At 72.6% G+C, this 57,671-nt stretch carries 42 protein-coding genes, 9 tRNA genes, 1 other RNA gene and 1 pseudogene (1 of these 53 cut by a window edge); 22 read left to right on the top strand and 31 right to left on the bottom strand.

The annotated features are described in order from the left end of the window. From OG534_RS19405 to OG534_RS19395, 3 genes are all read right to left on the bottom strand, one after another. A protein-coding gene (locus tag OG534_RS19405; protein ID WP_326589336.1) for an AfsR/SARP family transcriptional regulator crosses the window boundary here: on the bottom strand, window positions 1-3,010 show its 5' portion. The gene continues 881 nt to the left of window position 1, outside the view; the window shows 3,010 of its 3,891 coding nt (coding positions 1-3,010); its start codon is at window positions 3,008-3,010; the stop codon falls past the left edge of the window. 158 nt (window positions 3,011-3,168) lie between these two features. Further along, a complete protein-coding gene (locus OG534_RS19400; RefSeq protein ID WP_326589334.1) occupies window positions 3,169-3,675 on the bottom strand; it encodes a MarR family winged helix-turn-helix transcriptional regulator in 507 nt (168 codons plus the stop codon). A 166-nt stretch (window positions 3,676-3,841) separates the two neighbouring features. Next, window positions 3,842-6,037: an asparagine synthase-related protein gene (locus OG534_RS19395; protein ID WP_326589332.1), complete on the bottom strand. Its 2,196-nt coding sequence runs from the start codon at window positions 6,035-6,037 to the stop codon at window positions 3,842-3,844. 630 nt (window positions 6,038-6,667) lie between these two features. Between OG534_RS19395 and OG534_RS19390 the strand changes: the two genes are divergently transcribed. From OG534_RS19390 to OG534_RS19375, 4 genes are all read left to right on the top strand, one after another. Next, a complete protein-coding gene (locus OG534_RS19390; protein WP_326589331.1) occupies window positions 6,668-8,470 on the top strand; it encodes a sporulation protein in 1,803 nt (600 codons plus the stop codon). A 65-nt stretch (window positions 8,471-8,535) separates the two neighbouring features. Continuing rightward, window positions 8,536-9,768: an L-2-hydroxyglutarate oxidase gene (lhgO, locus tag OG534_RS19385; protein WP_326589329.1), complete on the top strand. Its 1,233-nt coding sequence runs from the start codon at window positions 8,536-8,538 to the stop codon at window positions 9,766-9,768. 253 nt (window positions 9,769-10,021) lie between these two features. Then, entirely contained in the window at window positions 10,022-10,834 is an 813-nt protein-coding gene (gene trmB / locus OG534_RS19380; protein ID WP_326589328.1) for a tRNA (guanosine(46)-N7)-methyltransferase TrmB, read from the top strand. A 43-nt stretch (window positions 10,835-10,877) separates the two neighbouring features. Continuing rightward, a complete protein-coding gene (locus OG534_RS19375) occupies window positions 10,878-12,320 on the top strand; it encodes a PrsW family intramembrane metalloprotease (RefSeq protein WP_326589326.1) in 1,443 nt (480 codons plus the stop codon). Here the strand turns inward: OG534_RS19375 and OG534_RS19370 are convergent. From OG534_RS19370 to OG534_RS19360, 3 genes are all read right to left on the bottom strand, one after another. Next, window positions 12,229-13,263 (bottom strand): M23 family metallopeptidase, encoded by a 1,035-nt coding sequence (locus tag OG534_RS19370; protein WP_326589324.1) that lies wholly within the window; start codon window positions 13,261-13,263, stop codon window positions 12,229-12,231. The genes OG534_RS19375 and OG534_RS19370 overlap by 92 nt on opposite strands. Window positions 13,264-13,572: 309 nt before the next feature. Continuing rightward, the gene (locus OG534_RS19365; protein ID WP_442807110.1) at window positions 13,573-14,775 is read right to left on the bottom strand and encodes a PP2C family protein-serine/threonine phosphatase; all 1,203 of its coding nucleotides are present in this window, start codon (window positions 14,773-14,775) and stop codon (window positions 13,573-13,575) included. Between the two features lie 213 nt (window positions 14,776-14,988). Next, window positions 14,989-15,062: transfer RNA gene (locus tag OG534_RS19360), tRNA-Met, on the bottom strand. A 303-nt stretch (window positions 15,063-15,365) separates the two neighbouring features. Between OG534_RS19360 and OG534_RS19355 the strand changes: the two genes are divergently transcribed. Next, window positions 15,366-16,625 (top strand): LPXTG cell wall anchor domain-containing protein, encoded by a 1,260-nt coding sequence (locus tag OG534_RS19355; protein WP_326589322.1) that lies wholly within the window; start codon window positions 15,366-15,368, stop codon window positions 16,623-16,625. Window positions 16,626-16,702: 77 nt separating this feature from the next. On the opposite strand, the gene OG534_RS19350 is transcribed toward OG534_RS19355, so the two are convergent. The 8 genes from OG534_RS19350 to OG534_RS19315 all read right to left on the bottom strand — a co-directional run bounded on the left by OG534_RS19350 (window position 16,703) and on the right by OG534_RS19315 (window position 24,587). Beyond that, entirely contained in the window at window positions 16,703-17,206 is a 504-nt protein-coding gene (locus tag OG534_RS19350) for a GNAT family N-acetyltransferase (protein ID WP_326589321.1), read from the bottom strand. A 207-nt stretch (window positions 17,207-17,413) separates the two neighbouring features. After that, window positions 17,414-17,486: transfer RNA gene (locus tag OG534_RS19345), tRNA-Lys, on the bottom strand. 82 nt (window positions 17,487-17,568) lie between these two features. Beyond that, window positions 17,569-19,911, bottom strand: a complete 2,343-nt coding sequence (locus tag OG534_RS19340) for a hypothetical protein (RefSeq protein ID WP_326589320.1) — start codon at window positions 19,909-19,911, stop codon at window positions 17,569-17,571. A gap of 152 nt (window positions 19,912-20,063) precedes the next feature. Beyond that, window positions 20,064-22,469 (bottom strand): DEAD/DEAH box helicase, encoded by a 2,406-nt coding sequence (locus OG534_RS19335; RefSeq protein WP_326589318.1) that lies wholly within the window; start codon window positions 22,467-22,469, stop codon window positions 20,064-20,066. A 267-nt stretch (window positions 22,470-22,736) separates the two neighbouring features. Next, the gene (locus tag OG534_RS19330; RefSeq protein ID WP_326589316.1) at window positions 22,737-23,288 is read right to left on the bottom strand and encodes a hypothetical protein; all 552 of its coding nucleotides are present in this window, start codon (window positions 23,286-23,288) and stop codon (window positions 22,737-22,739) included. An 86-nt stretch (window positions 23,289-23,374) separates the two neighbouring features. Then, window positions 23,375-23,758: a fluoride efflux transporter CrcB gene (gene crcB / locus OG534_RS19325; protein ID WP_326589314.1), complete on the bottom strand. Its 384-nt coding sequence runs from the start codon at window positions 23,756-23,758 to the stop codon at window positions 23,375-23,377. Next, entirely contained in the window at window positions 23,755-24,240 is a 486-nt protein-coding gene (locus tag OG534_RS19320) for a FluC/FEX family fluoride channel (RefSeq protein ID WP_326589312.1), read from the bottom strand. The genes crcB and OG534_RS19320 overlap by 4 nt, the downstream gene beginning before the upstream one ends. Next, window positions 24,237-24,587, bottom strand: coding sequence for a metallopeptidase family protein (locus OG534_RS19315; protein ID WP_030726307.1), 351 nt, complete (start codon window positions 24,585-24,587; stop codon window positions 24,237-24,239). The genes OG534_RS19320 and OG534_RS19315 overlap by 4 nt, the downstream gene beginning before the upstream one ends. A 104-nt stretch (window positions 24,588-24,691) precedes the next feature. Between OG534_RS19315 and OG534_RS19310 the strand changes: the two genes are divergently transcribed. The 3 genes from OG534_RS19310 (at window position 24,692) to OG534_RS19300 (ending at window position 24,976) form a co-directional block, all read left to right on the top strand. Then, window positions 24,692-24,764, top strand: a tRNA-Glu gene (locus OG534_RS19310). Between the two features lie 39 nt (window positions 24,765-24,803). Further along, window positions 24,804-24,877: transfer RNA gene (locus tag OG534_RS19305), tRNA-Asp, on the top strand. Window positions 24,878-24,899: 22 nt separating this feature from the next. Then, window positions 24,900-24,976 (top strand) — tRNA-Phe (locus OG534_RS19300). A gap of 38 nt (window positions 24,977-25,014) precedes the next feature. Here the strand turns inward: OG534_RS19300 and OG534_RS19295 are convergent. Both OG534_RS19295 and OG534_RS19290 read right to left on the bottom strand, forming a co-directional pair. Then, window positions 25,015-25,851 (bottom strand): cytochrome c biogenesis CcdA family protein, encoded by an 837-nt coding sequence (locus OG534_RS19295; RefSeq protein ID WP_326589309.1) that lies wholly within the window; start codon window positions 25,849-25,851, stop codon window positions 25,015-25,017. Next, complete coding sequence (locus OG534_RS19290; RefSeq protein WP_326589308.1) at window positions 25,848-26,597, bottom strand: DsbA family protein; 750 nt, start codon at window positions 26,595-26,597, stop codon at window positions 25,848-25,850. The genes OG534_RS19295 and OG534_RS19290 overlap by 4 nt, the downstream gene beginning before the upstream one ends. Window positions 26,598-27,240: 643 nt before the next feature. Between OG534_RS19290 and hrpA the strand changes: the two genes are divergently transcribed. Further along, window positions 27,241-31,164: an ATP-dependent RNA helicase HrpA gene (gene hrpA / locus OG534_RS19285; RefSeq protein ID WP_326589307.1), complete on the top strand. Its 3,924-nt coding sequence runs from the start codon at window positions 27,241-27,243 to the stop codon at window positions 31,162-31,164. 69 nt (window positions 31,165-31,233) lie between these two features. After that, window positions 31,234-31,307: transfer RNA gene (locus OG534_RS19280), tRNA-Asp, on the top strand. A gap of 663 nt (window positions 31,308-31,970) precedes the next feature. Here the strand turns inward: OG534_RS19280 and bldC are convergent. After that, entirely contained in the window at window positions 31,971-32,177 is a 207-nt protein-coding gene (bldC, locus tag OG534_RS19275) for a developmental transcriptional regulator BldC (RefSeq protein ID WP_003949541.1), read from the bottom strand. A gap of 567 nt (window positions 32,178-32,744) precedes the next feature. Next, window positions 32,745-33,599 (bottom strand): hypothetical protein, encoded by an 855-nt coding sequence (locus tag OG534_RS19270; protein ID WP_326589306.1) that lies wholly within the window; start codon window positions 33,597-33,599, stop codon window positions 32,745-32,747. Window positions 33,600-33,795: 196 nt separating this feature from the next. Between OG534_RS19270 and OG534_RS19265 the strand changes: the two genes are divergently transcribed. Both OG534_RS19265 and OG534_RS19260 read left to right on the top strand, forming a co-directional pair. Further along, on the top strand, window positions 33,796-34,905 hold the full coding sequence (locus OG534_RS19265; protein WP_326589305.1) for a Leu/Phe/Val dehydrogenase: 1,110 nt from the start codon (window positions 33,796-33,798) through the stop codon (window positions 34,903-34,905). A 290-nt stretch (window positions 34,906-35,195) separates the two neighbouring features. After that, a complete protein-coding gene (locus tag OG534_RS19260) occupies window positions 35,196-35,462 on the top strand; it encodes a DUF3073 domain-containing protein (RefSeq protein WP_048476883.1) in 267 nt (88 codons plus the stop codon). Window positions 35,463-35,541: 79 nt separating this feature from the next. On the opposite strand, the gene purM is transcribed toward OG534_RS19260, so the two are convergent. Next, window positions 35,542-36,612, bottom strand: a complete 1,071-nt coding sequence (gene purM, locus OG534_RS19255; RefSeq protein ID WP_326589302.1) for a phosphoribosylformylglycinamidine cyclo-ligase — start codon at window positions 36,610-36,612, stop codon at window positions 35,542-35,544. Between the two features lie 106 nt (window positions 36,613-36,718). Beyond that, on the bottom strand, window positions 36,719-38,236 hold the full coding sequence (purF, locus tag OG534_RS19250; protein ID WP_326589301.1) for an amidophosphoribosyltransferase: 1,518 nt from the start codon (window positions 38,234-38,236) through the stop codon (window positions 36,719-36,721). A 115-nt stretch (window positions 38,237-38,351) separates the two neighbouring features. On the opposite strand from purF, the gene OG534_RS38700 reads away from it, so the two are divergent. Both OG534_RS38700 and OG534_RS19245 read left to right on the top strand, forming a co-directional pair. Next, entirely contained in the window at window positions 38,352-38,480 is a 129-nt protein-coding gene (locus OG534_RS38700) for a putative leader peptide (protein ID WP_398563683.1), read from the top strand. 115 nt (window positions 38,481-38,595) lie between these two features. Next, window positions 38,596-39,003, top strand: a pseudogene (locus OG534_RS19245) (sulfatase family protein); the annotation flags it as partial. Between the two features lie 211 nt (window positions 39,004-39,214). Here OG534_RS19245 and OG534_RS19240 read toward each other — a convergent pair. From OG534_RS19240 to purS, 5 genes are all read right to left on the bottom strand, one after another. Further along, window positions 39,215-40,024: an META domain-containing protein gene (locus OG534_RS19240; RefSeq protein WP_326589300.1), complete on the bottom strand. Its 810-nt coding sequence runs from the start codon at window positions 40,022-40,024 to the stop codon at window positions 39,215-39,217. Window positions 40,025-40,071: 47 nt separating this feature from the next. Continuing rightward, on the bottom strand, window positions 40,072-40,863 hold the full coding sequence (locus OG534_RS19235) for a maleylpyruvate isomerase family mycothiol-dependent enzyme (protein WP_326589299.1): 792 nt from the start codon (window positions 40,861-40,863) through the stop codon (window positions 40,072-40,074). Window positions 40,864-41,020: 157 nt separating this feature from the next. Beyond that, window positions 41,021-43,270 carry a phosphoribosylformylglycinamidine synthase subunit PurL gene (purL, locus tag OG534_RS19230; RefSeq protein WP_326589298.1) on the bottom strand — a complete coding sequence of 750 codons (2,250 nt, stop codon included), beginning with the start codon at window positions 43,268-43,270 and terminating at the stop codon, window positions 41,021-41,023. Next, window positions 43,267-43,947, bottom strand: coding sequence for a phosphoribosylformylglycinamidine synthase subunit PurQ (gene purQ / locus OG534_RS19225; RefSeq protein ID WP_266594917.1), 681 nt, complete (start codon window positions 43,945-43,947; stop codon window positions 43,267-43,269). The genes purL and purQ overlap by 4 nt, the downstream gene beginning before the upstream one ends. A 2-nt stretch (window positions 43,948-43,949) precedes the next feature. Further along, window positions 43,950-44,195 (bottom strand): phosphoribosylformylglycinamidine synthase subunit PurS, encoded by a 246-nt coding sequence (gene purS, locus OG534_RS19220; protein WP_030009438.1) that lies wholly within the window; start codon window positions 44,193-44,195, stop codon window positions 43,950-43,952. A 351-nt stretch (window positions 44,196-44,546) separates the two neighbouring features. Here purS and OG534_RS19215 point away from each other — a divergent pair, with 351 nt between their 5' ends. The 8 genes from OG534_RS19215 (at window position 44,547) to OG534_RS19180 (ending at window position 48,987) form a co-directional block, all read left to right on the top strand. Beyond that, entirely contained in the window at window positions 44,547-44,864 is a 318-nt protein-coding gene (locus tag OG534_RS19215) for a histone-like nucleoid-structuring protein Lsr2 (RefSeq protein WP_326589291.1), read from the top strand. 88 nt (window positions 44,865-44,952) lie between these two features. After that, a tRNA-Gly gene (locus OG534_RS19210) sits at window positions 44,953-45,024 on the top strand. 72 nt (window positions 45,025-45,096) lie between these two features. Then, window positions 45,097-45,169, top strand: a tRNA-Gly gene (locus OG534_RS19205). A 146-nt stretch (window positions 45,170-45,315) separates the two neighbouring features. Then, window positions 45,316-46,260 (top strand): ABC transporter ATP-binding protein, encoded by a 945-nt coding sequence (locus OG534_RS19200; RefSeq protein WP_326589290.1) that lies wholly within the window; start codon window positions 45,316-45,318, stop codon window positions 46,258-46,260. Beyond that, window positions 46,257-47,021 carry an ABC transporter permease gene (locus OG534_RS19195; protein ID WP_326589289.1) on the top strand — a complete coding sequence of 255 codons (765 nt, stop codon included), beginning with the start codon at window positions 46,257-46,259 and terminating at the stop codon, window positions 47,019-47,021. Before OG534_RS19200 ends, OG534_RS19195 begins: the two co-directional genes overlap by 4 nt. Window positions 47,022-47,043: 22 nt before the next feature. Next, window positions 47,044-48,282 (top strand): sensor histidine kinase, encoded by a 1,239-nt coding sequence (locus tag OG534_RS19190; protein WP_326589288.1) that lies wholly within the window; start codon window positions 47,044-47,046, stop codon window positions 48,280-48,282. Next, a complete protein-coding gene (locus OG534_RS19185) occupies window positions 48,279-48,890 on the top strand; it encodes a response regulator transcription factor (RefSeq protein ID WP_326589287.1) in 612 nt (203 codons plus the stop codon). The genes OG534_RS19190 and OG534_RS19185 overlap by 4 nt, the downstream gene beginning before the upstream one ends. Window positions 48,891-48,914: 24 nt before the next feature. Then, window positions 48,915-48,987, top strand: a tRNA-Gly gene (locus OG534_RS19180). A gap of 48 nt (window positions 48,988-49,035) precedes the next feature. Here OG534_RS19180 and OG534_RS19175 read toward each other — a convergent pair. The 6 genes from OG534_RS19175 to ffs all read right to left on the bottom strand — a co-directional run bounded on the left by OG534_RS19175 (window position 49,036) and on the right by ffs (window position 57,662). Then, a complete protein-coding gene (locus tag OG534_RS19175; RefSeq protein WP_326589286.1) occupies window positions 49,036-49,941 on the bottom strand; it encodes a phosphoribosylaminoimidazolesuccinocarboxamide synthase in 906 nt (301 codons plus the stop codon). Window positions 49,942-50,095: 154 nt separating this feature from the next. Beyond that, window positions 50,096-51,583, bottom strand: a complete 1,488-nt coding sequence (locus OG534_RS19170) for a N,N-dimethylformamidase beta subunit family domain-containing protein (RefSeq protein ID WP_326589285.1) — start codon at window positions 51,581-51,583, stop codon at window positions 50,096-50,098. A gap of 323 nt (window positions 51,584-51,906) precedes the next feature. Continuing rightward, on the bottom strand, window positions 51,907-53,640 hold the full coding sequence (locus OG534_RS19165; RefSeq protein ID WP_326593700.1) for a hypothetical protein: 1,734 nt from the start codon (window positions 53,638-53,640) through the stop codon (window positions 51,907-51,909). Window positions 53,641-53,990: 350 nt separating this feature from the next. Next, window positions 53,991-55,244, bottom strand: coding sequence for a phosphoribosylamine--glycine ligase (gene purD, locus OG534_RS19160; protein ID WP_326589283.1), 1,254 nt, complete (start codon window positions 55,242-55,244; stop codon window positions 53,991-53,993). A gap of 61 nt (window positions 55,245-55,305) precedes the next feature. Continuing rightward, window positions 55,306-57,489, bottom strand: a complete 2,184-nt coding sequence (locus OG534_RS19155) for a DNA polymerase III subunit gamma and tau (protein ID WP_326589282.1) — start codon at window positions 57,487-57,489, stop codon at window positions 55,306-55,308. 74 nt (window positions 57,490-57,563) lie between these two features. Further along, window positions 57,564-57,662: signal recognition particle sRNA small type (ffs, locus tag OG534_RS19150), an RNA gene on the bottom strand. Window positions 57,663-57,671: the final 9 nt, after the last annotated feature.

Below are 57,671 nucleotides of genomic sequence, written 5' to 3'. Positions count from 1 at the left end.
GGCGCCGGCAATTGGCGACGGACGCGTCGAGGTCGGCGTGGAATGCGAGGGCGTCGCCCGTGAGGAAGGCCGTCGCCGGCCAGAGCATGCCGGGGAAGCGGGTGGTCTCGGGGGAGCCGTGGCGGAAGGTCTTCTTGATGCGGGTGGCGAGGTCGCGGTACTCGCGGGTGCGGAACTTCTCGATGGGGTTGCCCTCGGCGAGCAGGAACATGTCGAGGACCTGCAGGCGCGCGAAGGGCCAGTACGCGGGTGAGTCCTCGGGCGGTTCGGCGGGGGTGAGGGCGAGGACGCGGGTGGTCCACTCGGCGCCCTCGGTGCGGTAGTTGCGCAGCCACCAGAACCAGCCGAGGGCGAAGACGAGGCGCTGGGCGGACTCGGTGTCGGCCTCTTCGGCGACGGTGGTGTGGAGGGCGGCGCGGAGGTTGTCGAGCTCGGTCTCGACGAGCCGGATCCAGGGGAGCTGGGCGGCGGAGCGGATCAGGGGCTCGGCCTGCTCGGCGAGGGCGAGGTAGTGGGCGGCGTGGCGGCGGGCGGTGGCCCGGGCGTCGGCGGGGTGGGCGGCGGCGCGCTCGGCGGCGTACTCGTGGATGGTTTCGAGCATGCGGTAGCGCATGCCGCGACGGCCGGTGCCGGGGGCGGTGTCGGGGGCGGGAGCGGGGGCGGGAGCGGATTCGGGCTCGGGTTGGGGTTCGGCCAGGACGAGGGATTTGTCGACGAGGGAGCCGAGGACGTCAGCGGTGTCGTAGGCGGGGTCGGCGCAGATGGCTTCGGCGGCGGCGAGGTCGCAGCCGCCGGCGAAGACGGAGAGGCGGCGCAGGCCGGTCCGCTCGGGCTCGTCGAGGAGGTCCCAGGACCAGTCGACGACGGCGCGCAGGGTCTGCTGGCGGGGGAGCACGGTGCGGCTGCCGCTGGTCAGGAGCCGGAAGCGGTCGTCGAGGCGGTCGGCGATCTGGCGCGGGGTGAGGAGGCGCAGCCGGGCTGCGGCGAGCTCGATGGCAAGGGGCAGGCCGTCGAGGCGGGCGCAGATCTCGGCCACGGCGGCCGGGTCCTCGGCGGGCGTGAAGCCGGAGCGGGCCGAGGCGCCGCGGTCGGCGAAGAGGCGCTGGGCGGGGTCGGGCGGCAGGGGCTCGACGGGGCGGACGGTCTCCCCCGGTATGCCGAGGGGTTCGCGGCTGGTGGCCAGGATCCGTACGCCGGGGCAGTGGGTGAGGAGCCGCTCGGCGAGTTCGGCGGCGGCGTCGATGACGTGCTCGCAGTTGTCGAGGACGAGGAGCAGGCTGCGGTGCGCGCAGTGTTCGACGAGGCGGGTGGTGGGGTCGGCGGCGACCGGGCCGGGACTCTCGCGTTCGCGGGCGACCAGGGAGTTCTCGCGCAGGCCGAGGGCGCTGAGGACCGCGCCGGGAACGGCGGCGGGGTGGTCGAGGCAGGCGAGTTCGACGATCCAGCCGGTTTCGGGGTGGGCGGAGGCGGCGTGCTCGGCGAGGCGCGTCTTACCGGAACCGCCGGGCCCGGTGAGGGTGATGAGACGCAGCCGGGCCAGGTCGCCACGCAGCGAGGCGAGTTCGGGCTCCCGCCCGACGAAGGAGGTCAGACGGGGCCGAATATTCCCCCGGGGGCCTTCCGGTTGGGGGGCCTCCGGCTGGCCCTGCACGGGCTGAGGGTGCGGGGGGTGGGGGTGGGGGTGGCCGGCTTGGGGGTACGGGGGCTGGGCGTGGCCGAGCTGGGAGTGCGGGGGTCGGGCGGGCGCGGGCTGGGAATGCGCGGGCACGTCTTGCACGGCCTGGCCGTCCGCAGCCTGGGCGGGCCCGGGCTGAGATGGCCCGGGCTGGGAAAGCGCCGGCTGGCCGTACGCGGGCTGGGCGGGCGCGGCCTGGGCGGGCGCCGCCTGAGCGGGCACCGCCTGAGCGGGCACCGCCTGAGCGGGCACCGCCTGAGCGGGCCCGGGCTGGGGAAGCGCTGGCTGGGCGTACGCGGCCTGGGCGGGCGGCGCCTGGGCGTGCGCGGGCTGGGGAAGCGCCAGCTGGGCGGGCGGCGCCTGAGCGGGCGCCGGCTGGGGAAGCGCCAGCTGGGCGGGCGGCGCCTGAGCGGGCGCCGGCTGGGGAAGCGCCAGCTGGGCGGGCGGCGCCTGAGCGGGCGCCGGCTGGGGAAGCGCCAGCTGGGCGGGCGGCGCCTGAGCGGGCGCCGGCTGGAAGGGCGCCGGCTGGGAGGGCCCGGGCAGGCCGTGCGCGGGGTGGGGGTGTGGGGCCGGGGAGTGTCCGGGCCGGCCCTGCTCGGGGTGGGGGTGGAGTAGTTCTGTGTGCAGGGCCGTGAGTTCGGGGCCCGGGGTGGTGCCGAGGGTGGTGGCCAGGGTGCGGCGCGTGTGTTCGTAGGCGGCGAGGGCGTCGGCGGGGCGGCCGGCGGCGCGGAGGGCGCGGAGCTGCTGGGCGCGCAGCCGTTCGTCGTACGGGCAGGCGTGGACCAGCGCCTCGATCTCCGGCAGGAGTGCGGCCGGGGCGGTGGCGCCGCTGCGCAGGTCGGCCTCGATGCGGTCGCGCAGGGCCGCGTCGCGGCAGCCCTCGGGGGCGGCGGCGTGGGCGGTGCGGGCGGGCTCGGGCGGGTCGGCGAGGGCGGGCCCGCGCCACAGGGAGAGGGCGGTGCGCAGGGTGCGGGCGGCGGCTTCCGGGTCGGTGGCCAGTTCCTGGCCGCCCTGGGCTGCCAGCCGGGTGAAACGGTGCAGGTCGACGTCGTCGCGGGCGACGGCCAGGAGGTAGCCGCCGGTGGGGGCGAAGCGGACGGCGTCCCGGGCGCCGAGGGCGCGGCGGAGGCGGGCGACGAGTGCCTGGAGGGCGGCGGGGGCGTCCTGGGGCGGATCGTCACCCCAGACGTCGTCGACGAGGTCGGCGACGGAGGCCTGGCGGCCGGCGCGGAGGGCGAGGGCGGCGAGGAGCGCGCGCAGGCGGGCGCCGCCGATGGGGAGTGGGGCGCCGGTCTCGTCGCGCGCCTCGGTGGCGCCAAGGATGAGATACCGCACCTGCCAATTCTGCCCGGCCCATGCGGGGGAGGCGGCAGGTTTTGGGAGGGCGCCGACTCCGGGCCCCACCCCCGTACCCCGTACCCCATACCCCGTACTGCGGCGTACGGGCCCCACGTACCGCCGCCGTACCGCCCGTGCTGCTGCCGCGCCGGGTCTCAGGTGGTCGAGGTGTCCCCGTTGTCCTCCAGGAGCGTGCGCAGGGCCTGGGCGAGCGTGGCGCAGGTGGCGGGGTCCAGCGGGGCGAGGAGTTCCGTGCAGCGGCGGAGGTGGTCCTCGATCAGGGACTGGGTGATCTCGAGGCTCTGTTCGGTCAGCCGGATCCGCACCGTGCGGCGGTCCTGACCGTCCCTCACCCGCTCGACCAGGCCCTTGGCCTCCATCCGGTCGATGCGGTTGGTGATCGCGCCGGAGGTCACCATCGCGGCCGGGACGAGGGCGCCGGCGGTGAGCGCGTACGGGGGGCCGGACCGGCGGAGGGTGAAGAGGATGTCGACCTCGCCCACCTCCAGGTCGCGTTCGGCCGCGAAGGCCTTGAGGTGCTTGTCGAGGATCCGGTTCATCCGCTGGATGCGGGCCAGGACCTCGACGGGCCAGAGGCCTGCCGCCAGGTCGGGGCGTTCCGCTGCCCACTGACCGACGATCGCGTCCACTGCGTCGCTCATGTCGCTTCCTCGTCCTCGTGTGCCCGCCACGGCCCTGGTCCTGCTGCCCCACGCACCGGCCGCCGCCCTCGGCTCCGCGACCGTCGCCGCCGCGCCGGCGCTCGGCGTCGCCGCCTGGTCAGGACGGCACGACGGCACGACGGCACGACATCGAGACGGTACGACGTCAGGACAGCGCCGGGCGGTGTACGGGGACCCCCTCGGGCACCGCCCGCCGCCGGGCCGCGGACGTGCCCGTCCAGCAGGTGCCGCGCCGGGCCAGCAGGCGGTGCAGCCACAGCTCCATCGAGACGAGTTCCGCGAGCCCGTCCAGCGGGACCGGGCGGCCGTCCGCCGCGTCGAGCAGGGCCTGGCGCACGACCCGGGCCTCGATCAGGCCGGCGTCCGCGAGCAGCGGGGAGGCGAACAGGTCCAGCAGGTCGCCCAGGGCGGCGCGCAGCCCCAGCCGGGTCGCCGTCTCGTTCGGGGCGTGGGCCGTCGCTCCCCAGCCCGGCGGGAACTCGCGCACCCCGGCCGAGGTCAGGACGCTGCGCAGGATCGCGGCCCGGGCCCCGGGCTGGACGCGCAGGGACTCGGGGAGCGCGCGGGCGGCCCGTACGACCTGGTTGTCCAGGAAGGGGGCGTGCAGGCGCTGGCTGCGGACCTCCACGGCCTGTTCGAACACCCGGTGGTCCGCGGCGTGACGGGCGAGCAGCGAGCGGGCGCGGGCCTCCCCCGGCCGCAGTGACAGCGGCGGGCGGCCGGCCGCGGCCGCGAGGCGGATCGATACTTCCGCCAGGGCCTCCCCCGTGAGCCAGCCCGCCGCCGGGCCGGGGCGCGACCAGGTCAGGGCGGCGAGGGAGGCGTCCACCGGACCGGAGGCGCGCTGGGTGACCCCGCCTTCGCGGAGCCGGGCCGCGGCGGCCTCCATGCCCGCACGGTACGTCGTACGGGCGAGTCTGCGGGCCGCCGAGTACACGGTCAGCGGCACCAGCAGGGACTCCCCGGAGGCGGAGGCCGAGCGGGCCAGCGCCGCCACCGGCCGCAGCAGGTGGCGCCGCCGGCGGTCCATCAGGAGGTCGGCCATGCGGGCCGGGTGGGCGTCGAGGACCTGGCGGGCGCCGTGGCCGGTGAAGTGGTCGGCCGATCCTGCGGCCAGTCTTCGCCGCTCGCGGGCGGCGATGACGAGCGAGGGGCCGGGTTCGTCGGTCAGCGGGCCGTCGAGGTCGGCGTACGGGAGGGCTTCCTCGGCGGCGGCCACCACGACGTGGTGCAGGCGCGGGTCGGCCGCGATGGCTCTGGCCCGTTCCAGTTCGGCCTCGCGCCCCTGCGGGGTGGCCAGGTCGTTGAAGGTGACGGCCAGCAGCCGCGCCCCGGCGGGGCTCAGCAGGGTGCCCGGGGCCCCCGGCAGACCGGCCGCCAGCAGGGCGAGCGTCGCGGAGGCGCTGCCGCCCGAGAGGTCGGCGCCCACCCCGGGGGCCGGGGCGCCGCGGGCGGCGCGCCGGTCGGCGGGGCCCATTCCGGGCACGGGGCCGGGATCGTACGGCGGCATCATGTCGGGAGCATGCCGCGGAGCCGTGAGCCGGGCGCGCACCGCGTCCACCAACGCTTCCCGTACGCCCTCCACCGCGCGCTCGGGATCGGCCTCGGGGGCGGCCACCGCGAGCGAGGCGACCTGCTCGTAGCCGGTGATCTCGCGGGAGCCCTCGCGCAGGATCAGCGCGTGCCCGGGCGCGATGCGCCGGACCCCGGCGTACGGTGTGCCGTCGCCCAGTGCCTCCGGGCTGTCCGGGCAGGCCAGCAGGGCGGCGAGGTGGCCGATGTCCAGCTGCGCCTCGATGAGGTCGGCGAGCGGGAGGGCGGCGGTGGCGTACGCCGTGCCGCTCGCCCAGGGGGTGTAGAAGACGGGCCGCGCGCCCGCGAGGTCGCCGACGACGGTGATCCGGCGGCCGGCCTGGACGACGGCGGTGTAGCTGCCGGACCACTGGGTGAGGTGGCGCAGCGCCCCGCCGCGGGCGGCGTAGAGGGCGCGGCGCAGTTCGGCGTCGGTCGCGCCGCAGCAGCCGAGGACGGCGAGCCGGGTGAAGGGGTCGGCGGGATCGGCGGTGACGGTGCGGATCTCGTCGGGGCGCCAGTCGCCGACGGCCCACAGGGGGTCGGGGTCGCCCCAGAGCAGCTGGGCGCCGACGGGGTGGACGGTGCGTTCCGCGTCCGCGCCGGGGTCGTCCGGATGGGCGGCGTCCGCGATGCCGCCGCGCAGGGGCGCACCGCTCTCGCCGTATCCGCCCGCTCCGTGTCCGCCCTGGCCGGAGACGTGTCCGGAGACCCGGCCGGCCGTGCCGAAGCTCGCGGCGATACTGCTCCAACCCACCAACCAGCGCACCGCCGCCTCCCCAGCCTGTGGGCACATGACCGGGGCACGGGCAGCACGGACGGCGCTGAGGGCGCGGTCGGCGGGACCCCGGGTGGCTCGGGTCCATGCTGCCACGGGACAGGCGTGCGAGAGTGGTTAAAGGGGGCGCACATGCAAACGAACACGCCCCGGCAACGCGGTATTTGGCGTTCCGTTCCCACCGCCCCATAGGTCGCTTTCAGCCATTCTTCGGCTGCCGGGAGAGCCGGAGCACGGTGCCGGCACTCAGTGCACGGGCGCGGTCCGGGAGGCGGAATCCGCCCCCCGGACCGTTCCGCCACCCGCGGGGATTGAGGTAGCGGCATCCCCCGGCCCACCCGATCCGCGCAGCGGGCCGACCCACGCACCGCACATCGAATCGCCGGGCCCCGGCACCGGCCAGAGCGCACGGGCGGGCGCACGGCCACACGGACGGAGCACGCGATGACACGTGCGCCCCGGAGCCGGGCCCGGGGCGGACTGTGCAAACGGACAACAATCCCGCCATACGGGAGTAAGGGCCTTAACGCTTGGGAGGCGGGGAACTACGCTGGGTTTACGAAATGCCGGGCGCCTATGCCCCGGCGGCGTATGCGTTCCGCGTGTGACGAGGGGTGGCGCATGTCCAGGGAGCTCCGCGAGCCCAATGAGAAGCTCGGCGCCGTCCTCGCCCTCGCGGGCATCAGCAACGCCGGGCTGGCCCGGCGGGTCAACGACCTCGGCGCGCAGCGCGGCCTGACGCTTCGGTACGACAAGACGTCGGTGGCCCGGTGGGTGTCGAAGGGGATGGTGCCGCAGGGCGCCGCCCCGCATCTGATCGCCGCCGCCATCGGCGCCAAGCTGGGGCGGCCGGTGCCGCTGCACGAGATCGGACTGGCGGACGCGGACCCCGCGCCCGAGGTGGGCCTGGCCTTCCCGCGCGATGTCGGCGCGGCGGTGCGCTCGGCCACCGACCTCTACCGGCTCGACCTCGCCGGCCGCCGCGGCGGTGGCGGGATCTGGCAGTCGCTGGCGGGTTCCTTCTCCGTGGCGGCGTACGCGACGCCCGCCTCGCGGTGGCTGATATCTCCCGCTGACGGCTCGGTGGCCCGGGAACCGGCGGGCCCGGCCCCCACTCCCGCGGCCCACACTCCCGCGGCTCACAGCCCTGCGGCACACGGGTCCACGACACCTGACTCCACGGCGCCCGGCTCCACGACGTCCGGTTCCGCGACCTCCGGTTCCGCGACCTCCGGTTCCGCGACCTCCGGTTCCGCGGACGCGCACCCCTCGCCCCAGCGCCCCGTGACGGCGACCTCCTCGGCTCACGACGCGCCGACGCATGCACCGGCGCACGGGAAACCGGCCTCGGCGCCGGCGCACGAGGCACCGGCACCAGGTCCCCGGCCCTCCCCGGAGGGCCGTACGACCGGACCGGCGACAGGTCCGATGGCAGGCCTGGTGCCGGGCCCGCCGTCCACCGTTGTGCCCGCCCAGCCCGGCGCCGAAACGCCGCGCGACCACGGCCAGCGCGTGGGCCACAACGACGTGACGAAGCTGCGCGAGGCCGCCGAGGACGCCCGCCGCTGGGACTCCAAGTACGGCGGCGGGGACTGGCGTTCGTCGATGGTCCCGGAGTGCCTGCGGGTGGACGCGGCGCCGCTGCTGCTCGGCTCGTACACCGACGAGGTGGGCCGCGCCCTGTTCGGCGCGACCGCCGAACTGACCCGGCTGGCCGGGTGGATGGCCTTCGACACCGGCCAGCAGGAAGCGGCCCAGCGCTACTACATCCAGGCGCTGCGGCTCGCCCGCGCCGCCGCGGACGTACCGCTCGGCGGCTACGTGCTCGCCTCGATGTCCCTGCAGGCGACCTACCGGGACTTCGCGGACGAGGGCGTGGACCTCGCGCAGGCGGCCGTCGAACGCAACCGCGGCCTGGCCACCGCCCGCACCATGAGCTTCTTCCGGCTGGTCGAGGCGCGGGCGCACGCGAAGGCGGGTGATTCGACGGCCGCCGGGGCCGCGCTGCGGGCGGCGGAGGGCTGGCTGGAGCGGGCCCGGGAAGGCGATCCGGATCCGACCTGGCTCGGTTTCTACTCGTACGACCGTTTCGCGGCAGATGCGGCAGAATGCTACCGGGACCTCAAACTCCCGCGGCAGGTACGGCGCTTCACCGAGCAGGCGCTGTCCCGGCCCACCGAGGAGTACGTACGCTCGCACGGGCTGCGGCTGGTGGTGAGCGCGGTCGCCGAGCTGGAGTCGGGCAACCTCGACGCGGCGTGCGCGGCGGGCACCCGGGCGGTGGAGGTGGCGGGCCGGATCTCCTCGGCGCGGACGACCGAATACGTACGGGACCTGCTCCATCGCCTGGAACCGTACGGGGACGAACCGCGCGTCGCGGAGCTGCGCGAGCGGGCGCGGCCGCTGTTGGTGACGCCGGCGTAGGGACTGATTTCCGGATCGGGCCGGAGAGGCCCGGGGACCCGCGTGGCCGCATTGTCGGTGCCGGGGTGCAGTATGCAGGGGTGGGAGGTGTCAGCGTGGGCGGCGGCGTGGACTGCGATGTGCTGGTGATCGGCGGCGGGATCGTCGGCCTGTCGACGGCGCACGCCTTGTCGCGCCTGGCTCCGGGGACCCGGGTGGTCGTCCTGGAGAAGGAAGCCGGCCCGGCCCGGCACCAGACGGGGCGCAACAGCGGGGTGATCCACAGCGGGATCTACTACCGCCCGGGATCACTGAAGGCGCGCTTCGCGGTGAGCGGCGCCGCCGAGATGGTCAAGTTCTGCGCGGAGCACGGCATTCCGCACGAGGTGACGGGCAAGCTGATCGTCGCCACCGAGCGGGAGGAGCTGCCGCGGCTGCACGCCCTGGTCCAGCGCGGCCGGGAGAACGGCATCCCGGTGCGCGAGCTGGGCCCCGCGCAGATCACGGAGTACGAGCCGGAGGTGCGGGGCCTCGCCGCGATCCACGTCGGCAGCACCGGGATCGTGGACTACGGCCGGGTGACCGCGCAGCTGGCGGAGTCCTCGGGCGCGGAGATCGTCTACGGCGGCGCGGTCGACCTGATCTCGCGGCGCGCGTCGGCGGTGGCGGTGCGCACCACGTCCGGCCTGGTGGTCAAGGCCCGGGTGCTGGTGAACTGCGCGGGCCTGCAGTGCGACCGGATCGCCCGGCTGGCCGGCGACGACCCCGGGATGCGGATCATCCCCTTCCGGGGCGAGTACTACGACCTGGCCCGCCCGGAACTGGTCCGGGGGCTGGTGTACCCGGTGCCCGACCCGGCGTTCCCCTTCCTCGGCGTGCACCTGACCCGCGGCATCGGCGGCGGCGTCCACGTCGGGCCCAACGCCGTGCCCGCGCTGGCCCGCGAGGGCTACGCCTGGTCGACGGTGCGGCCCCAGGACATCGCGGACGAGCTCGCCTGGCCGGGATCCTGGCGGATGGCCGCCCGGCACTGGCGGTACGGGACGGGCGAGATCCACCGCTCGCTGTCGAAGCAGGCCTTCACCCGGGCGGTACGGCGCCTCCTGCCGGCCGTCACCCCGGCGGACCTGCTCCCCGCCGCGGCCGGGGTGCGCGCGCAGGCCGTGCTGCGGGACGGCACGCTGGTGGACGACTTCCTGATCCGGGACGCCCCGCGGACGGTGCACGTCCTGAACGCGCCGTCGCCGGCCGCCACCGCTTCGCTGCCGATCGGCCGTGAGATCGCCTCCCGAGCCCTTCGAACCCTCGGCTCGACCTGAGCGGGCCCACGCCGGCCTCCCGGGGCTCCGCCCCAGACCCCGCGCCTCAAACGCCGGCGGGGCTGAAATTTTCAGCCCCGCCGTCACATGAGGCGCGGAGGGGGCTGGAATAGAGCCTCGCCGGCGTTTGAGGCGCGGGGGTTCGGGGCGGAGCCCCGGGCTTTCAGCCTCGCCGGCGTTTGAGGCGGGGGCGGAGCCCCGCAGCGGCGCCGCACCTGACCGGTGGGTTCCCGGGTCGTAGAATCAGCGCATTGTGTCTGAGTCCCTGAATCCCCAGTCGCCCAGCCTCCCGGACGCCGCGCCGGAGGCGACCTCGTACGTGCCGCCCAAGTGGCGCACCGAGCCCCGCTTCCCCGACGGGCCCTCCCCGGACCCGGCCGGCTCGCACCACGAGCGGCGGATCCGGAGCTTCCAGCCCCGCCGCAGCCGGGTCACCACCGGCCAGGGCGAGGCCCTGAAGCGGCTCTGGGGCACCTGGGGCCTGGACATCGACGGGCACGAGGTCATCGATCTCGAGAAGCTCTTCGACGGCCTCCCGGTCGTCCTCGAGATCGGCTTCGGCATGGGCGAGGCGACCGCGCAGATGGCCGCCGACGACCCCGGCACCGGGATCCTCGCCGCCGACGTGCACACCCCCGGCCAGGGCAACCTCCTCGCCCTCGCCGAGCGGGGCGGGATGACCAACGTCCGCGTGGCCAACGGCGACGCCATCATCCTGCTCCGCGAGATGCTGCCGCCCGACTCGCTGGCCGGGTTGCGCGTGTACTTCCCGGACCCCTGGCCCAAGGCCCGCCACCACAAGCGCCGGCTGATCCAGCCCGAGTTCCTCACGCTGGCCGCCACCCGCCTGGCGCCCGGGGCCGTACTGCACTGCGCGACCGACTGGGAGCCGTACGCCGAGCAGATGCTCGAAGTGCTCACCGCGCACCCGGACTTCGAGAACACGCAGCCCGACGGCGGCTACTCCCCGCGCCCCGCGTTCCGGCCGCTCACCCGCTTCGAAGGCCAGGGACTCGACAAGGGCCACGTCGTACACGACTTGCTCTTCCGTCGCACGCAGAACTGACAACGTCACTGCGTGTGTCAGAGCGTATCGCTAGGGTCATGACGTGTCCCGAGCGCTCCGCCCTGTGCTCCCACGTCCGTCCGGCACGGTCCGCACGTGCGTGCTCCTCGCCCTGCTCGCCGTCACCGGCATCGCCATCCTCGAACTCGTGCGGGAACAGACCGGTACCGCCGGCTTCTTCGTCGGTCTCGGTCTGGCCCTGCTGCCGGTGGCGCCGCTCATGGCGGCGTTCCGGTGGCTCGGCCGGGCCGCGCCCGCGCCCTGGCCGCAGTTGCTGTTCTGCTTCGGCTGGGGTGCCTGCACCGCGGCGCTGATCGCGATACTGGCCAACAACTTCGCCACCGAGTGGATAGCCGCGGCCACCGCCGACCCGTCCGGCGCCGATCACCTGGGCTCGGTGGCGATCGCCCCGGTGGTGGAGGAGAGTGCCAAGGCGGTGGCCCTGCTGCTGGTGTTCGTGTTCCGAAGACGCCATTTCACCGGCCCCGCCGACGGTTTCGTGGTGGCCGGCTTCACCGCCACCGGCTTCGCCTTCACCGAGAACATCCTCTACCTCGGGAGCGCCTTCGGTGAGGACCGGGCCGGGGGCACCGGTGTACTGGACTCGGTGACGGCGGCGACCTTCTTCGTACGGATCGTGCTGTCGCCGTTCGCGCACCCGCTGTTCACGGTGCTCACCGGGCTCGGTTTCGGCGCGGCCGCGCTCAGTGCCCGCCGCTCGCGCAGGATCTGCCTGCCGATGCTCGGCCTGGCGCTGGCCATGGGCATGCACGCCCTGTGGAACGGCTCCTCGCAGTTCGGCGAGCACGGGTTCTACGTGGTCTACGGCTGCGTGATGGTCCCGGTGTTCGGGCTGCTGGTGTGGCTGGCCGTGTGGATACGGCGCGGACGGCTGCGGGCCGTCGCCGGGGAGCTGGCGCTGTACGCGGCCGCGGGCTGGCTCGGTCCCGCCGAGGTGCCCGCCCTGGCCTCGATGCCGGCCCGGTCGCTGGCCCGCGCCCTGGCCCGGCGCAGTGGGGGCCGGGCCGCCGGACGCGCCGTCGCCCGGTACGAGGCGGACGCGACCGCCCTGGCCCTGCTGCGGAACCGGGCGCGGTGCGGCGGCCCCGCACGGGAGCCTGATTTCGCGGGCCGGGAGCGGGAGTTGCTGCACCGGCTCTGGCAGCGCCGCGCGACGGCGGGTCCCGCACTGGCGCGGGCCGCGGTCATGGAGGAGCTGCTTCCGCCGTGGTTCGATCCCCTGGGACCCGCGTCCGCACCGGGTGCTGCAGCAGCAGCCGTGCCCCGGCCTAGACGAGCGGCCCCGGACACGGACGCGGACCGGGACGCGAGCCCGAATCCGGACCCGACGCCGGCGACTGACCCGACCCCGGCCCGCGGCCCCGACCCGGACCTCAGACGTTCAGGCCCTTGGACTCCAGCCACGTCAGCGGGTTCACCGTCGAGCCGCCCTTGCGTACTTCCAAGTGGAGATGGGGTCCGGTGACGTTCCCGGTGGCTCCGACGCGGCCGATGGTCTCGCCGGCGCCCACCGCCCCGGAGGTCACCGACATCGAGGAGAGGTGGCAGTACCAGACCTCCGTGCCGTCCTCGAGCTGCAGCACGATCCGGTAGCCGTACGCGCCGGACCAGCCGGCCGAGGTGATCTTTCCGGCGCCTACGGCCTTGACCGGGGTGCCGGTCGGGGCCGCGAAGTCGAGGCCGGTGTGCTGGCCGGAGGACCACATGGAGCCGGAGGCTCCGTAGTACGAGGTGAGGGTGTAGGCGGAGGTCGGCAGGAACCAGCCCCCGGACGACGCGGCGAGGCGCTCCTGCTCGGCCTTGGCCTCGGCGGCCTTCCGGGCGGTCTCGGCCTCTTCCGCCGCCTTCGCCTCGGCCTGCGCCTTCGCCTCCTCGGCCTGGCGGGCGGCCTCCAGCTTGTCCTTGGCCTCCTGGGCGGCGGCCGCCTGCGCGGCCCGCTCGGCTTCCGCCCGGACCTGGGCCTCGGCGGCGTCCTGCTGGGACTCGGCCTGCTGGAGGATGCGGTTGCGCAGCACCTCTCCGGCGTCCGCGCCCTGCTGGGACTGCTGGGACTGCTGCGCGATGATCCCGGTCCGGGCCGCCGTCGCGGCCTCCGATCCGGAACCGCCGTCCGACTGCTGCGCCTTGCCCCCGGGCATCAGGTCGGGCAGATCGGGCAGGGCCGGCAGGGATATCGCGACCTGGGGCCGGTCCTGCGCGGTGGCGATGCCGCTGGCGCCGACCGCCGCGATGACACCGACGCCGAGCACGGTCGAGCTGCGGGCGAGTCCCCCGCGCTGCTTGGCGACCCGGTGCTTGCCGCGGACCGGACGGACCGAATCCTCGGTGGGATTCCACTCGCCCCAGGCACCCGCGGTGGGCGGCTCCTGGATCTCAGTGCCTTCAGGGGCAGGCAAGTTGGAGGCCACCGGGGCACACTCCTCATCGACGCGCAGCGACGCGCGCGCGCACGGTGCCGTCTCTTGCGACGGCTGGGACGACCGCGCTGCGTTATCGAAAGGTAATAGACGCAGGGGAGTGATTCCAAGCTTCTCCGCTTGATCGTTCACATAATCAGCCACTCCCTGAACGGCTTTGGCCATGCCTTTTCGCCCAGAAGTGCACAACCGGGGCAAAAATCAAGGCACTACCTCACCACTCCAGCCACAGATGTAACATGACGGGTCGTCAAACAACTTACGGAGAGCAGTCGTTCGACTGCGGACAGTCACGCATTGTCACGCGTCATCGCCCCGCCGCACCACCGGCACGGTCCGCCGCCGCTCCGGCTGCCCCGGCCCGGGCCGGCCCACCGCGAGCAGCGCCATGTCGTCCGTCGCCCCGCCGCCCGTGTGCCGGCGCACATCGCTGCTGAGCGCGCTGAGCAGCGCCTGCGGCCCGGGGAAGATCCGCCCGCGGAGCCGGCCCGCCGGATCGTAGAACTCCCCCGACCGGTCCCGGGCCTCCGTCAGCCCGTCCGTGTAGAGCAGCAGGGTGGTCCCCGCCGGGAAGGCCCACTCCTGCGCCCGGTCCGGCCGGCCGGCGCCCAGTTCCCCCAGGCCGAGCGGCAGGGCGGGCTCCGCCGGGGCGAGCACCACCAGCTCCCCGTCCGCGTACAGCAGCAGCGGTTCGGGATGGCCCCGGTTGAGCAGCCGCAGCACCCCCGCACCCGGCGGGATCTCCCCGAGCACGCACGTCGTGAACCCCTCCACCGCGTCCAGGCTGTGGCGCCGGGTGCCCTCCCGGGCCAGGGCCCGCTCCAGCCGCTGCGCCACCGCCTCCAGCGTGGGTTCGGTCTCGGCCGCCTCCCGGAAGGCCCCGAGGACCACCGCGACGGCCTCCACCGCCCCGAGCCCCTTGCCCCGTACGTCGCCCACCGCCAGCCGCACTCCGTACGGGGTCTCCTGGACGGCGTACAGGTCCCCGCCGATGAAGGCGTCGGCCTGCGCGGCCTCGTACCAGGCGGAGACGTGCAGCCCCCCGATGCGTTCGGCGGGCTTCGGCAGCACCGCCCGCTGCGCGGCCTCGGCGATCCCGCGCGCGGACGCGAGCTGCTCGCCGCTGCGCCGCACCACCCGGTTGATCAGCAACGCCAGCCCGGACACGGTCAGGACGGTGGCCAACTCGGTCAGCGCCTCGACCCTCCACCCGGTGTCGTTGGGGACGTGCAGCAGGAACACCGTGAGCATGGCCAGGGCGCCGGTGGCCGCCGTGGCCCGGAGGCTGAACAGCGGGGCGGCGATCAGCGGGGCCGCGGTGAAGAAGGGGGATCCGGTGAAGCTGGGCGGGGTCAGCAGGCTGAAGACCAGTCCGAGGACGATCAGCGCACCCGGCAGCACCCGGACCACCCGCCGGGCCACGCCGTTGCCGCCGCCCGCGGGCCTGCCGTTGCCACCGCCGCCCGCGCGCCCCCCGTTGCCCTGCCGGCCCAGCCCCGCCACGCTGCTCTCCTGCCGCCCGGTCCCTGGTTACGGGTGCGGGCCCGTTGCCGCCTCGCCCCTCAAGGCTGGCGGCAGGAGCGGGCGCGGGGCGACCCGGCGGCAGCCGTCCGGGTGACGACGCGCGAGACGGGGCGAGACGGGGCGGGCCGGGTGCCGGGGCCGGAACACGACGAAGGCCCGGTTCCCTTGAGGGAACCGGGCCTTCGTACTGAGTAGCGGGGGCAGGATTTGAACCTACGACCTCTGGGTTATGAGCCCAGCGAGCTACCGAGCTGCTCCACCCCGCGTCGGTAAACACAACTCTACGCCATCCGGGGGGGAGCCCTCCGCCAATAAGCCGCCGGACCGCCCCCGGATCGACATCACCGCAGGTCAAAGCCCTAAAACCGACCCGAAACCGGCATCCGGCGACGAAGATCATCTCTGTTGCACGGCGGTGACACTGCAGGGATGGTTCCGCGATCGGCCGCGGGCGATGATTCTCTTGTCGCAGAGGCCAGGGGGAAGACGAACCGGCCGGGCGGCACACCCACACACCAACCGGCTCGGCGCTCCGCCGATGCCCCTGTGATTCCCGGGGGGAGTCCACCATGTCCGTTCGCACCGCAGCCGCCATCGCAGTCGTCGCCGGCGTTGTCACCACTCTGCTGCCGCTCTCGGCCACCGCCGCGTCCGCCGCACCCACCACCGACGACCACGCCGTGCTGCGTACGGAGATGGGTGCTCCCGTCCCCAGCGGTCCGCTGACCCGCGGCGGCGCCACCGAGACCTTCGACCTGACGGTGAAGAACCCGACCGGCAAGGCCGTCACGTACAAGCCGTGGCTGCTCCTGGACCCGAACGGCCCGAGCCGGCTGCAGGAGGACGACGTCGTCTTCAAGGTCGACGCGGTGGACGCCCCGGCGACCAAGTCGTCGATCGGCCAGCAGGACGGCGAGTGGCAGGGCACGTTCTTCCCCGCGGCCGGCTCCCCGGAGTCGGACAGCGGCTTCGACATCCCCGCGAACGGCAAGTTGACCTGGAAGGTCACCCTCGGTCTCGGCGCGAACTACCCGACCAACAACGGTGACTTCAACTTCACCGCCACCAGCTACAACAACTCGGTGGCGAAGGGCGGCGCGGACTCCCACGTCTTCAAGGTCGACCCGCAGACCAAGACCGGCGAGCTGAAGACCTGGTTCAAGCAGATCAGCTCGGGCAAGGACGGCCAGGAGCAGCGCGCGTACCTGGACCTGCACTACCAGGCCACCGGCGACGGCACGTTCGCCACCGCCCTCGCGACCAGCCTGAGCGTGTCCCACCCGGGCGAGCAGGACGCCGACTTCCGCCTGCAGGCCATGATCGACGACCGCTGGCAGGACCTGAAGGTCGAGGACAGCCGCTACGAGCTTCCGCGGATCCCCAAGGGCTTCGGCGCCGCCTCCGGCATCCACACCCTGCCGCTGCGGATCAGCCTGGGCAAGGACACCAAGCTGACGAAGAAGACCACGATCACGATGGATGCCGAGGTCCGCCAGGCCGAGGGCAACACCTACCCGCTCAAGACCGTCTCCGTGAAGTTCCCGCTCATCCCGATCGTGGAGCCGGTCGACACCCCGTCCACCGCTCCCTCCACGGCCCCGTCCACCACGCCGTCCGCCACGCCCTCCGCCACCCCCACGGTGCGGCCGGCCGTCGCCACCTCCACGGGCAACACCAACGTGACGACCACGGGTTCCTCCACCGGCTCCCTCGCCAACACCGGCGCCGGCTCGTCCAACGGCCTGTACGCCGGCCTCGCGGCCGCCCTGGTCACGCTCGGCGCGGCCGCCGCCTGGCTCGGCCGCCGCCGTCGCGGCACCTCCGCCTGATCACACCCCGCACGACCGAGCGCCCCACCCGCAGCCAAGCGGGTGGGGCGCTCCTCGTTGCGGCGGGCCGCCCGCGCTCAGGGGCGGCGCCGGGTCAGGACGCGGGTGGTGGAGCCGTCTTCCTCCCGGACGTCCCGGACGTGCGTGAAGCCGATACGGGCGAGCAGGGCCAGGGAGGCCGTGTTGGGCGCGGCCACCGTGGCGTGCACCTCGGTCAGGCCGAGGGTGGCGAAGCCGTACGCGACGATCGCCTCCGCGATCTCGGTGCCGAGGCCCGATCCCCAGGCTTCCGGGGCCAGCGCGTAGATGATCTCGTGGCCGTCGACGTCCTCGGTCCGCTTGATCTCGGCGTGCCCGACCAGCCGGCCGTCGCGCCGCACGGCCCAGACGTCGAACAGGTTCTCGGCGTAGACCTTCGTGAAGACCCGCCCGAAGAGCGCCCGGTCCTCGGCCTCGGTGGTGGGCCCGTCCCCCATCCACCGGGACACCCGGGTGTCCTGGAAGAGGGCGACGAAGGCTTCCTCGTCCTGGGGGGTGTACGGGTCGAGGAGCAGGCGTTCGGTGCGCAGAACAGGAGTCACGGTCGACGACGCTACCCGCTGCGGCCAGGAGATCCACCGGATTTCCCGGCCGGTCCCCGGGGGTGACGGACTGTCCGTTCACGCAGGCAGACGCAGGGAGACGCACGGGGACGCCCCGCCCCGGAAACGACCGAGCGCCCCGTCCGGCGGAAACCGGACGGGGCGCTCGGCGCCGGGCCGAAGGCCACGCCTCCGACCCATGAGCGGTAGGCCATGTCGGACTCGAACCGACAACCAACGGATTAAAAGTCCGCTGCTCTGCCAATTGAGCTAATGGCCCTCCAGGGTGCTCACCCCAGAGCATAGCCGGACAGCGCCGGTCAGCCGATCGGGTATCGACTGACCGGCCTGTCGCCGTCAGTTCACGGGCGCAGCGGGGGCCGGGCGACCGGCGGGACACCGGTGACGGTGACCGTCCCGGACGTCCTGAACTCGGCGCCGTGGCCGTCGGCGGGCCGGGCGGTGAGCGTCCACTCGTACTCGCCGGTGAAGAGGTACGAGCCGGTCGGGGACTTTCCGTCCCACGCGGGGGTGATCAGGCCGCGCGCGTCGGTGCCGGTGCGCACGACCGTGGTGATGCCGGACGTCTTGTTGCGCACCATCAGCTTCCAGGAGGAGACGGGCTTGGACAGCCACCAGCGGGCCTGCCAGGTCTTCGCCTGCTTGAAGTCCACGGTGGCGGCGGTGTCCTGGTCGATCGCCGCGAGCGGGGAGGTCTTGCCGGTGACGCCGGCCAGGTGAACGGTCTCGCCCGCGTCGGTGTAGGCCAGTCGGCCGCCGAACCGGTCGAGGGTCCAGTTGCTGCCGTACTTCGTCTCCTCCTGCGCGATGTCGCGCTCCCGCACCGGTGCGCCGGAGCGCAGGTTGTAGACCTCCAGGCCGGCGCCCCCCTGGCGCACGAGGTAGCCGTCGCCGAGCTGCACGCGGTCGCTCTCGGGCGCGAAGGGCAGCGGGATCCGCTTGTTGGACGGCATGTGGAAGGCGACGGGGCCGCCCGTGAAGGCGGAGCACAGCGCGTACAGCCAGTCCCCGCTCACCTGGATCTCGTCCGCGCGGCAGGACGTGCCGAAGGCCTGGCGCTTGGTGATCCAGCCGGTCCGCAGGTCGGTGGCGAACGCCGAGCCCGTCTGCCCGTCGCGCTCCCAGAGCGCGGAGCCCCAAAGGGTCGCGGCCGGGGAGGGCTTGAAGTCCAGGACCTTCCCCGCGTCGATGTCGGCCACCAGCAGCCGGGAGGTGTTCTTCTCGGTCACCGTGAACAGCACGTACCGACCCGAGGCGCTCTTGATCAGGTACGGCTGCATCTCGTCGGTGCCGGGCAGGGGCACCTGGCGGACCGTGCCGCCGGGGCGGGTCTCCCGCACGTTCACCACGACCCCGCAGAGGGAACCGCACGCCCCGGCGCCCTTGCTCGAGAGCGAGACGATCCGTCCGTCTCCGGTCGGAACGGTCCAGCCGGGGAGCTGGGCCCGCGGCGTGCAGAGCCGCGGGTCCGTCGCCTCCGCGCAGCTCCAGTCCGGGGTCTGGTTCGGCGGGGACGTCCCGGACACGGGCACCGTGTAGCCCTGGAGGCTGCGGTCGGGGTCCTCCTGGCCGGTGATGAGCCGGCCCTGGGCGAGGCTGAGCGTGACCCGGTCCGCGGGGTCCGGAGGCAGGGCCATCACCGTCGACAGCACCGGGGCGCCGTCGGGGCCGGGCGTGACCCGGTACATCGCCCAGTGACTGGAGTCGGTGCCTCCGGCCAGGTAGGCGGAGCCGTCCGTGCCCGTCGTCAGGCCCCGGTCCGAGGACCGGGCGAGCAGGGTGCGCGGAGCGCCGCCGTCCACGGGCACGGCGGTGACCGCGTTGTCCCGCTCCTGCGCGACGAGCCAGTCGCCCACGGGCTGCGTGGGCCCGTACGCGGTGGGGGTCGTGACGCTGCGCGTCACGGCGAGGTCGGCGCGCGAGAGCAGGGTCGCCGTGGTGGATCCGCTCTTGCGCAGCGAGACCCACCGGGAGCCGAGGGCGTAGTCGACGTTGCCCGGATCCGTCGCGCCTTCCGGCAGGGCCAGCGGGGTCAGCGTCGCCGTGGCGAAGTCGAGCAGGGCGAGGGTCTCCTGGCCGGCGGCGGACCGGTAGGTGATCAGTGCGCCCTTCTCGTCGGAGGTCTGCACCCAGAACCGGTGCGCCGGGATGCGTTCCGGCGCGGTGACGGTGACGTCCTTGCGCGGTTCGTTCTCACGGCCCATCAGGTGCAGGGTGAGCCTGCCCTCGGCGTCCTGCTCGGTGGCCAGGACCTGCGTGGGCGAGAAGGTGCTGGTCCAGGACCGGCCGGCCGGGGCGGCGAGGGTCTCGCTGCGGCCCGTGGCCTGGTCGTGGAGGGTCAGCGGCCCCGCGGTCGTACCGGACGCGTCGCGGTATTCGCAGCCGACGGTGTCGCCGAGGCTCATCCACTTGCCGTACGGCCCGGAGGGGCAGTCGGCGAGCGGCACCTCGCGGCCGTCCGCGAAGCTCTTCCAGTACATGTTCCCGGGCCCGGGCCGGTCGAGCATCACGCCGTTCGGGCCCGCCTCGTACACCGACTGGTACGACGGTGTGCGATGCGGCAGCGGAGCGATCGTCAGTTCGTCGGCGGCCGCGGGTCCTGCGGCGGCCGGTGCGGCGGTGAGGGCGCCGATGCCCGTGGCCAGTGCGAGCGCGGTGGCGCCCAGCACACGTGACCGTCTCATGCGTGTACTTCCCCCCAGAACGGAGCGCCGGGGGTGGCCGCGGTTTCGCGTTGCCGTGTCCCCCACCGCAAAGTTCGGATCGTAGCAACATGCGACAGGGCCCCCACGACCGGAGTCGTGGGGGCCCTGTCAGGGGTTCAGCTCAGCTGCGATCAGCCGTTGCGCTTCCAGCGCGGCTTGTCGTCGCGGCGGCCGCCGCCGAAGCCGCCGGTGGAACCGGAACCGGAGCCGGACGGACGGTGGTCGTCGCGGCGGCCGTACGGACGGTCGCCGGCGCCGCCGGAGCGGAAGCCACCGGAGGGACGGTCGTCACGACGGTCGCGGTTGAACGGACGGTCGCCGCCACCGGAGCGGAAGCCGCCGGAGGTGCGGTCGTCACGGTTGTACGTGCCGTTGCCCGTGGCCGGACGGTCGCCACCGGAACGGAAGCCACCGGAGGGACGGTCGTCGCGACGGAAGCCACCGCCGGACGGACGGTCGCCACCACGGTCGTCACGGTTGAAGCCACCGGACGGACGGTCGTCGCGACGGAAGCCACCACCGGACGGACGGTCGCCACCGGAACGGAAGCCACCACCGGACGGACGGTCGCCACCGGAACGGAAGCCACCGCGGTCGCCACCACGGTCATCGCGGTTGAAGCCACCGGACGGACGGTCGTCGCGACGGAAGCCACCACCGGACGGACGGTCGCCACCGGAACGGAAGCCACCACCGGAGGGACGGTCGCCACCGGAGCGGAAGCCACCGCGGTCGCCACCACGGTCATCGCGGTTGAAGCCACCGGACGGACGGCCACCGCGGTCGTCACGGCGGAAGCCGCCACGGTCGCCGCGGTCGCCACCACGGTCGCCACCGCGGTTGTCGCGACGCTCGAAGTTGCCGCGGTCGTCGCGCTGGGCGCGCTGCTCCTCGCGGCGCTCCTGCGCGGCCAGCTCGGCGGCGGCGGCTGCGGCAGCAGCCGCGACCTCGGCCTCGGCGGCCTCGGCCACCTCGGCGACAGCGGCCTCCGGGTCCTCGCCGCGCTCACGGGCGGAGCGGGCGACCAGGCGGTCGGCCTCCTCGCGGAGCTCCACGGCACGGCGCGACAGGCGCTCGAGCTGCTTGGTGAGCTCGGCGACCTCGCGCTCGGCCTGCTTGGCGGCGTTGTTCGCGGAGTCGGCCTGGACCTCGGTCAGCGAACGGGCACCGGTGATCTCGGCGACCTCCGGGTCGAAGGCGCCGACGCCCTGGACGATGTGACGCGTGGCGTCGACGCCCGCGTCCTCCATCAGGCGGAAGATCTGGCGGCGCTGGTGCGGGAGCGCCAGCGACACGACGACACCGGACTTGCCGGCGCGGGCGGTACGGCCCGAGCGGTGCAGGTAGTCCTTGTGGTCGCCGGCCGGGTCCACGTTCAGGACCAGGTCGATGCCGTCGACGTGGATGCCGCGGGCGGCGACGTCGGTGGCGACGAGCGCGTTGACGTAGCCGTCCTTGAAGTCCGCGAGGACGCGGGTACGGGCACCCTGCGTCATGCCGCCGTGCAGCGCGTCGGCCTTCACGCCGGACTCGATGAGCTGCTCGGCGATGCGGTCGGCGCCCAGCTGGGTGCGGACGAAGATGATGGTGCGGCCCTTGCGGGCGGCGATGGCGGCCGTGACCGGCGCCTTGTCCTTCGGCTTCACGACGAGGACGTGGTGCGTCATGGTCGTGACGTTGCCCTGCGCGCTGTCGACCTCGTGCGTGACGGGGTTGGTCAGGTAGCGCTTGACCAGGGTGCCGATCTCGTTCTCCATGGTGGCGGAGAAGAGCATGCGCTGGCCGCCGCCGGGGATCTGGTCGAGCAGCTCGGTGACCTCGGGCAGGAAGCCCAGGTCGGCCATCTGGTCGGCCTCGTCGAGGACCGCGACCTGGACGTTCGCCAGGGAGCAGGCACCGCGGTTGATGATGTCGCGCAGACGGCCCGGGGTGGCGACGAGGACGTCGACACCGCGCTCCAGAGCGAAGATCTGGTTGCTCATGGAGGTACCGCCGCAGACGACCTTCATCTTCAGGCCGAGGACGTCGCCGTAGGGCTGGAGGGCGTCCGCGACCTGCATCGCGAGCTCACGCGTCGGCGTGAGGATGATCGCGCGGGGCTTCTTCTTCTCGGTGTGGCCGCCGGCCAGCGAGGCCAGGGTCGGCAGACCGAAGGAGAGGGTCTTGCCGGAGCCGGTGCGGCCACGGCCGAGGATGTCCTTGCCGGCCAGGGCGTCCGGGATGGTCGCGGCCTGGATCGGGAAGGGGGCGGTGACGCCGTTCTGGGCGAGCTTGCGCACGATGCCGTCGGGCAGACCGAGGTCGCCGAAGGTGATCGTGGGCTCGGCGTCGGCGTCGTCGAAGTCGTCGGCGGAGTCCTCGATGGACTCATCGGACTCGTCGGACTCGTCGGCCGCTACGTCGGCCTCAAGGGCCTCGATGATCTCGTCGGCTTCTGCGGCCTCGATGGCCTCGGTGACCACGAGGGCCTCGGCGTCGACGATCTCGTTGGAGTCGTTCTCGGGCATGACGGAACGGTCAGAACTGGAAATGGACATGCGAAATGCGAAACCTTCCGGAGTCTCGGCACGCGCCCAAACTCCGTGAATCGCAAATCGACCGCCTCAATGCGGTCAGCCACGGCTAGGGAGAGTACGCGCCACACGGCGCTCTTCGGAGTCGGCGCCGGGCAATGGGATCAAACGATCTATAACCATACGCACCCTCCCCGGGGTCTGGCAAGTCGCTCCCGCAGAAACGTCCCTGACCTGCGAAGACGCCCCGCTCCACGGCCGCCCGCCACACCCCGGAAGCCGGCTCCGGGCCTAGGGCTGCGGCACCGGCTGGGTGGTCGGCTCGGGCTCCGGAACGGAGGGAGCCGGCGTGGGTTCCGTCACAGGGGGCGTCGTGGCCGGCGGCTCCGGAGTCGGACTGGCCGACTGCTGTCCGCCGCCGGAACCGCCCGCGCCGCCGGAGCCTCCGGAGCCGCCCGCACCGCCGGAACCGCCCGTCGAAGGCTCCTGGGGTCCCTGCCCGCCCGCGCCGCCGACCGGTCCCGCCGACGGCGCGGGCACCCCCGGCGGTCCGCTCGGGGCGCCCGGGCCGGGCGAGGCCCCGGTCGCGCCGGAGGCCTTGCCGTCCTCCTTGGGCCTGCCGTCCTGGCTCCCCGTACCGTCCTTCGCGCCGCGCCCGTTGCCGTGGACCCCGGAGCCCCGCCCGGAAGCGGCCCCTCCGGCCGCCTCGGCGCCGCTGCGGCGGTCCCCCGCCGAGGAGGGCCCGGGCTTCGCCGTGTCCTCGCCGACACTCATGCAGCCGGCCGTCGCCGCGACCGCGAGCGCGGTGACGGCCAGTCGGAGGGAAGCGGACAACTGGCGCACGGGGGCACCTCCGGAGCCTGAGGGTGAGCGTTCCGCATGAGCGGGTCAATGTGCCCAACTCCCTTTGACCCGTAAGGGACACGCCCTCACGCGAACAGCTGCCGCGCCACCTGCGACCCGAGGTGCACCGCGCCCAGCCCGACGAGCACCGACATCACCACGTTCGCCGCCGCCAGGAACCCCCGTCCGCGCTCGGCCAGCCGCAGCGTCTCGTACGAGAACGTCGAGTACGTGCTCAGCGCCCCGCACAGCCCGGTCCCCAGCAGCAGCTCCAGCCGCGAGGAGGCCGCCCCGGCGAGCACCGCGCCGGCCAGGAGCCCGAGCCCCAGGCAGGCGGCCGCGTTGACCACGAAGGTGCCCCAGGGGAAGAGCGCGTCCGGATCGTCCAGCCGCCTCTGCACCGCACGGTCCGTCAGATAGCGCAGCGGCGCGCCGACGACCGCGCCCGCCACCACGAGCAGCCAGTTCACCGGGAGCGCACCCGCCGGCTCCGGACCGCGAGCCGGGTCACCGAGGCTCCCGCCCACACCGCGCCCAGCGCCGCCACCACCGTGAGCCCGGCGTAGGCCGGCGCGGTCCCCGCCCCGCCCCCGTCCAGGAGCCGCGAGACGTCCAGCGCGTAGGTGGAGAAGGTGGTGAAGCCGCCGAGCACCCCGGCCCCGGCGAAGGGCCGCAGCAGCGGATGCGGCGCAGACCGGCCGCCCTCGCTGATCAGCACCATCAGTACGCCGATCAGCATGCTGCCCGAGGCGTTGATCCACAGGGTCGCCCACGGGAAGGCCCCGGGCCCGGCCGGCCACAGCAGGGCGATCCCGTACCGCGCCGAAGCCCCGACCGCCCCGCCCGCGGCCACCGCCGCGAGCACCCGGCCCTGCGGCTCGGCGCGCTGCGCGGGGACGTGCAGGTCGACGTCCGGGTCGATCGCCTCCGCGCCGGGGACCGGCCGGATCACCCGTAACCCAGCGCGTGCAGCCGGTCGTCGTCGATCCCGAAGTGGTGGGCGATCTCGTGCACCACGGTGACCTCCGTCTCCGCGACCACGCTCTCCCGGTCCTCGCACATCCGCAACGTGGGATTGCGGTAGATGGTGATCCGGTCCGGCAGCACGCCGGCGTACCACTCGCCCCGGTCCGTCAGCGGAGTCCCCTCGTACAGCCCGAGCAGTTCGGGGTCGTCGGCCGGCGGCTCGTCCTCGACGAACACCGCCACGTTGTCCATCAGCCGCGTCAGCTCCGGCGGGATCCTGTCCAGGGCCTCTGCGACGAGCTCTTCGAACTCCTCGCGCGTCATCTCCAGCACCCGGCCATTGTCGCTCCGCGGGAAACCGTTTTGGCGATAGCTCCCCGGATCCCATATGCTTCTCACGTCCCCGACGCGCTGCAAAGCGCCCAGGCGGGCCTTTAGCCCTCATCGTCTAGTGGCCCAGGACGCCGCCCTTTCAAGGCGGTAGCACGGGTTCGAATCCCGTTGGGGGTACGCATTACCGTGTGCAAGACTTGGTCTCGCACACTGCAAGGTCCTGTGGAGCAGTTGGTTAGCTCGCCACCCTGTCAAGGTGGAGGTCGCGGGTTCAAGTCCCGTCAGGATCGCTGAAGCCGGAAACGGTTTCGTGGCTGGGTAGCTCAGTTGGTACGAGCGATCGCCTGAAAAGCGATAGGTCGCCGGTTCGACCCCGGCCCCAGCCACCATCAAGAAGGCCCCGTCCATCGGACGGGGCCTTCTGCGTTCACTCCCCCTCGGCCGCCGTCCGCGCCCGGCGGCGCCACTGGACCAGCCCGACGGCCCCCGCCCCCGCGGCGACCAGCCCGAGCAGCGCCCAGTCCGGGACCGCGTCGGCCAGCGACCGGACCCGCTCCTCCACCGCGAACGAGTCGTCCACGTCCAGCAGTCCCGGCAGTGCGCTCGCCCCGTCGTAGACGAGGAACAGGACGCCGAGGGTGATGAAGAACAGCCCGGACAGCAGCGAGGTGGTGTGCAGCTCGAAGCGGCCCACGGCGAAGGCCCGCCCGCGCAGCCAGCGCCGCCTGCCCAGCTCGAACCGCTCCCACAGCAGGGCCATCAGGAAGAGGGGAGCGGCCATCCCCAGCGCGTAGACCGCGAGCAGCAGGCCGCCGTAGACCGGGCTGCCGCTGACCGCCGCGACGGTCAGGACGCTGCCCAGGATCGGGCCGGCGCAGAAGCCGGCCAGCCCGTAGACCGCGCCCAGCGCGTACACCGACAGGGCGGTGGTCGGCCGGATCCTGCCGGACAGCTCCGAGATCCGCTTCGGGGCGAAGCCCAGGCCCAGGATCTGTGCGAGCCCGAGCGCGATGATCAGCCAGCCGCCGGCCAGGACGAGCTGGTCGCGGTTGCCGTGGAAGAACCGTCCGGCGTACGAGCCGGCCGCCCCCAGCGGTACGAGGGTGCTCGCGAGGCCCGCGTAGAAGATCCCGGTGCGTGCCAGCAGCCGCGAGGTGGAGTCGATCGAGTACGCGAAGAAGGCCGGCAGCAGCAGCGCGCTGCAGGGGCTGAGCAGCGCGAGGAGGCCGCCCAGCAGGGCGGCCAGGTATCCGATGTCGGTCACGGCCGCGCCGCCGCTGCCTTCGCCCGGGCGATGGCCGTCGTGAAGGCGTCGAGCGGCTGGGCGCCGGCGATCGGCTTGCCGTTGAGCAGGAAGGACGGGGTGGAGGTGACGCCGATGCGGTAACCCTCCTCCTGGTCCTTCTTCAGGGCCGCCGCGGCCTGTTCGCCGGCCATGTCCGCCGTGAAGCGCTCCAGGTCGGGGACGCCGGCCTCGCGGGCCAGCTCCACGAGGCGCGGCTCGGCGAAGCCCTTCTCCTTCGAGCCCTCGGCGTACGCGGCGGCGTGGAAGGCGGCGAAGCGGTCCTGCTGCCCGGCCGCCCAGGCGGCCTTGGCGGCGGCCTCGGACTCGGCGCCGAAGATCGGGAAGTTGCGCCACTCGATGCGCAGGGTGCCGTCCTCGACGTACTTCTTCACGAGCGCGGGCTCGGTGTCCCGGGCGAACTTGCCGCAGTAGCCGCACTTGAAGTCGGAGTACTCGATGAGCACGACGGGCGCGTCGGCGCGGCCCAGGGCGAGCTTGTCGCCGGCCTCGCGGCGGGCCAGCGCCTGGAGCGCGGCGGCGGCGTCGTTGCGGGGCGCGGCCGAGGCGGCGGACCCGGGGGAGCGGTCGGCGGGGACCTTGTCGGCGGGGGCGGTGGCCTGCCAGGAGACGAGGCCGAGGGTGATCGCGGCGACGGCGACCCCGGCGGAGATCAGCAGGGGCTTCACGGAGGACTTGGACGGCTTGGACGGCTTGGACGAGGGCATGCGGGTGCTCCAGTGCGCAGGGGTGAGGCGGGGTGGGACCAAGAGGTGAGCGGACCTCCTAGACCCGCATCACGGACAGCTCCACCGGGCCGGGCGCGGGCCGGTCGGGCCCCCGTACGGGGACCCGTACGAGCAGTGCCGCGTGCGGCCGCGTCTCCTCCGGAACCGGCCGTGCCGGCGGGACCTGCGCGTGCTCGCCCCCGGCCCGCGCCGGGATGGCGGGGAGCCCCCCGTGACCGGGAGCCCCGGGGGCGCAGGCCGGGCCACCGCCTCCGGAAGGGGCGGCAAGGGCCGGAACCGAGCTCAGGTCCCCGGCCGGGAGAAATCCCGGGGCGGAGGCCGGGACCGGGGCCGAAGCAGGGGACGCGACCGGAGGCGAGGCCTTCACGGAGACGGCAGTCTCCGGGACCACCGCCGTCAGGCCGGCCGAGACGGAAGCGGCCGCAGCCGGGAGCACCACTGCGAGAACCACCACGGCCAGGCGGGCCCACACCGTCGACGCGGCGCGGGCCAATCGGCGGGGGCGGGACAAGGTGGGCTGCCTCTCACTCGTACGGCCGACGGACTCGTCCCGAAATGGTACGGGTCCACCCGACAAATGCGTTCGCCACCCGGCGGGCCCAGGTGAGATCCTCGACCAGGTATGTCTACTTCCTTCGCCGCCCTGCAGACGCTTCTCGGTGAGATCTCCCTCCGTGACGCGCACCGCCTCGGCCGCCGCCTCGAAGGCGCCCGCCGTATCCGCAAGCCCGAGGCCAAGCAGGCCGTACTCGACGAGATCGCCGCGGAGGCCTCCAAGGCCGCCGAGCGACTGGCCGGGCGCGCCTCGCGGATGCCGGAGGTCACATATCCCGAGAACCTGCCCGTCAGCCAGAAGAAGGACGAGATCGCCGAGGCGATACGCGACCACCAGGTCGTGATCGTCGCGGGCGAGACGGGCTCCGGCAAGACCACGCAGATCCCCAAGATCTGCATGGAGCTCGGCCGGGGCGTGCGGGGGATGATCGGGCACACCCAGCCCCGCCGGATCGCGGCGCGCACCGTCGCGGAGCGCATCGCCGAGGAGCTGAAGTCCGAGATCGGCCAGACGGTCGGCTGGAAGGTCCGGTTCACCGACCAGGTGGACCAGGACGCGACCTTCGTGAAGCTGATGACGGACGGCATCCTGCTCGCCGAGATCCAGACGGACCGCGAGCTGCGCGCCTACGACACGATCATCATCGACGAGGCCCACGAGCGGTCCCTGAACATCGACTTCCTGCTCGGCTACCTGGCCACGCTGCTGCCGAAGCGCCCCGACCTCAAGGTCGTCATCACCTCGGCGACCATCGACCCGCAGCGCTTCTCCCGGCACTTCGGCGACGCGCCGATCGTCGAGGTCAGCGGGCGCACGTATCCGGTGGAGGTCCGCTACCGGCCGCTCCTCGAGGAGGAGGGCGACGACAGCGACCGCGACCAGATCACGGCCATCTGCGAGGCCGTGGACGAGCTCCAGTCCGAGGGTGCGGGCGACGTCCTGGTCTTCCTCTCCGGCGAGCGCGAGATCCGTGACACCGCGGACGCCCTGAACAAGCGGAACCTGCGCTTCACCGAGGTGCTCCCGCTCTACGCCCGCCTCTCGCACGCCGAGCAGCACCGCGTGTTCCAGCAGCACACGGGCCGTCGGATCGTCCTGGCCACCAACGTCGCCGAGACCTCCCTGACCGTCCCGGGCATCAAGTACGTGATCGACCCGGGCACCGCCCGCATCTCCCGCTACAGCCACCGCACCAAGGTGCAGCGCCTGCCGATCGAGCGGATCTCGCAGGCCAGCGCCAACCAGCGCAAGGGCCGCTGCGGCCGCACCAGCGACGGCATCTGCATCCGGCTGTACTCCGAGGACGACTTCGACGCCCGGCCGGAGTTCACCGACGCCGAGATCCTGCGGACCAACCTGGCCTCCGTCATCCTCCAGATGACGGCCGCGGGCCTGGGCGAGATCGAGAAGTTCCCCTTCATCGACCCGCCGGACCACCGCAACATCCGCGACGGCGTGCAGCTGCTGCAGGAGCTCGGGGCCCTGGACCCGGGCGAGAAGGACCCCAAGGAGCGGCTCACGCCGATGGGCCGCCAGCTCTCCCAGCTCCCGGTGGACCCGCGTCTGGCCCGCATGGTCATCGAGGCCGACAAGAACAACTGCGTCCGCGAGGTCATGGTGATCGCCTCGGCCCTGTCCATCCAGGACCCGCGCGAGCGGCCCTCGGACAAGCAGACCCAGGCCGACCAGAACCACGCCCGCTTCAAGGACGAGACCAGCGACTTCCTCTCGTACCTGAACATGTGGCGCTACGTCCGCGAGCAGCAGAAGGAGCGCGGCTCCTCCTCCTTCCGCCGGATGTGCAAGCAGGAGTACCTGAACTTCCTGCGGATCCGCGAGTGGCAGGACATCTACTCGCAGCTGCGCACGGTCGCCAAGAGCATGGGCATCCACGTCAACGAGGCCGACGCCCCCGAACAGGTCGTCCACGTCTCGCTGCTGGCCGGTCTGCTCTCGCACATCGGGCTCAAGGACACCGACAAGAACGAGTACCTCGGTGCCCGCAGCGCCAAGTTCGCGATCTTCCCGGGCTCCTCGCTCTTCAAGAAGCAGCCGAAGTTCGTGATGTCGGCCGAGCTGGTGGAGACCTCGCGGCTGTGGGCCCGGGTGAACGCCAAGGTGGAGCCCGAGTGGGTGGAGCCGCTGGCCCAGCACCTGGTCAAGCGCACCTACAGCGAGCCGCACTGGGAGAAGGACCAGGCCGCCGTGATGGCGTACGAGAAGGTCACGCTGTACGGCGTGCCGATCGTCGCCCAGCGGAAGATCAACTACGGCCGGATCGACGCCGAGGTCTCGCGCGAGCTGTTCATCCGCAACGCGCTGGTCGAGGGCGACTGGCGGACCCACCACAAGTTCTACGCCGACAACCGCAAGCTCCTCACCGAGGTGGAGGAGCTGGAGAACCGGGCCCGGCGCCGCGACATCGTGGTGGACGACGAGACCCTCTTCGACTTCTACGACCAGAAGATCCCCGCGCACGTGGTGTCCGGGGCTCACTTCGACTCCTGGTGGAAGCACAAGAAGCACGAGGAGCCCGAACTCCTCGACTTCGAGCGGGAGATGCTGCTGACCGAGAAGGCGGCCGGGGTCACCAAGGCCGACTACCCGGACACCTGGCGGCAGGGGCAGCTGAAGTTCCGGGTGACCTACCAGTTCGAGCCGGGCGCGGACGCCGACGGCGTGACCGTCCACATCCCGCTCCAGGTGCTGAACCAGGTCACCGACGAGGGCTTCGACTGGCAGATCCCGGGCCTGCGGGAAGAGGTGGTCACCGAGCTGATCCGCTCGCTGCCCAAGCCGATCCGCCGGCACTACGTGCCCGCGCCGAACTTCGCCGGCCGCTTCCTGGACACGGCGGTGCCCCTGCAGGAGCCGCTGCCCGTCACCCTGGCGCGCGAGCTCCAGCGGATGGTCGGGGTCCCGGTCTCGGCCGAGGACTTCGACCTCGGCCGGATCCCCGACCACCTGAAGATCACTTTCCGGATCATCGACGAGCGCCGCAGGAACGTCGCCGAGGACAAGGACCTGGAGGCCCTGCGGCTCAAGCTGAAGCCGAAGGCCCGCCAGGCCCTCTCCAAGGCCGCCGCGGCCACCGCCGAGCGGGCGGGCGGGGAGTCGGTGGAGCGGACCGGGCTGACCGACTGGACCATCGGCACGCTGACCAAGGTCTTCGAGACCCGGCGGGCCGGCCAGCCGGTGAAGGCGTACCCGGCGCTGGTGGACGAGGGCGCGAGCGTGTCCGTACGGCTCTTCGACACCGAGGCCGAGCAGCAGCAGGCCATGTGGCTGGGCACCCGGCGCCTCATCCTGCTGAACATCCCGGTGAACCCGGCGAAGTTCGCCTCCGACCACCTGACCAACCAGCAGAAGCTGGCCCTGTCCAGGAACCCGCACGGCTCCATCCAGGCGCTGTTCGACGACTGCGCGACCGCGGCGACCGACCGGCTGATCGCCGACCACGGGGGCCCGGCCTGGGACGAGGCGGGCTTCCGCAAGCTCTACGAGGCCGTCCGCGCCGACCTGGTGGACACGACCGTGCGGACGATCGGGCAGGTGCAGCAGGTGCTGGCCGCCTGGCAGGCCTGTGAGCGCCGGCTGCAGGCCACCGGCAGCCTCGCGCTGGTCGCCAACATCCAGGACGTCAAGACGCAGCTGGCGGGGCTCATGCCGGCCGGCTTCGTGACGCTCACCGGCCTGCGCAGGCTGCCGGACCTCATGCGCTACCTGGTGGCGGTGGACCGGCGGCTCCAGCAGATGCCCACGGGCGTCCAGCGCGACACCACGCGCATGGAGAAGGTCCACGAGATGCAGGACGAGTACGCCTGGCTGCTGGAGCAGCTGCCGAAGGGGCGGCCGGTCCCGTCCTCGGTCACCGACATCCGCTGGATGATCGAGGAACTGCGCGTCAGTTACTTCGCGCACGCCCTCGGGACGGCGTACCCGGTCTCCGACAAGCGGATCGTGAAGGCGGTGGACGCGGCCGCGCCGTGATCCGGTTCGACTGCACCCCCTGAGCTGCGGTACAGTCTGATTCGCAGCCGCCGAGCGGCCGCAAATCAAGGACCTGTGGAGCAGTTGGTTAGCTCGCCACCCTGTCAAGGTGGAGGTCGCGGGTTCAAGTCCCGTCAGGTTCGCAGAGACATCAGGGCCCGCATCCTCAGGGATGCGGGCCCTGATGCGTTGTCGGGGGCACCGCGCAGGAGCCCAGGGGGCCGGCGCGCCCTGGAGCGCCGCCTGGGGCCCGTGGGCCGCCCGCGGACCAGACGGGCCTCCCGGGCGCCTTCAACCCCCTCTGAGCCACGCCTGAACCACGTCTGAAGCACATCCGAGCCATCCCCCGACCCCATGTGGACGCATGTGGACCGCGGGTGGACCGTGCGGGGGACCGCCGGCGCCCCGCGGGAGGACCGCCCGGCCACCCCGCGCCCGGAATCCCCCGTTCGCATGATGCGTCCCCTGACGCACATCCCCTTTACGGGGTGCATTGCCGGATATACAAGAGTGATCATCTGTGACGGGAGTCACCGTACGAGTTTTTGAGACTAGTACTTTTATCGCATCCCTACGCATGCTCGATTTAATATGTGCAATGGCACCTACCCTGCCGGCACGCCCGCGCGCCCTTGATATCGCCCCTGACCTGGGCATAAAAAAGATCGCGCTGGACCCGGCGGAGTCCAGCGCGATCGAACGACCCACGAACCTGTTGGGGCAGGCCCGGCCGTATGAAGCTATGTGGGTTTCATCGGATTGGGGGACCCGATATAAGCCCGGTAAAGCGGGGTGTTTGCGCGACCTCAGGCCTCGCTGCGCTGCTGCGGAATTCCCGCGAGCAGTGCGCGAACCTCGGCCTCGCGGTACCGGCGGTGTCCACCCAGGGTGCGGATGGACGTGAGCTTGCCAGCCTTGGCCCAGCGGGTGACCGTCTTCGGGTCCACGCGGAACATCGTGGCAACCTCAGCCGGGGTCAGCAGCGGCTCGGCATCAGGGGTGCGAGCGGTCATGAGCGGCCTCCTCGGGAGAACCGAACCATCTCGGTTCTTTCCTTTAAATTCTGCACCTTGGCCCGCGTTGCCCGAAATGGACATACGCGGGCCGAGTCGGTTATAGGACGAACGGCTTGTCCTCGGCACTACAACTACACCATCCGTCCAGCCTCGACGGCCAAACCGACGGAATTGCCCTCCGAGGTGTTCATCAGCGGCGGAAGCCGATGGACCGTCCCATAACGGACAGTCACCCCACTGTGACGATCAGTCACAGAGCGATCAGGAGTCGTCAGACCCCCCGTAGAGCGCAATGCCGAGCATTCCACCCTTACTTGGACGGAAGGAACCCTCCCCGGACTCCTTGTCCTATTTTGGCACGAGGGTAGGGGAAGGGCGCAAGGGTGTAGTTAGTGCGGTCCGTCACGCTTGGGCCAATGGCCCGTATCGGGACGTAGGTCCTGGTACTACGTCCCAAATGCCATGATCAGGCATCTGATCAGCCAGTATTGGACGATCGACCGATACGGGAGGGTACGTACGGGCTCCTCCGGACCCAGAACAGCCACACCGGCGACTTCAGGACTAATTCGCGAAAAGCCGCTCCCGGACGGCGCGCCACCGCTCCGCCAGCTCCCCGTAGACCTCGTCCGCGCCCTCGGTGTCCCCGGCCCGCAGGGCCGCGATCCCCGCCGCCAGGTCCCCCGCCGACCGGTCGGCCGCCAGCCCGTCCGCGGGCAGCGCGTGCAGCAGCCCGCCGTAGTCCAGTTCGACCATCGACCGCGGGTGGAACTCCTCCAGCCAGCTTCCGACCTCCACCAGGCCCTCAGCGAGCATCCCGTACCCCTCCGCGGCGCGCAGGGTCCGCAGGGCCCGGGCCAGCCGACGCCGCGCCTGGACCATCGGGGTCCGGTAGCGCAGGCATTCGCCCGGCACGTACTCCCGCTCCTCGTCGGCCACCAGGACGAACCACCGCAGCGGGATCTGCCACACCCCCGTACGGATCCACGGGCGGGCGTCCGGGTTCCGCTCGCGCCAGCGCTCGTAGTCCTCGGCCGCCTGCCGGCGCATCACCGGCGGGAGCGCCGCGTCCAGCACCAGGCGCGGGAACTGCTCGACCAGCTCCTGGAGCGCCAGCCAGCCGCGGAGCCGGGTGCGCCACGGGCAGACCAGCAGCACCCCGTCGACCTCCGCCGTGAACGCGTCGGCGCTCTCGTGCGCCGGCACCCCCACCACGGGGACCCGGACCAAGTCCGCCAGCGACCGGCGCAGTTCGTCCTGGGCGGTCGGGGTCACCCCGCGCCGGGCGTAGGCGGCCCAGTGCGTGCGCTCCGGCTCCGCGAAGGCGGCGAGGGGCTCGTAGACGCGCAGATAGGAGGCGTACGGGACGGCCGGCGCCGAGCGGGCGGAAGGCAGCAGGGGATCGGGGGATTCGCTCACGCTCTCGTACTCCCCTTTTTGAGGGCCCGGTTCACCTCCGGAGCGCCCGCACCCTCCGGTCGAGCCGGGGCGCTCGTACTCCGGGAGTGTTTCGATCCACGGACAGGTCGCCTACGGAGGGGCCACAGGTCTTACTCTGCTCCCAGCACGCCCTCCCCCACCCGCAGGGCGGGCGTATTTCCGCCGCATCTCTTCCATGGGAGTCACCACCGTGACCGAAATGACCGACGGCGTCCTGCACACCCTGTTCCGTACGGAGCAGGGTGGCCACGAGCAAGTCGTGCTGTGCCAGGACCGAGCCTCCGGCCTGAAGGCCGTCATCGCGATCCACTCCACCGCCCTGGGCCCCGCCCTCGGCGGTACGCGCTTCCACGCGTACGCCTCGGACGAGGAGGCCGTCCTCGACGCGCTGAACCTCTCGCGCGGCATGTCGTACAAGAACGCCCTCGCCGGTCTCGACCTCGGCGGCGGCAAGGCCGTGATCATCGGCGACCCGGACGTCATCAAGAGCGAGGAACTCCTCCAGGCCTACGGCCGGTTCGTGGAGTCCCTCGGCGGCCGCTACGTGACCGCCTGCGACGTCGGCACCTACGTGGCCGACATGGACGTCGTGGCCCGCGAGACCCGCTGGGCGACCGGCCGCTCCCCCGAGAACGGCGGCGCGGGCGACTCCTCGGTCCTCACCGCCTTCGGCGTCTTCCAGGGCATGCGCGCCAGCGCCCAGCACGTGTGGGGCGACCCGACCCTGCGCGGCCGCAAGGTCGGCGTGGCCGGTGTCGGCAAGGTGGGCCACTACCTGGTCGAGCACCTGCTGCAGGACGGCGCCGAGGTCGTGATCACGGACGTACGGGAAGAGTCCGTACGCCGGATCCTGGACAAGCACCCGGGCAAGGTCACCGCGGTCGTCGACACGGACGCGCTGATCCGCACCGAGGGCCTGGAGATCTACGCCCCCTGCGCGCTCGGCGGCGCCCTGAGCGACGAGAGCGTGCCCGTCCTCACCGCCAAGATCGTCTGCGGTGCGGCGAACAACCAGCTCGCCCACCCGGGCATCGAGAAGGACCTCGCGGACCGCGGCATCCTGTACGCGCCCGACTACGTGGTCAACGCCGGCGGCGTCATCCAGGTCGCCGACGAGCTGCACGGCTTCGACTTCGACCGCTGCAAGGCCAAGGCGACGAAGATCTTCGACACCACGCTCGAAATCTTTGCTCGCGCGAAGTCGGACGGCATCCCGCCGGCCGCTGCGGCCGACCGGATCGCCGAGCAGCGGATGGCGGACGCCCGCGCCGCGCGCGCGGTGTAGGCAACTCCCGGGGCTCCGGGGTGTGCCCGCCGGGGTGCGGCGAGACGGAACTCACTGCACTTCGGCGGGTCGCCCGCCAGGAAAGGGTTAAAATCGCAGCTGACCAGCGAGGACGGGGCGCCTCGTTGGTTCTGCACCGGGGCGCGTCATGCGGGCGGCGTACCGTATGGCCGCGGAAGCAGGTACCGTTAAACCCCTACGGACGGTCTCTCCACGGAGAGCCCGCTCCGAACCATGAACGCGTGTCAGACTCTGGGGCCGTCGAGCCCCGTCACCGAGGGGGTCGAGCCATGGGGCGCGGCCGGGCCAAGGCCAAGCAGACAAAGGTCGCCCGCCAGCTGAAGTACAACAGCGGCGGGACTGACCTCTCGCGTCTGGCCAATGAGCTGGGCGCATCGCCGACGGATCCGCTGCTGCCTGTCAGCGAGCCGGTCGAAGTCGATGACGATCTGGATGACGACGACGACCCGTACGCCAAGTACGCGGAGCTGTACAACAGCGATGACGACGACGAGGACGAAGAGTCCGGTCCGTCGGCACAGCGTCGGGGCGCTTGACGCTCTTTAGCGTCTGCACGAAGGACAAAACACTGAAACCCGGTCCAGGGCATCGCCCCGGGCCGGGTTTCAGTGCTGCTCAGCTCGCGTAGGAACCGGTCAGGGTCGCGCCCTCGGTACGGTCGCCGCGGTCCAGGATCTCTCCCGCGACCCACGCGTCGACACCCCGGTCGGCCAGCGCGGTCAGCGCCACCTCCACCGACTCGCCGGGCACGACGGCCATCATGCCGACGCCCATGTTCAGGGTCTTCTCCAGCTCCAGCTGCTCCACCTGGCCGGCCTTGCCGACCAGGTCGAAGATCGCGCCGGGGGCCCAGGTCGTACGGTCGACCGTGGCGTGCAGGTGGTCCGGGATGACCCGGGCCAGGTTCGCGGCGAGGCCGCCGCCGGTGATGTGCGAGTACGCGTGCACCTCGGCCGTACGGGTGAGCGCCATGCAGTCCAGCGAGTAGATCTTGGTGGGCTCCAGCAGCTCCTCGCCGAGGGTGCGGCCGAGCTCCTCGACGTGCTGGTCCAGGGACATCCCGGCCCGGTCGAAGAGGACGTGGCGGACCAGCGAGTACCCGTTCGAGTGAAGACCGGACGATGCCATCGCGATGACGGCGTCACCCGTACGGATCCGATCCGCGCCCAGCAGCCGGTCGTACTCGACGACACCCGTGCCCGCGCCCGCGACGTCGAAGTCGTCCGGGCCCAACAGGCCGGGGTGTTCGGCGGTCTCGCCGCCCACCAGGGCGCAGCCGGCGAGGACGCAGCCCTCGGCGATGCCCTTGACGATGGCCGCGACCCGCTCGGGGTGCACCTTGCCGACGCAGATGTAGTCCGTCATGAAGAGCGGCTCGGCGCCGCAGACGACGATGTCGTCCATGACCATCGCCACCAGGTCGTGGCCGATGGTGTCGTACACGCCGAGCTGGCGGGCGATGTCCACCTTGGTGCCGACGCCGTCGGTGGCCGAGGCGAGCAGCGGTCGCTCGTAGCGCTTGAGGGCGGAGGCGTCGAAGAGGCCGGCGAAGCCGCCGAGGCCGCCGAGGACCTCGGGGCGCTGCGTCTTCTTCACCCACTCCTTCATCAGCTCGACGGCGCGGTCGCCCGCTTCGATGTCCACGCCTGCGGCTGCGTAGCTGGCACCGGTGGTCTTCTCTGTCATGACAGGAGAGAGCTTTCGTGTCGTTACTGCGTGTGGTGCTGGGCCCCCGGAGAAGCCTCAAAGAGAGGGCCCAGCGCAGGTTGAGCAGGCCGAACCGAGAAAACGCCTACGGCCGACGGAGCGCGTCGGCGGCGTCCGTGCCGCCCGCGAGCTCGGACTCCAGGAGCTGCTTGCCCAGGAGCTGCGGGTCGGGCAGCTCCATCGGGTACTCGCCGTCGAAGCAGGCACGGCAGAGGTTGGGCTTCTGGATGGTGGTCGCCTCGACCATCGCGTCGAGCGAGATGTACGAGAGCGAGTCGGCGCCCAGGGACGTGGCGATCTCGTCGACCGACATGCCGTTGGCGATGAGCTCGGCCCGGGTGGCGAAGTCGATGCCGAAGAAGCACGGCCACTTCACCGGCGGCGAGGAGATCCGGATGTGGACCTCCGCCGCGCCGGCCTCGCGGAGCATCTTGACCAGGGCGCGCTGGGTGTTGCCGCGGACGATCGAGTCGTCGACGACCACCAGGCGCTTGCCCCGGATGACTTCCTTGAGGGGATTGAGCTTCAGCCGGATGCCGAGCTGGCGGATCGTCTGCGAGGGCTGGATGAAAGTCCGGCCCACGTAGGCGTTCTTGACCAGGCCGGAACCGTACGGAATCCCGCTGGCCTCGGCGTATCCGACGGCGGCGGGCGTGCCGGACTCCGGTGTCGGTATCACCAGGTCGGCGTCGACCGGGGCTTCCTTGGCCAGGCGCCGGCCCATCTCGACACGCGAGAGGTAGACGTTCCGGCCGGCGATGTCGGTGTCCGGGCGCGCCAGGTAGACGTACTCGAAGACACAGCCCTTGGGCTTCGCTTCCGCGAATCGAGAGGTCCGCAGACCGTTCTCGTCGATCGCGATGAGTTCGCCCGGCTCGACCTCGCGGACGAAGCTGGCGCCGCAGATGTCGAGGGCGGCGGTCTCACTCGCGACCACCCAGCCGCGCTCCAGGCGGCCGAGGACCAGCGGGCGGATGCCCTGCGGGTCACGGGCGGTGTAGAGGGTCCCCTCGTCCATGAAGACGAGAGAGAAGGCGCCCTTGACCTTCGGGAGGACCTTGGTGGCCGACTCCTCGATCGTCAGGGGCTTGCCGTCCTCGTCGGTCTGCCCCGCGAGCAGGGCGGTGACCAGGTCGGTGTCATTGGTCGCGGCCACCTGGGTGGCACGGCCGTCCTGACGGGGGAGGTCGGCGACCATCTCGGCGAGCTCGGCGGTGTTCACCAGGTTGCCGTTGTGACCCAGGGCGATCGAGCCGTGGGCGGTCGCGCGGAAAGTGGGCTGCGCGTTCTCCCAGACGGAGGCTCCGGTGGTCGAATAGCGGGCGTGACCGACCGCGATATGACCTTGGAGCGAGCCGAGAGAGGTTTCGTCGAAGACTTGGGAAACGAGGCCCATGTCTTTGAAGACGAGGATCTGGGAACCGTTGCTCACAGCGATTCCCGCGGACTCTTGTCCACGGTGCTGTAGCGCATACAGTCCGAAGTAGGTGAGCTTGGCGACCTCTTCACCCGGAGCCCAGACACCGAAGACGCCGCAAGCGTCCTGGGGGCCCTTTTCGCCGGGGAGCAGGTCGTGGTTGAGTCGTCCATCACCACGAGGCACGCTTCCGAGTGTAGGCGAGATCGACCACTGGTCCGAATTGGGGACGCCCGGGAAATGTCACAGCACAGAGGGTGACGGCACGCCTCCGTCTCGGTATTCGGATCACCTTGTTGACATGCACGAAGGCATTCGTACAGGCTCTCGGTCCATGCAGCCTCTCGGTGACCGCACCGTCACCCTCGTCGAGCGCCGCCACGTAGACCTGGTCCGTGTCGCGAGCGCCATCTGTCGCTGTTCCGCGTAGCCACAACTCTTCCTCTCCTTTCCTCACTTCCGCTCCGCCCCGCCCTGCTCCGCCGTGCCGCGCGCCGTCCCGCGCCCGCCCGGGGCCGGCCGGCGGACCGTGCCTTGGAGTACCTGTGTCTTCGTACGAGAACAAGCTGTCCCGGCGCGCCTTCGGAGGCGCCGTCGGCGTGACCGCGGCCGCTGCCGCCGTGGGGCTGGGCGCCGCCCCGGCCGAGGCCTCCGAGGCCGCCGCGAGCGGGCAGGCGGGCCCCCGGGAGCGGGAATTCCGGGCCGCCCGCGGCCGGCGCGCCCGCAGGCCCAACATCCTGTTCATCCTGGGTGACGACCTGGGCTGGGCCGACCTCTCCGCTTACGGCTCCCCGCACATCAAGACCCCCCACCTCGACCGGCTGGCCCGCCAGGGCGTCCGGTTCACCGACGCCTACTCGGGCTCCGCGACCTGCTCGCCGACCCGCTTCAGCCTCTACACCGGGCGCTATCCGGGCCGTACGAAGGGCGGGCTGGCCGAGCCGATCGCCGACAACCCGATGTCCGCGAACAGGCCGACAGGGCGAGCGTGGAGCCGGCGCGGCTGGCGGAGCTGCGGACGGCCTGGGAGCGCGTGAACGCGGAGCTGCTCCCGTACCCGGGCTGAGCGGGCCCACCTGCGCGGGACCGCTCCGGTCCGGGGCCCGGGTCGCCGGCGGGCCCGGGTCCGTCGGGCCCCCGGGTTCCCGGCTGCCCGGGCCCGGGTCAGGCGGCGGGCGGGGCCGCCCGGGCGGTCAGGCCCTTGCCGTCGGGCGCGGTGAGGGTCAGGGTCCGGCCCTCGATCTTCGTGGTGAGCGGACCGCTGCCGAACAGCGCGGTCAGCGTCCGCTCGACCTCGCCCGCCGGACCGTCGCAGGCCATCCGGGTCGTGGTGAGCGGCCCGAAGGTGACTGTGGGCCCGTCGACGGTGGCCTTGGCGCTGAACCGGTTGCAGCCGAGGCTGCCGCTCGCGGTCAGGTCGGGGGCGAGGGTGAACGTGGCCCTGCCGGCCGCCTCGGCGGGCAGGGACGCCGAGGTCCCGCCGCTGACCAGGGACTCGACGATCCACTCGGTCGTGGTGAGCGGGGCGTCCTCGACCGGGGGCTTCGAGGTCATGGCGATGGTGCTCCCGTCGGCGGTCTTCAACGTGAGCCGCTCGGGCCCCCGTTCGATCGCCAGCCGGCCCGTGAACAGCTTCGCGAAGGCCGTTTCGAACTCCATGTCCTCGCAGGCCATGGCGGTCGTGGCGCCGGGCGTGACGGTCAGGGCGGAGGAGCCGTCGTGGACGACCGCCGCCGTGAAGCCGTTGCAGCCGTAGTTGCCCTTCGCCACGTCCTGCTCGATGTCGACGCGGGCGGCGTCGGGGGCGTGCAGGGTGCGGCCGCCGGTGGTCAGGGACTCCACGGCCCAGGAGCCCACGACGTCGGGGAGCAGGGCGGCGCTCCCGCTCTCCTGCGCCCGGCCGCAGCCGGCCAGGGCGAGCACGAGGGCGAGGGCCAGCCCCGCGGGGGTGTGGACGTGCCGGAAGGTACGCATGTCCCTGGGACGGGCCGGGTGCCCGGTCGGTTCCGCCACGGCCGCGCTCAGCTCATCAAAGGGAGCAGCGCCGACAGGTCGGCCCGCTCCCCACTGGCGCTGACCTGCGCCGCGTCGAGTGCCTCGGCCCATGCCGTACGGCCGGTCGCGAGCCGGATCCAGGTCAGCGGGTCGGTCTCGACCACGTTCGGCGGGGTGCCGCGGGTGTGGCGCGGGCCCTCGACGCACTGGACCACCGCGAAGGGCGGGATCCGTACCTCGACCGAACCGCCCGGCGCCTTGAACGCGAGGGCGTCGGCGAGCAGCCGGGTGCAGGCGGCCAGGGCCTGGCGCTCGATGGGGACGTCCAGTCCGGTGGCCCGGTTCAGGTCGTCGGTGTGCACCACGAGTTCCACGGTTCGGGTGACCAGGAAGTCGGCCAGGGTCATGTCCCCGATCCACAGGTGCAGCACGCGGTCGCCCGGATTCTCCGCGAGTCCCTCGGCCATGCGGGTGGCCGCCCGGTCGAACAGCTCGGGCAGCGGGGCTCCCGTCAGGGTTTCCCTGGCGGCCTCGGAGATCTTCCCGGCGAGGGACGCGGTGGCGAAGGGCCACTCCACGGGCGAGATCTCGGCGACGACGGCGGGCGGCCGGGCGAGGCCGCCGGCCAGCGAGTCCGCGATCCACGCGATGTGCGCGGCGAGGTCGGCGACGCTCCACTCGCCGAGCCCGCTGGGCCGCGCCAGCTGCTCGGGCCCCAACTCGCGTACGGCTTCGGCGATATGCGCGAACTGCGCGGTGACGGCCGTACGGATCTTGGCGGGGTCGTAGGTGCGCGGCTTCTTCCTGGCGGGCGGCATGCGGTGACCCTATCCGGGCGGCGTCGGCTCCGTGCGGCCGCGGCGCGCGGTGGCATCGGGGCTCGGTGGCATCGGCGCGGTGGCATCGGCGCGCGAGCGGCACCGAGGCCCCGCCCACCAGGTGGACGGGGCCTCGTACGCGCTCTGAACGGCGGGATCAGGCCAGCAGGGCCGGGATCGTCGCCTCGTGGGCCTCGCGGAGCTCGGCCAGCGGGAGGGTGAACTCGCCCTGGATCTCGATCTCCTCGCCGTCCACCACGCCGATGCGGGCGACCGGCAGGCCCCGCGCACCGCACATGTCGGTGAAGCGGAGCTCCTCGCTGCGCGGGACGGCCACGATGGCCCGGCCCGCGGACTCGGAGAACAGGAAGGTGAAGGCGTCCAGACCCTCGGGCACCACGACCCGCGCACCGTTGCCGCCGCGCAGGCAGGACTCGGTGAGCGCCTGGATCACGCCGCCGTCGGACAGGTCGTGCGCGGCGTCGATCATGCCGTCGCGCGAGGCGGAGATCAGGATCTCGCCGAGCAGCTTCTCGCGGCCCAGGTCCACCTTCGGCGGCATGCCGCCGAGGTGGTCGTGGACGACCTGGGACCAGGCCGAGCCGCCGAACTCCTCGGCCGTGTCGCCCAGCAGGTACAGCAGCTGGCCGGCCTCCGAGAACGCCATCGGCGTACGGCGGTTGACGTCGTCGATCACGCCGAGGACCGCCACGACCGGGGTCGGGTGGATCGCGATGTCGCCCGTCTGGTTGTAGAGGGAGACGTTGCCGCCGGTCACCGGGGTGCCCAGCTCCAGGCAGCCGTCAGCCAGACCGCGGCAGGCCTCGGCGAACTGCCACATGACGTCCGGGTCCTCGGGGGAGCCGAAGTTGAGGCAGTCGGAGATCGCGAGGGGCTTGGCGCCGGTCGCGGCGACGTTGCGGTAGGACTCGGCCAGCGCCAGCTGCGCGCCCGTGTACGGGTCGAGCTTGGCGAAGCGGCCGTTGCCGTCGGTGGCCATGGCCACGCCGAGGTTCGACTCCTCGTCGATGCGGACCATGCCTGCGTCCTCGGGCTGCGAGAGCACCGTGTTGCCCTGCACGAAGCGGTCGTACTGGTCGGTGACCCAGGACTTGGAGGCCTGGTTCGGGGAGGAGACCAGGGCCAGGACCTGCGCGCGGAGCTCCTCGGAGGTCTGCGGGCGGGGCAGCTTGCCCGCGTCGTCGGCCTGCAGCGCGTCCTGCCAGGAGGGGCGGGCGTACGGGCGGTTGTAGACGGGGCCCTCGTGGGCGACGGTGCCCGGGGGCACGTCCACGATCTGCTCGCCGTGCCAGAAGATCTCCAGGCGCTCGCCCTCGGTCACCTCACCGATGACGGTGGCGATGACGTCCCACTTCTCGCAGATCTCCATGAAGCGGTCGACGTGCTGCGGCTCGACGATCGCGCACATGCGCTCCTGCGACTCGCTCATGAGGATTTCCTCGGGCGAGAGCGTCGCGTCGCGCAGCGGCACGGTGTCCAGCTCGACCCGCATGCCGCCGGAACCGGCGGAGGCGAGCTCGGAGGTCGCGCAGGAGAGCCCGGCGCCGCCGAGGTCCTGGATGCCGGCGACCAGCTTCTCCTTGAAGATCTCCAGGGTGCACTCGATGAGGAGCTTCTCCTGGAAGGGGTCGCCGACCTGCACGGCGGGGCGCTTGGTGGGCTTGGTGTCGTCGAAGGTCTCGGACGCGAGGACCGAGACGCCGCCGATGCCGTCGCCGCCGGTGCGGGCGCCGTAGAGGATGACCTTGTTGCCGGGGCCGGAGGCCTGGGCGAGGTGGATGTCCTCGTGCTTCATCACGCCGATGCAGCCGGCGTTGACCAGCGGGTTGCCCTGGTAGCAGGCGTCGAAGACGACCTCGCCGCCGATGTTGGGCAGGCCCAGGCAGTTGCCGTAGCCGCCGATGCCCGCGACGACGCCGGGCAGGACGCGCTTGGTGTCGGGGTGGTCGGCCGCGCCGAAGCGCAGCGGGTCCACGACGGCGACCGGGCGGGCGCCCATGGCGAGGATGTCGCGGACGATGCCGCCGATGCCGGTGGCCGCGCCCTGGTAGGGCTCGATGTAGGACGGGTGGTTGTGCGACTCGACCTTGAAGGTGACCGCGTAGCCCTGACCGACGTCGACGACGCCGGCGTTCTCGCCGATGCCGACGAGCATGGCGTCGTTCTGGGGGGCCTTCTCACCGAACTGCTTCAGGTGGACCTTGCTGCTCTTGTACGAGCAGTGCTCGGACCACATGACCGAGTACATGGCCAGCTCGGCGCCCGTGGGGCGGCGGCCGAGGATCTCCCGGATGCGGGCGTACTCGTCCTCCTTGAGGCCGAGCTCCTTCCACGGCTGGGAGGCGTCCGGGGTTTCGGTGGCGTTCTTGACGGTGTCGAGGCTCATGCGCTGACCAGCTTCTTCAGGACCGAGGTGAAGAACGGGAGACCGTCGGTGCGGCCCGTCCCGATCAGCGGCTCGACCGCGTGCTCGGGGTGCGGCATGAGGCCGACGATGTTGCCCGCGGCGTTGGTGATGCCGGCGATGTCGCGCAGCGAACCGTTCGGGTTGCCGTCCAGGTAGCGGAAGGCCACTCGGCCTTCGGCCTCCAGTTCGTCGAGCGTGCGCTCGTCGGCGGTGTAGCGGCCGTCCATGTTCTTGAGCGGCACGGAGATCTCCTGGCCGGCGGTGTAGTCGCCGGTCCACGCGGTCTCCGCGTTCTCCACCCGCAGCTTCTGGTCGCGGCAGATGAAGTGCAGGTGGTTGTTCCGGAGCATCGCCCCCGGCAGCAGGTGGGCCTCGGTGAGGACCTGGAAGCCGTTGCAGATGCCCAGGACGGGCATGCCGCCCTTGGCCTGCTCAATGATGGTCTCCATCACCGGCGAGAAGCGGGAGATGGCCCCGGCGCGCAGGTAGTCCCCGTAGGAGAAGCCGCCCGCGAGGACGACCGCGTCGACCTGGTGCAGGTCCTTGTCGCGGTGCCACAGCGAGACCGGCTCGGCCCCCGCGAGGCGGACGGCGCGCAGCGAGTCACGGTCGTCGAGCGTTCCGGGGAACGTGACGACTCCGATGCGAGTGGTCACCGTCAGGCCTCGACCTTCACGGTGAAGTCTTCGATGACGGTGTTGGCGAGGAACGTTTCGGCCATCTTGTGGATGCGGTCGAGGGCGGCCTGGTCGACCGGTCCCTCCACCTCCAGTTCGAAGCGCTTCCCCTGGCGGACGTCGGCGATCCCCTCGAAGCCCAGGCGCGGCAGCGCACGCTGCACCGCCTGGCCCTGGGGGTCGAGGATCTCCGGCTTGAGCATGACGTCGACTACGACGCGTGCCATCGGGCACTCCCGTGTGGTGGTTGGTGCGAAGGCGGTTCCCTCAGCGTACCCGGCCAAAATTTCTACGCGGGTAGATATCCGAGGATCACGATCACCGGGCCGTTTCACCTCCACCAACGCTTCGCAAAATCCACCGGAAAACCTCGCACCCGGCATTGCGGCAGGACACGCGGAGAGAATTAACTGGGCTTCGCAATGCAATGAGAATCGGGGTACAAAGGAATCACCCACCGCGAGTGGCATTTGCCCCTTCGCAACGCGGGATGAAAGTTGCATTACCCCGAAACATCCACACAGGCGACATCACCGCACGTCAGCTGGTGGCGACGTCGCACGAAGGGACCGATATCCGTGGCGCAGCGCGTAGTAGTCACGCTCTCCGACGACATCGATGGCGGAGAAGCGGCGGAAACGGTCGTGTTCGCTCTGGACGGTAAGTCGTACGAGATCGACCTCAATGTCGCCAACGCAAAGAAACTGCGGAACGGCCTGGCCCCGTTCGTGGCCGCCGGCCGCCGCCAGTCCCGGTCGGGGAAGGCCTTCAAGCACACCTCCGTCGCCCCGGACCCGGCGGTCGTCCGCGCCTGGGCCCGGTCCAACCAGTACGAGGTGCCGCCCCGCGGCCGCATCCCCAAGCGGATCTACGAGGCCTACAACGCGGCCCACTGAGGGCCGATTTGCCATGCACCCCCATCCGTCGGCTAGTGTGTGGATCACGCCAAGGGGCCAGACCGCAGGTCCAAGCCTCCGAGGTCGTGCGGGTGTAGTTCAGTAGCAGAACATCCCTCTTCCAGAGGGAAGGCGCAGTGTGCGATTCCTGTCACCCGCTCTGCATCGCTTTCCGACCACCACGGTGGATCGGGTAGAGTGATGCACGCATCGCCCCGGCGGTGCAATGCATGCGGACGTAGCTCAGTTGGTAGAGCACCACCTTGCCAAGGTGGATGTCGCGCGTTCGAGTCGCGTCGTCCGCTCTGTAGTGGAGAAGGCCCCGATCATTTCGATCGGGGCCTTCTTCGTGCTTTCTCCCGCGTGTGACCGCGGACACCCTGACAAATGTCATCGCGGGCGATGACAGCGCGCACTGCCGACCCCGTCCGGGCGCCGCGAGGCTTGGGTCATGACTGACACCGTGATCGAAGCCCAGGGCCTGCGCCGCGGCTACGCCGGAGGCTTCGAGGCCGTACGAGGCGTCTCCTTCTCTGTGGCGCGGGGCGAGATCTTCGCCCTGCTCGGCACCAACGGCGCGGGCAAGACCTCCACCGTCGAACTGCTGGAGGGACTGGCCGCGCCGAGCGAGGGCCAGGTCCGCGTCTTCGGCCTCGATCCGTACAAGCGGCGGGCCGAGGTCCGCCCGCGCACCGGCGTCATGCTCCAGGAGGGCGGCTTCCCCTCCGACCTGTCGGTCACCGAGACCGTCCGGATGTGGGGCGGGGTCACCACCGGCGCCCGCCCGGCGGCGGAGGTGCTGGAACTGGTCGGCCTGGCCGCGCGGTCCGCCGTACGCGTCAAGCAGCTGTCCGGCGGTGAGCGGCGGCGCCTGGACCTGGCCCTGGCCCTCCTCGGCCGGCCCGAGGTGCTGTTCCTCGACGAACCCACCACCGGCATGGACCCCGAAGGGCGCCGGGACACCTGGGACCTGGTGCGGGAACTGCGGGCGCAGGGCACCACGGTGCTGCTGACCACGCACTACCTGGAGGAGGCCGAGGAGCTCGCGGACCGCCTCGCGATCCTCCACGAGGGGGAGCTCGTCCTGTCCGGCACCCCGGCCGAGGTGACCGCCACCCGGCCGGCGCGGATCCGCTTCACCCTGCCGGAGGGGATGCCCGCGGCCCGGCTCCCGCTGGCGCTGCACGCGGCGGCCCACGGGCGGCGCGTGGAGATCCGTACCGACCGGCTCCAGGCCGACCTGACCGAACTGCTGGTCTGGGCCCGGGAGTCCGGTGTGGAACTGGACGGGCTCGACGCCCGCTCCGCCTCCCTGGAGGAGGCCTTCCTGGAGATCGCGGAGAACCGCCGGAGCGCCGGCGACCGCACCGACGGCACGATGGCGGGGACCCGATGAACACGCTGACCCTGAACCCCGGCCGGCTCACCGCGCTCGGCCGCTCCGAACTCACCCTGCTGGTGCGCAACCGGGCCGCCCTCACCCTGGCCTTCCTGATGCCCGTGCTGATGGTGTTCGTCCTGCGCTCCTCGCTGAGCGGGGTCGAGGGCGCGCAGGCCGTCGGCGAGGCCACGCTGACCGGCGGGATCGGCATGGTGCTGATCCTCGTCGTCTACATGAACCTGGTCTCCGCCTACGTCGCCCGGCGCGAGGAACTCGTCCTCAAGCGGCTGCGTACCGGCGAGGCGAACGACCTGGAGATCCTGGCCGGAACCGCACTGCCCGCCGCCGCCCTGGCGCTCGGCCAGATCGCCGTCCTCGCCGTGGCCGGGGCCGTCGCCCTGGACGTGCGCATGCCGCGCAACCCGCTGCTGCTCGTGGCGGCCGTCCTCGCCGGCATCGTGATGCTGGCCGGGATGTCCGCGGTGACCAGCTCCTTCACCCGCAACGTGGAGACCGCGGGCATCACCACGCTGCCGCTGTTCCTAGTGACCGCGCTCGGCTCGGGACTGTTCATGCCGCTCGACTCGCTGCCGGACCTGGCGGCCTCCGTGTGCGAACTGCTGCCGCTGAGCGGGGTGATGACCCTCGTGCGGGCCGGCTGGAGCGGCGGCGTGGAGGGAGGGGACCTGATGGGGGCCGGGCTGTGCGCGCTGGCCTGGATCGTGATCACCGTGTTTGCTGTCCAGCGGTGGTTCCGCTGGGAACCGCGCCGCTAGAACGGGTCGGGGGACGGGGAACATGTCGAAGCTGACGGGGTGGTGGAAGAACCGCAGCAGTGCGGGGAAGGTCGAGCTCTACACCAGGGGGTCCTTCCACTTCTTCGTGGCCATCGAGATCTTGTCCTTCGGGCTGCTTCCGCTGGTCGCCGCCAAGGGGCAGTTCTCGTCCCTGGTGCCCCTCTCGCTCTTCCTGGTGGTGTGCCTCCACGCGGTGCTGTGCGGGGTGCTCACCTCCAGGGCGCTGCACTGGGTCGTGGGACGGCGCGAGCGGCCGGTCCGGCTGGCGGTGGTCACGGCCGCCGTGACGGCCGTGGCCGCCCTGGGCATCCTCGTCCTGCAGGCGACCGGAAGGCTCCCCGACTCCTCGGTGGCGCCGACGCTGGTGGCGGGGATGATCTGGTTCACGAGCGGCTCGGTGGTGCTGTGCCTGCGGTCGGTGCGCAAGATGCGCTACGTCCCCCCGGCCACGGCGGCCGCGACGGCGCTGGCCGTGCTCGCCCTGGGCATGCCGGCCGGGGAGGCCGCCGGGTACGCCGTCGGGGTGCTGATCGGCGGCCTGTTCTTCAGCTTCACCTGGGGCTTCTCCGGATGGCTGCTGAACACGGTCTACGAGCTGGACCGCTCGCGCGAGGACCAGGCGCGCCTCGCGGTGGCGGAGGAGCGGCTGCGGTTCGGCCGCGACCTGCACGACGTGATGGGCCGCAACCTGGCGGTGATCGCGCTCAAGAGCGAACTGGCGGTCCAGCTGGCCCGGCGCGAACGGCCGGAGGCGGTGGAGCAGATGATCGAGGTGCAGCGGATCGCCCAGGAGTCCCAGCGGGAGGTACGGGACGTGGTGCGGGGCTACCGGGAGGCGGATCTCGCGGTGGAGCTGGAGGGTGCGCGCGGGGTGCTGCGCGCGGCCGGAATGGACTGCCGGGTCGAATTCGAGGCCGGGCGCGAACTGGCCTCCGATGTCCAGTCGGCACTCGGCTGGGTGGTGCGCGAGGCGACGACGAACGTACTGCGGCACGGGGACGCGCACCGCTGCCTGATCCGCCTCACCGCTCCGCGGACCGGTCCCGTGACGCTGGTCGTGGAGAACGACGGGGCGCCCGACACCCCTGCCGGGCCCCCGGGCTCGGGACTGGCCGGGCTGCGGGAACGGCTCGCCGCACTGGACGGGACGCTGCAGGCGGGGCTGGTGGGCGGCGGCCGCTTCCGGCTGCTCGCGGAGATCCCGGACCGGGAACTGGAACGACTGGAGGTGCGGGCGTGAGCCCCGTACGCGTACTGCTCGCCGACGACGAGCACCTGATCCGCGGGGCCCTGGCGGCGCTGCTCGCGCTGGAGGACGACCTGCTCGTGGTCGCGGAGGCGGCCTCGGGACCCGAGGCGCTGGCGATGGCGCGGGCGCACCGGCCGGACGTGGCGGTGCTGGACCTGCAGATGCCGGGGGCGGACGGTGTGAGTGTCGCCACAGCGCTGCGGGCCGAACTCCCCGACTGCAGGACCATGATCGTGACCAGCCACGGGCGCCCCGGCCATCTGAAGCGGGCGCTGGCCGCGGGGGTGCGGGCCTTCGCGCCGAAGACGGTCTCGGCGCAGCGGCTGGCCGAGCTGATCCGGACCGTGCACGCCGGAGGCCGTTACGTGGACCCGGAGTTGGCGGCCGACGCGATCAGCGCGGGGGACTCACCGCTGACCGCGCGGGAGGCCGAGGTGCTCGAACTCGCGGCGGACGGGGCGCCGGTCGCGGAGATCGCGGAGCGGGCCGCGCTGTCGCAGGGGACCGTACGCAACTACCTGTCCTCGGCGGCGACGAAGCTGGGGGCCGAGAACCGGCACACGGCCGTGCGCATCGCACGGGCACGAGGTTGGGTATAGTAGTTCTCGCGTTACGGCGCACCTGCGGACATAGCTCAGTTGGTAGAGCACCACCTTGCCAAGGTGGATGTCGCGCGTTCGAGTCGCGTTGTCCGCTCTGCAGTGAAGAAGCCCCCGGTCCTCGGACCGGGGGCTTCTTCGTGTCTCAGGACCAGGTCAGGCCGGTGAGCCGCTCGTACGCCTCGATGTACTTGGCGCGGGTCTGCGCGACGACCTGCGTCGGGAGGGCCGGCGGCGGGAACTCGCCCTTCGGGTCCCAGCCGGAGGCCGAGGAGGCCAGCCAGTCGCGGACGTACTGCTTGTCGTAGGAGGGCTGCGAGCGGCCCGGCTCCCACTGGTCGGCCGGCCAGAAGCGGGAGGAGTCCGGGGTCAGCACCTCGTCGGCGGCGACCAGGGTGCCGTCCTTCGGGTCGAACCCGAACTCGAACTTGGTGTCGGCCAGGATGATGCCGCGCTCGCGCGCGATGTCCCGGGCGCGGCTGTACACGGCCAGGGTGGTCTGGCGCAGCAGCGCCGCCGTCTCGGCGCCGGTGGTGCGCGCGACCTCCTCGTAGGAGACGTTCTCGTCGTGCTCGCCGACCTCGGCCTTGGCCGCCGGGGTGAAGATCGGGCCGGGCAGCTCGGAGCCGTCCACGAGCCCCTCGGGGAGGCCGAGGCCGCAGACGGTGCGGGTCTGCTGGTACTCGGCGAGGCCGGAGCCGGTGAGGTAGCCGCGGGCCACGCACTCGACCGGGACCATGTCGAGGTTGCGGCAGATCAGCGTGCGGCCGGCCCAGTCGGCGGGGGCGCCGTCGGGCAGGTCGGTGGAGATGACGTGGTTCGGGACGAGGTCCGCGAGCTGGTCGAACCACCACAGGGAGAGCTGGGTCAGGACGCGGCCCTTGTCGGGGATCGCGGTGGGCAGGACCCAGTCGAAGGCGGACATGCGGTCGCTGGCGACCATGACGAGGCGGCCGTCCTCGTCGCGGTAGAGGTCGCGCACCTTGCCGGTGTGGAGGTGGACGAGGCCCGGAACCTGAACCGGCTCGGGCTTTTCGACGAATCCGGACACGGGGTCTCCCTGTGGTTCTGTATGAGCGCAGACCGATTCTCCCGCACCTTCGCCCCCACTTGTGGACAGGGGTGGGTCGGCGGCCGGCCGGTCGCGGGTCCGCCGCCGGTCGGTCGCGGGGTCCGCCGGCGGTCGGTCGCGGGCCGGCGGCCGGTCAGTCGCGCTTGCAGATCCGGTCGAGGAGATTGGCCGTGGCCCGCTGCACCCGCTCGTCGACGTGGCCGGGGCGGTCGAGGGCCGGGGACCAGGCGAAGGTGCCGGAGGCGAAGACCAGGGCGCCGCTGGGAGCCCGGTACAGGGAGGTCTCCTGGTGGCGGCGGTGGCCGTCGCCGTCGAGGTACGGGGAGTGCGCGAGCAGGATCCGGTCTTGGTGCTCGGGGAGCTGGGTGCGCGGGAAGTAGCGGTCGGCCTCGCCCGCGACCAGGCCGGGCAGCTCGTCGTTCTCCCCGGCGCCGGTGGAGTCCCAGAGCCAGTGCGTGGCGTTGCGCACGATCAGGGGGGCCGGCTCGGGGACCCGGCCCGCGTACTGGATGCCGAGCAGTTGCTGCTCCGGGCGGTCGACCTCGCGCCACAGGCTGGGGCGGCCGGGGCCGCGGCGTTTTCGGCAGGTGAGGAGCCGGTCGTCGACCCCGGACGGCGACGGGCCGAGCTCGACCTGCCAGTACATGGTGTTGGCGGAGAGGAAGACGAGCGAGGTGCCGTGCTGGCGGGCGCGCTCGACGGTGCGGCGCATGGGGGCCGACCAGTACTCGTCGTGGCCGGGGAAGACCAGGCCGCGGTAGCGGGTGGGGTCGACTCGGCCGGCGTGCAGGTCGCGGGTGTCGGCGTAGGCGATGTCGTAGCCGTAGCGCTCGGCCCAGCGGATGAAGTCGTAGGCGTGGCCGACGTGCAGGGGCAGGCCCGCGCCCGCGTAGGGGCGGTCGAAGGAGACGGTGACGGCCGCGTCCTGCTCGCCGAGCAGCCGGCCCTCCTCGTCCCAGGCGTGGTAGAGGCTGGCGCCGCTGCGGCCGTCCTCCGGGTAGAGGTTGTAGGCCTGCCAGGTGATGTCCGGGAGCAGCAGCAGGAGGTCGGCGGGGTGGTCGTCGCGGACCGTGAAGGGGATGTGGGAGCGGTAGCCGTCGGCGGTGGTCAGCACGGCGACGTACGCGCCGACGCTCCAGTACGAGGGCACCTGGAGGCGCCAGGACAGCCACCAGTGGTGGCAGGAGACGGTGCGGTCCGCGGCCAGGGGGGCCGGCTGGACGATGCCGGAGAGGCGGGGGCTGGTGGTGATCTTGGAGGCCCCGTCGCCGCCGTAGTGGCCGATCCGGTAGACGTCGACGGAGAACTGCTGGGGCGGGTCGACGGTGATGTGGAAGTCGATGGCCTCGCCGGGGGTGACGGCGCCGGTGGAGGCGAAGCCCTTGATCTGGCGGTGCACGTCGTCCGCGGTGCGGGGGCCGCCGGCGCCGCGGGCGCGGGGGATCTGGCCGGTGCCGGCGGCCGCGGCCGCCGGGTCCACGTACCAGGGCACGACCTGGCCGTCGTCGAAGTAGAGCTCACTGCCCCGGAACCAGGGCAGGGGCCCCTGTCCGAAGGGGTCGGTCACCGCGTGCGCGAGCGCACCTGACTCCCAACGCCGGATCTGGTCCGCACCACCCATGACCGCTCCCTCCCTCGCTCCCCCGAACGGGCATCCATCGCTTCGGTGGGCGCGGCACACGCTGTGCTGTGACGGCATTTCTCGGACACCCGGTTCAGGACATCCAGCCGCGACCGGTCCCAGCACATCACATAACGCACTCAGTCCATCACCGTTCGTCGCGAATTGACGTGACCGGAACATTGGCATCCGCTTGTCCGTGCGAGTCGTAGCCCTCCCGGGGGCGCATCCGCGACCCGTCTGCGCCCCGCCTGCGACCCGCCCGCGGAGCCCTCGGACGCCCTTCCCCGGGCGCCCTCGGGCGCCCCGGCACGTCCGAGGTCTCAGATCAGGCGGACCGGCTTCTCCGGGCGGACGCCGAGGGCCGCGAGCCAGTCCCGCAGGGGATCCGGATTCCCGTCTTCGACCAGGCACAGCACGCGCGGCGCCAGGTCGGAGCGGCGGTCGCCGCCGACCAGCAGGACCGGCCCGTCGAGCCAGTCCATTCCGGGCTCGGCCCCGGCCGAGTCCACGGCGGCACAGCACACCATCGCCGTCACGTGGTCGGCCAGCAGGTCCCGGCCGCTGCGCGGCGGCTGGAGCGGGAACAGCGGCACGGCGTCCGCACCGCGCGCCTTCCCCGACCCGGCGGCCGGACCGGCGGCCCGCTCCTCGCGGGCCAGGTCTCCGCTGAGCCGGCCGGCCAGCGCCTCGCCGGCCGTGCCCTCGCCGGCGGTGTCCGTGAGATAGCCCAGCACCCGCTCGAGCGTGGGCCCGGTGAAGCCGTCCGCGGTGGGTGACGCGGAGTCGGCCTCGATCGTGGTGGATCCCGCGGCTCCGGCGGCTCCGGACGCACCGGGCCGGACCCCGGCCCCGGAGGGCCCGACCGGCGCGGCCGGACCGGCCGGTCCCGAAGGACCCGGGGGCAGGCCCGCGGGGACGGCCAGGGCGTCCAGCGCGGCATGCAGCCGGGCCGCCTCCGTACGCCACTTGCGGTCCACGACCTCCTCCGGATACGCGGCCCAGTCCACCGGGGACCAGTCCGGCCCGGGCTCCGCCGGACCGCCGTGGAAGAGCCGCGCGGCCAGCAGCGACGTCGCCTCGTCGACCGCCCCGGGCTGCTCCAGAAGATCGCAGGCGGGGCGCTCGCCCAGCCGCGAGGTGAACCCCTCGGCCAGCCGGTCCCGCCGGGACAGCTCGGTCAGCGCGGAGACCACGCCGGCGTCGAGGTGCGCCGGCCAGCGGCCCATCCGCCAGGCGGGCAGCGCGACCCGGGTCAGCAGCCGGTCCCAGCCCGCGTAGGCGAGGCCGACCTGCTCCTGGGCGACGATGCGCAGCCCGTAGTCCACACCCTGTGCACGCGCCGAGGCGGCCGCGGCCACCCCGCGCTCCATCTCGGCGGCGTCCGTGCGGCACAGCCGCAGCAGCAGCCGGGCCGGCGGGGCGATCCAGCCGAGGCCGGGCCGGCTGCCCACGTCCACAGCCGCGTCCAGGCCCCGTACGAAGCCGCGCGCGTCGGCTATGTCCGGGTGGGCGGACGGGCCCGTACCGGCGACGACGGGCGCGAGGACCGCCCGTAGCTCCGCGACGCGCATCCACCACAGGAACGGCGAGCCGATCACCAGCACGGGGGCCGCACCCGGCTCGGACTCCGGACCGGCGGATATGCCGGTCCGGCGGTGGGCCGCGTGGGTCCGGTCCTCCAGCCAGCTGTCGCAGTCCGGCGTCAGCGCTATCGCGGAGGGCGGCGGCACGTCCATCCGGTCGGCCAGGTCCCGCACCAGCCGGTAGAGGTCGGGCGCGGCGGCCTCCGACAGCGGCACCGTCGGCGTCACGGCGGGGCTCGACCGCAGCACCACCGCGGCGAAGGCACCGCCGACGAGCAGCACCAGCGCGGCCACCGCGCACACGGCGAGGGTCACCGCCGGCCAGGGGTCACCGGCCAGCCGGCCCGTCATCCGGGCGGCCACCAGCACCACGGCGAGGGCGACGGGCAGCAGCCCGACGGCCAGGGCCCTGCTGCGGACGCGCAGCACGGCCAGAGCGCGGGAACGTGCGGACGGCACGCCCGCTTCCATGATCGAAACGGTTCCGGACACGACCGGACCTCACCCCCTCTGCCCTGCGGCGACGTTGCTCACTCCCCCACTGTGACACCCGCCACTGACATCGCAATGCCGGTGGGCCAAGTGCCGGAATGCTTGCGCCGCACCCTAGTTGGGGCACGCCCGGGCGTCAGGCAGACAGGGTGACGATCACCCGATGGAATGGCTTTGGGTAAAGGTGGGTGCGTTCGAACGCGGCCGGATGCAGTCGCACGCGAACGCGCCCGCGGGCCCGGTGCGCACATCGTGCGCACCGGGCCCGCGGGTCTGCGGACCTGCTGGTCAGCGGTGTTCGACGGCCCTGCCCGGTCGTCAGCGGCCTCTCAGCGGCCTTCCGCGGCCTTGGCCGCGATGTCCGTACGGTGCTGCGAGCCGTCCAGCCGGATGCGCGCCACCGCCTTATACGCCTTCGCGCGTGCCTGCGCCAGGTCGGAACCGGTCGCCGTCACCGACAGCACGCGGCCGCCCGCGCTGACGACCGCGTCGCCCTCGCGGCGGGTCCCGGCGTGCAGCACGTAGGCGTCGGGCGCGTCCTCGGCGGCCACCTCGGCCAGGCCCTCGATCGGGTCCCCGGTGCGGGGGGTCTCGGGGTAGTTGTGGGAGGCGATGACCACCGTGACGGCCGCGTCCTCGCGCCAGACGAGCGCGGGCTCGGCGTCCAGGGTCCCGTTGGCGGCGTTCAGCAGCACGCTCGCGAGCGGGGTGCGCAGCCGGGCCAGGACCACCTGGGTCTCGGGGTCGCCGAAGCGGGCGTTGAACTCGATGACCCGGGTCCCGCGGCTGGTGATCGCGAGGCCGGCGTAGAGCAGCCCCGAGAAGGGGGTGCCCCGGCGGCGCAGCTCGTCGACGGTCGGCTGGAGGACCAGCTCCATGACCTCGTCGACCAGCTTCGGGTCGGCCCAGGGCAGCGGGGAGTACGCGCCCATGCCGCCGGTGTTGGGGCCCTCGTCGCCGTCCAGGGCCCGCTTGAAGTCCTGCGCGGGCTGGAGCGGGACCACGGTGACGCCGTCGGTGATGGCGAAGAGGGACACCTCGGGGCCGTCGAGGTACTCCTCGATGACCACGCGGTCGCAGCCGAGCGCGTGCGCGCGGGCGGCGGCCCGGTCCTCGGTGACCACGACGCCCTTGCCGGCCGCGAGACCGTCGTCCTTGACGACGTACGGGGCGCCGAAGGCGTCGAGGGCGGCGTCCACCTCTTCCGGGGTGGTGCAGACGTAGCTGCGCGCGGTCGGGACCCCGGCCGCGGCCATCACGTCCTTGGCGAAGGCCTTGGAGCCTTCGAGCTGCGCGGCCTCGGCGGACGGGCCGAAGACGGGGATGCCGGCCGCGCGCACGGCGTCGCCGACCCCGGCGACCAGCGGGGCCTCCGGGCCGACGACCACCAGACCGGCCCCGAGTTCGGTGGCGAGAGCGGCGACGGCATCGCCGTCGAGGGCGTCGACCGGGCGGAGCTCGGCCACCTCGGCGATGCCGGCGTTGCCGGGAGCGCAGTACAGCGCGGAGACGTCGGGGTCGAGGGACAGAGAGCGGCACAGGGCATGTTCGCGGGCGCCGCCGCCGATGACGAGGACCTTCACGCTGCTCAGCCTAGCCCGGACGGCGCGGCCGGTTTCGTGCGGCCACCCCAATCAGGAGGCGCTACTCATTCGTGTATTCCTCCACAACGGTGGCTCCGAGCTCGCGCACGATCAGGTCGTGTCCGGTCAGGGCGCTCTCGACGAGGTCGGGATCGTCCTCCTCCGCGAAGTCGTCTTCGGGAGCGACCGGCGGCGGCGCCTGCTGTACGGGGGGCTGCGGGGCGGGAGCAGACTGCTGGGGCGGCTGCTGCTGCGGCTGGTACTGGGGCGCGGGGGCCTGCTGCGCCGGGGGCGGCGGGCTGTAGGCGGGCGCGGGCGCGGACGGGGCGCCGTACGAGGACGTCTGGAGCGGGGCCGGGGAGCCACCGCCGACGACGGCGTCGATCTTCCAGTTGACCTGGAACTGCTCGGCCAGGACCGCCTTGAGGACGTCCTCGCTGCCGCTGCTGGCGAAGTTGTCGCGGGCTCCGGCATTGGGGAAGCCCAGCTGGAGCGTGGTGCCGTCGAAGCCGGTGACCTGGGCGTTCTGGCTGAGCAGGATCCAGGTGAAGCGGCGGCGGTTCTTGACGGCCTCCAGGACGCCGGGCCACATCGCCTGGATCTGCCCGACGCCGGCGGCCATGCCGGGGGAGGGCGCGGGGGCCGCGGCGGCGGCCGGTGCGGGGGCCGCGGCCGGGGCTGCGGCGGCGGGCGCGGGGGCGCCCTGACCTGGAGCGGCCGCGCTCGGCCAGGCACCCGCGGCAGGCGCCGCCGGGGCTGCGGGAGCCGCGGCTCCGGGCCAGGCACCGGGGGCGCCCTGGCCGGGCTGCGCGGCCCCGGGCCACGCCCCGGGCGCGGGGGCGGCGGGAGCGGGAGCGGCCGGAGCGGCGGGGGCGGCCTGAACCGGTGCCGCCGGCTGCGCGGGAGCCCGTACCGGCTCGGGAGCCGCGACGGGCGCGGGCGCCGGCACCGGGGCAGCGGCGGGGGCCTGTACACCTGCGGCGGCGCGCGCGGCGGCGACGCCCCCACCGGGACCGGCCGGCGCCATGGCGTGCGCCTCGGGCCCGGGTACGTACCCCATGGCGGGCGCGGCCGCGAAGGCGGCGGCTCCGCTGCGCTCCAGCCGGTCGAGCCGGGCCTGGAAGGACCGCTCGTCGTCGAAGGCGGCGGGCAGCAGCACCCGGGCGCAGATCAGCTCGAGCTGCAGCCGCGGCGAGGTCGCGCCCCGCATCTCCGTGAGCCCGGTGTTGACCAGATCGGCGGCGCGGGACAGCTCGGCGGCGCCGAACACGGACGCCTGGGCCTGCATCCGCTCCACGACATCGGCGGGGGCGTCGATCAGCCCCTTCTCCCCGGCGTCGGGCACGGCGGCCAGGATGACCAGGTCGCGCAGCCGCTCCAGCAGGTCCGCGACGAACCGGCGCGGGTCGTTCCCGCCCTCGACGACGCGGTCGACGACCTCGAAGGCGGCCGCCCCGTCGCCGGCGGCGAAGGCGTCGATGACGGAATCGAGCAGGGACCCCTCGGTGTATCCGAGCAGCGAGGTCGCCATGGCATACGTCACACCGTCATCACCCGCACCGGCGAGCAGCTGGTCCATGACGGACATCGAGTCACGCACGGACCCGGCGCCGGCGCGCACGACGAGCGGCAGCACGCCGTCCTCGACCGTGGCGCCCTCCCGCCCGCAGACCTCGCCCAGATAGTCCCGCAGGGTCCCGGGCGGCACCAGCCGGAAGGGGTAGTGGTGCGTCCTGGACCGGATGGTCCCGATCACCTTCTCCGGCTCGGTGGTGGCGAAGATGAACTTGAGGTGCTCCGGCGGCTCCTCGACCACCTTCAGCAGGGCGTTGAAGCCCGCCGAGGTGACCATGTGTGCCTCGTCGATGATGTAGATCTTGTAGCGGCTGGACGCCGGCCCGAAGAAGGCCTTCTCGCGCAGGTCACGGGCATCGTCCACACCACCGTGCGAGGCGGCGTCGATCTCGATGACGTCGATGGACCCCGGCCCGTTCCTGGCGAGGTCCTGGCAGGACTGGCACTCCCCGCAGGGGGTCGGAGTGGGACCCTGCTCACAGTTCAGACACCGGGCGAGGATGCGCGCGCTGGTGGTCTTTCCACACCCGCGCGGCCCGCTGAACAGGTACGCGTGATTGACCCGGTTGTTCCGCAGGGCCTGCATCAGCGGTGCAGTGACATGCTCCTGACCGATGACCTCGGCGAACGACTCGGGGCGATAGCGGCGGTACAGCGCAAGGGACGACACGTCTACGAGGTTATCCGGGCCCACCGACAACAGCGGCCCGCCGACGCCCGTAGCGGCACATCCAGGCCCCTGGAACGCAAAGCGCCCCCCACGCACCCGCCAGAGCCCACTTACCCTTGCTGCCTTCCGGCCCTGGGGGAGTTGGGTGAGATAGCGCCACGTGAGGGGCTGGCCCCACCCTA

It is taken from the genome of Streptomyces sp. NBC_01294, from assembly GCF_035917235.1.
Taxonomy (GTDB): domain Bacteria; phylum Actinomycetota; class Actinomycetes; order Streptomycetales; family Streptomycetaceae; genus Streptomyces; species Streptomyces caledonius.
The sequence above is the reverse complement of the archived record's forward strand: the minus strand, read 5'-3'. Positions and strand labels throughout refer to the sequence as shown.

Excerpts from the sequence above, each read along its gene's own strand:
- OG534_RS19290 (WP_326589308.1), bottom strand. The coding sequence starts at position 26,597 with ATGCCCTCGTCCAAGCCGTCCAAGCCGTCCAAGTCCTCCGTGAAGCCC.
- OG534_RS19335 (WP_326589318.1), bottom strand. The coding sequence starts at position 22,469 with ATGTCCATTTCCAGTTCTGACCGTTCCGTCATGCCCGAGAACGACTCC.
- OG534_RS19235 (WP_326589299.1), bottom strand. The coding sequence starts at position 40,863 with ATGCCGCCCGCCAGGAAGAAGCCGCGCACCTACGACCCCGCCAAGATC.
- OG534_RS19340 (WP_326589320.1), bottom strand. The coding sequence starts at position 19,911 with ATGAGACGGTCACGTGTGCTGGGCGCCACCGCGCTCGCACTGGCCACG.
- bldC (WP_003949541.1), bottom strand. The coding sequence starts at position 32,177 with ATGACCGCTCGCACCCCTGATGCCGAGCCGCTGCTGACCCCGGCTGAG.
- hrpA (WP_326589307.1), top strand. The coding sequence starts at position 27,241 with ATGTCTACTTCCTTCGCCGCCCTGCAGACGCTTCTCGGTGAGATCTCC.
- OG534_RS19200 (WP_326589290.1), top strand. The coding sequence starts at position 45,316 with ATGACTGACACCGTGATCGAAGCCCAGGGCCTGCGCCGCGGCTACGCC.
- OG534_RS19190 (WP_326589288.1), top strand. The coding sequence starts at position 47,044 with ATGTCGAAGCTGACGGGGTGGTGGAAGAACCGCAGCAGTGCGGGGAAG.
- OG534_RS19240 (WP_326589300.1), bottom strand. The coding sequence starts at position 40,024 with ATGCGTACCTTCCGGCACGTCCACACCCCCGCGGGGCTGGCCCTCGCC.
- OG534_RS19260 (WP_048476883.1), top strand. The coding sequence starts at position 35,196 with ATGGGGCGCGGCCGGGCCAAGGCCAAGCAGACAAAGGTCGCCCGCCAG.
- purS (WP_030009438.1), bottom strand. The coding sequence starts at position 44,195 with ATGGCACGCGTCGTAGTCGACGTCATGCTCAAGCCGGAGATCCTCGAC.
- OG534_RS19265 (WP_326589305.1), top strand. The coding sequence starts at position 33,796 with ATGGGAGTCACCACCGTGACCGAAATGACCGACGGCGTCCTGCACACC.
- OG534_RS19195 (WP_326589289.1), top strand. The coding sequence starts at position 46,257 with ATGAACACGCTGACCCTGAACCCCGGCCGGCTCACCGCGCTCGGCCGC.
- OG534_RS19400 (WP_326589334.1), bottom strand. The coding sequence starts at position 3,675 with ATGAGCGACGCAGTGGACGCGATCGTCGGTCAGTGGGCAGCGGAACGC.
- purL (WP_326589298.1), bottom strand. The coding sequence starts at position 43,270 with ATGAGCCTCGACACCGTCAAGAACGCCACCGAAACCCCGGACGCCTCC.
- OG534_RS19170 (WP_326589285.1), bottom strand. The coding sequence starts at position 51,583 with ATGGGTGGTGCGGACCAGATCCGGCGTTGGGAGTCAGGTGCGCTCGCG.
- OG534_RS19390 (WP_326589331.1), top strand. The coding sequence starts at position 6,668 with ATGTCCAGGGAGCTCCGCGAGCCCAATGAGAAGCTCGGCGCCGTCCTC.
- OG534_RS19165 (WP_326593700.1), bottom strand. The coding sequence starts at position 53,640 with ATGGAAGCGGGCGTGCCGTCCGCACGTTCCCGCGCTCTGGCCGTGCTG.
- OG534_RS38700 (WP_398563683.1), top strand. The coding sequence starts at position 38,352 with ATGCACGAAGGCATTCGTACAGGCTCTCGGTCCATGCAGCCTCTCGGT.
- purM (WP_326589302.1), bottom strand. The coding sequence starts at position 36,612 with ATGACAGAGAAGACCACCGGTGCCAGCTACGCAGCCGCAGGCGTGGAC.
- OG534_RS19355 (WP_326589322.1), top strand. The coding sequence starts at position 15,366 with ATGTCCGTTCGCACCGCAGCCGCCATCGCAGTCGTCGCCGGCGTTGTC.